Here is a 55,112-nt window from a genome sequence, read left to right as displayed (position 1 = left end):
GATGCTGGTGCCCGCGCTGGTGGCGATCGGGTCGGTGCGGGACCGGGGTGCCGTCGCCGTACCCGCGCTGCTCGTCTGGTTCGGCGCCGGCATCGCGGCCAGCTACGCGGTGCTGTTCTGCACCGCCTTCCTGCTGCGCGGGAAGGACTGGGCCCGCCGGGCGCTGGTGCTGGTGACCGTGGGTGTGCTCGCGCTCGACCTCCCGCTCTGCTGGTGGCTGCTCGGCGTCGACGGCCTGATCCGCGACGGCGCCCCCCTGGTGACCGCCGCCGCCCTCTGCCTCTATTCCTTGAACCGCGCCACCCCCTAACCCCCCCCACGCCCCCCACCCCACCCCAGCTCGACCCGGTGATCATGAAGTTGGCGGCACCAAGGGAGATCAACGCTGCCGCCAACTTCATGATCGACGGATCTGGGCGGGCGCGGTGGGCGGGAGGGACGGGATCGGGGGAGGAGGATGTGGGGGTGGGTGGTTCCGTCTGGGACGTCGTGGTGGTGGGGGCGGGGCCCGCGGGGGCGGCTGCCGCACTGGCCGCGCGGCGGGCCGGGGCGGCGCGGGTGCTGCTGCTCGACCGGTACGACTTCCCGCGCGACAAGGCGTGCGGCGACGGCATCGCCGCGCACGCGCTGGACGTCCTCGCCGAGCTGGGGGTGACCGGCGCCGTCGACGGCTACCCGCCCCTGCCGGCGCTGCGCCTGGTCGGACCGGGTGGTGGCACGGTGGCCCGGCCCCTGCCCCGGCCCGCCTACACGGTGCCCCGACGGGTGTTCGACGCGCGGCTGGTCCGGGCCGCGGTGGAGAGCGGGGCGGAGCTGCGGCGGCACACCGTACGCCGGGTGGAGGTGAGCGCCGACCGGGTGGTCCTCGACGGGGAACTGGCCGCCCGGGCGGTGGTCGGGGCGGACGGCGCGGGTTCGGTGCTGCGGCGGGCACTCGGGTCTCCGGTGAACCCGGACCGGCACCTCGCGCTCGCCATCCGGGGCTACGCGCCCGCGCCGCCCGGCCCACCCGAGCAGCTCATCGTCACGTCGGGGGCGCGCTGGCCCGCGTACGCCTGGGCTTTTCCGATCGGTGACGGGCGCGCGAACGTCGGGTACGGGGAGGTGCTGCGGGGCGAGCCGCTGACCCGTGCGCACCTGCTGGACCGGATGGCCGCCCTGCTGCCCGGCGCCGACCCGACCACGGTGACCGACCTGCGGGCGCACCACCTGCCGCTCTCCACCCACCGGCCGGCCCCGGGCCGCGGCCGGGTGGTGCTGGCCGGCGACGCGCTGTCCTTGATCAACCCGTTCACCGGCGAGGGCATCTTCTACGCACTGCGCTCCGGCGCGTTGGCCGGCGCGGCGGCGGCCGGTGCACCCGCCGACGCGGCCCGCCGCTACGCGGTTGCCCTGCGGGACCGGCTCGGCACCCACCTGCGGCACAGCTCGGCGGCCGCCTGGCTGGCCCGGCGGCAGTGGGTGGTGGACGCGGTGGTCGGCGCGGCCGGCCGGGACGAGCGGGTCTACCGGACGGTGGTGGAGCTGGGGCTCGGCGACGGCCGCCTGGACGTCCGCACGCTGGCCGCGATCGCCGCCGGGGTGCCGCGTCCCCGCCGGGGCGGAAACGACAGGCCGTCCCGCGATGCGCCACCGCGGCACTGATCTTTCCCGGGGGTCGCTACCCTGCAAGGTGATGACTCTGCGGAAACTTCTCTACTCCGTGTACGAGCGCCGGCTGACGGCGAAGCTCGCGGGTAAACCCGTGCCCGCGCACGTCGGCGTGATGTGCGACGGCAACCGCAGGTGGGCCCGGGAGATGGGCTTCGTCGATCCGAACGACGGCCACCGGATGGGCGCCGAGCGGATCAAGGAGCTGCTCCGCTGGTGCGACGCGGCCGGCGTCGGGCACGTCACGCTCTGGTTGCTCTCCACCGACAACCTGTCCCGGCCGGCCGCCGAGCTGGACCCGCTGCTCCAGATCATCGAGGACCTGACCAGCGAGCTGGCCGAGGAGGGCAACCCCTGGCGGCTGCGCATGGTGGGCGCGCTCGACGTGCTGCCGGCGCAGCACTCGGCCGCGCTGAAGAGCGCCGCCGAGCGCACCCGGGACCGCGACGGCGGGGCCCAGGTCAACATCGCCGTCGGGTACGGTGGCCGGCGCGAGATCGCCGACGCGGTCCGTTCGCTGCTGCTGGAGCACGCGGCGCAGGGTGGCACCCTGGAGGAGCTGGCCACCACGATCGATGTCGACGACATCTCGGAGCATCTCTACACCAAGGGTCTGCCCGACCCCGATCTGATCATCCGGACCAGTGGTGAGCAGCGGCTCTCCGGCTTCATGCTCTGGCAGAGCGCGCACTCGGAGTTCTACTTCTGCGAGCTGAACTGGCCCGACTTCCGCAAGGTCGACTTCCTCCGCGCCCTGCGCTCCTACGCCACCCGCCAACGCCGCTACGGCGTCTGAACCCGCCCTTCCCGCGACGCGTCGCCGCCGCCCTGCCGTCGATCTTGCACATTCGGCCCCGCTCATGGGCCCTATGCCCGCTTTGCCGGGGCAGAAAGTGCAAGATCGCGGGCCGGGCCGGGCCGGGCCGGGCCGGGGCGGGGTGGGGTGGGGTGGGGTGGGTTAGGAGAGGTGGGGGAGGGCGGCGGTGAGGAAGTCGCCGAGGGCGGCGGGGGAGTCCAGGGTGAGGTCGGCGGCGTCGGCCACCTCGTGACCGGTCTCCGGGTTGGCGACGGCCACGCAGACGCCGAGGAACTCGGGGTCGGTGGCGGCGCGGGCGCGCAGCGCGGCGAACGCCTTGATGTCGGAGACGTCGTCGCCGAAGTACCAGGCGCCGCCGGCGTCCCGGACCGTCTCGCCGATGACCATGCCCTTGTCCCGGTCGACCGGGGGCTTCAGCTCCAGCACCATGCGACCGGCCTGGCAGCGCAGGCCCAGCCGCTCGGCGCGGGCCCGGCCCCACTCCTGCACCACGTCGCCGAGCTGCGGGGCGGTGCGCCAGTGCAGCGCCACGGAGAGCCGCTTGAACTCGACGAGGGCGCCGGGCGGCAGCTCGGCCTCGGCCTGTGCGGCCAGCTCGGCCATGGTCGGCACCCAGGGCAGGGCGGCCGGCTCGGTGACCGTCTCGCCGCCGGAGTGGCTGTGTTCCAGGCCGTAGAGCCCGTAGAGGTCGACGCCGGCGAGGCCGCCGAGGTGGTCGCGGAGGAACTCCACCGGGCGCGCGGAGACGATCGCGATCCGGCGTACGCGTGGGGCGAGCGCCTCCAGCGCGGCGAGCACCTTCGGCGCGGGCCGGACCGCGGTGGGGTCGTCGTCGACCGGCGCGAGGGTGCCGTCGAAGTCGAAGAAGAGCACGACGTCACCCGCGCGGGCGGCGGTGGCACGCCAGGCGTGCTCGGCGTCCAACGGAGTCTTCGGCGGCTGGTTGCCCAGATTCAACGGCGGCACGCGCGACAGCGTACCCCGCGCCGGGCGGCGTATTCGTGGCCGAGATGTGACGTCGGGGCGACGTAGGGGTCAGCGTTCGGCGGCTCCTCTTCCCCGGCGCCCGAACGGCACCACGGCCGCCTCCTGCCCGTGGCTGAGCAGGTAGCCCTCCACGAAGCCGGTGTTCCGGTCGCCGGTGTGCGCCTCGATCTCGTTGAGCCGCGCCACCAGGAACTCGGTGAGCGCGCTGACCCGGTCGTTGAGTCGGTCGTGCAACTCGGCGACGACGGCGAGGATCACCGCTGTGCCGGCCGTGGTGAGCGCGAGGAGATTGACGACCAGGGGAAGCTGCCCGCCGTTCAGCACGCCGACCACCACGTTGCCGGTCACGCAGGATGTCACCGACACCACCGCGACCACGACTGCCAACCATTTCAGGGTCATGGACAGACCCCTCCTTCTGTCCCGCAGGGCTGGGTTCGGCTGTGTCCCGTCCCCCCGCCGACGACGAGCCCTTAGCAGTACAAACGTGGACGCTAGCGGGTCCGATCCGTCCCCGAGGCGAAACGATCGGTACTGACCTTCCGTTCTTTCGCCATCTGAGGAACTAGCCGGCTTGTTTACCTCTATTTCGGACATTCGCCGGAAGAGTCGGGCGATATGCGAGGTAACGAATGGTTTCTCGAATGTGGAACTTCTCCGCGTCGGAGACGTTCGGGTCGACCAGGCGACGCAGCAGCGCCTCGACGTCCGGGTCCATCGGCGGCGGGGTGGGTGCCGCGCGGGGGCCGGTCGCCCGGTCCCAGCCGAGCGCCGCGAACGCGATGGTCGGGTCGACCCCGAGCCCTTCACAGAACGCGACCACCCGCTCGGCCTCGGGGTCGCTGGCCCAGTCGCCGCGTACCCAGCGGTTGATGGTCTGGCGGGAGACGCCGGTGCGCCGGGAGACCTCGGTGCCGCTCCAGGCCCGCATCGCGCGGGCGTCGTCCAACGCGCGGCGGACGAACGTGGCGAAGGCGATCTTCCGTGCACTGGCCGTCTCACTCACCCCGTGACGGTACGACCAGTCGGTCCTCCCGAGGTGACTCGGCGCGCTGTTGTCACGCAGACGTGACGCTGATCCGGGTTTTCCGGTAAACGATCCAGAGCTGATCCTGAGGGGGTTCACCCGGGCAGAATAGATAGACACGAGTGCGGCGGCAACGGCACGAAAAGCTGATACTGTCACGTCCATGAGACAACTTACGGTGTGTCACGTGCTTGAGACGACGAGTGCTCACATGCGTCACTCCGCGGTTGCGGAGGGGGTCTCGTGACCGAACTCGCGACCCGCGCCCAGGCGTTCGGCCTGATCGCGGACGGCGTCTCCGCCGGGTTGAGCGCCCCGTGGCGCCTCTACCTCGCCCGGGGCTGCCGCTACCTCTCGCTGAGCGTCGGTGACCGCGGGGAGTGGGACGCCTGGCGTACCCACCTCGGCTGTCCGGAACTGAGCGTGCGGGTCTACGACTCCGGCGGCGAGATCCGTCGGGCGTCCGTCGCCGAGGTGATCCTCGACGGGTGCCGGATCAGCGTCGAGTTGGTCGAGGAGGTCGGCACCGACGACCTGGAGCGGCTGCTGGTGGTCGACCCGCTGCCCGGGGCGGACGAGCGGTGAGCCCCTTTCTCGCCGTCGTCCTCGTCCTGGTGCTCGGCTCCACCTGCTATGCCGCCGGCCGGCTGCACGGCCAGCTCAGCTATCGGATCGGCTACCGGTTCGGCTACCGGCAGGGCTACTTCGACGGAGACCGGGGCGCCTGGAACCGCCGGCGCCGGGACGCCCAGGCCGCCATCGCCTCGGCACTGTCCGCTCCCGCCCCGACCGTGGTGACGTCGGTCGGGCGGGCGACCACGCCGTTCGGCGGCACCGCCGTGCCGGCCGCGGTCACCGCCCGGCCCGACGCCCCGGCGGTCCGGGTCACCGCGACCGCCCGGCGCGGCGGACCGGTCGACCGCGCGGGCACCACGTACACCGGGTCCTCGTTCACCGCGGCGGCCGCCGGGCCGAGGGCCGGGACGCTGGTCCGCCGTTCCGGCTGACGGCCCTCCTGACCGGCCGGGATGCGCGCAGGGGGCATGCATCCCGGCCGCTTTCTTCCGTGTTCATCGGTGATCCACCCGGACCCCTAGCCGCGCGGGCCCACGAGGATTAGCGTCTAGGCATGGCGCGGGGTTTTCCCGGGCCAGCCGGACAGCCCGGACCTGCGACCTCGCGCACGGGGCCCGCATCCGACCCCGTGTCCGCCGGGCACCGGAAGAGGCGGAACTCGGGTGGCCGGGTGCCCATCCGCGGAGCAGGCCTGTGACCACTCGCCGTACCCCCGCCGGTGCCGACCAGACCCCGGCCTCGACCGCCACCACCCGTCGGACCACCCGCAGCCGGCGCACCGCCGCCGCTGCCGCCACCGAGGAGCCTCGACCAGCGGGCCCGGCTTTCGTGTTGGACACCTCCGTCCTGCTCTCCGACCCGGCGGCGTTCCACCGCTTCGCCGAGCACGAGGTCGTGCTGCCGCTGGTGGTCATCTCCGAGTTGGAGGGCAAGCGGCACCACCCCGAGCTGGGGTGGTTCGCCCGCCAGTCGCTGCGCATGCTGGACGAGCTGCGGGTGCGGCACGGCCGGCTGGACCGGCCGGTGCCCGCCAACGAGCAGGGCGGCACGCTGCGGGTGGAGCTCAACCACACCGACGACGGCGTGCTGCCGCCCGGCTTCCGCAACGAGTCGAACGACGCCCGGATCCTCTCGGTGGCGCTCAACCTCGCCGCCGAGGGGCGTGAGGTGACCCTGGTCAGCAAGGACATGCCGCTGCGGGTGAAGGCGGCGTCGGTCGGCCTGCGCGCGGACGAGTACCGGCACGGCCAGGCCAGCGACCCGACCTGGACCGGGATGGCCGAGCTGGAGCTGACCGAGGAGGAGATCGGCCGGCTGTACGCGGGCGACGCGTTGGACTGCGACGCCGCCGCGGGGCTGCCGTGCCACACCGGGCTGGTGCTGCACTCGGCGCGGGGTTCGGCGCTCGGTCGGGTGCTGCCCGACAAGACGGTGCGGCTGGTCCGCGGCGACCGGGAGGCGTTCGGCCTGCACGGGCGCTCGGCGGAGCAGCGGATCGCGCTCGACCTGCTGCTGGACGAGTCGATCGGCATCGTCTCGATGGGTGGCCGGGCCGGCACCGGCAAGTCCGCGCTGGCCCTCTGCGCCGGACTGGAGGCGGTGATGGAACGCCGCCGGCACAAGAAGGTGATCGTCTTCCGCCCGCTCTACGCGGTCGGTGGCCAGGAACTCGGCTACCTGCCCGGCTCGGAGTCGGAGAAGATGTCGCCCTGGGCGCAGGCCGTCTTCGACACGCTGGGCGCGGTGGTGCACGAGAACGTGCTGGAGGAGGTCACCTCGCGCGGCCTGCTGGAGGTGCTGCCGCTCACCCACATCCGGGGCCGGAGTCTGCACGACGCGTTCGTCATCGTCGACGAGGCGCAGTCGTTGGAGCGGGGGGTCCTGCTCACCGTGCTGTCCCGGATCGGCCAGGGCTCGCGGGTGGTGCTCACCCACGACGTGGCACAACGCGACAACCTCCGGGTGGGCCGACACGACGGCGTGACGGCGGTGATCGAGGCGCTGAAGGGGCATCCGCTCTTCGCGCACGTCACCCTCAGCCGGTCGGAGCGATCGCCGATCGCCGCGATGGTCACCGACCTGTTGGAGGACATCCCGGGCTGACTGGCCCTTTTGTCCCACTTCGTCCACATTTTACATGTGGCGCAGATCACTTTTGGCCGCCGCCATTTCCCACCAGCCTCACCGTGCGCGATGGTGTCCATCGAGCGTCACCGACAACTCCAGTGTCTGGAGTCCCATTCGCACCGGGAACTCGTCGAGCATTCTCCGCCACGGACGGCGGGAGCCACGAGTGCCGGTGCGCCGGTCGAGACCGGTGGGCGGGGCGCTTGCGGCACCCGGGCGCGGCCGGAAACCGGCCACGCGTGGTGTCGTGTCCCTGCCTCCGACGAAGGGAAACTTCGTGAGTCGGCTGTGGAGCCGGTTCGGCGCCCGTACGGCCGCTGTCGCACTGCTCTCCGTGGGTGTTGCCGGCGGTTTCTACCTGGGCGAAGATCGTCAGACCCAAGAGCAGGGTCTGACCGCGCAGGTCGGCCGCCAGGTCGACCAGGCTGAATACACCTACCAGCGCGAACGGCAGGCCGACCATCGCCTGCAGTCGTCGAAGCAGCGGGCCGCGGAATACCAGGCCAAGCTGCGTGCCGCGGCGGCGGCGAAGGAGGCCGCCGAGCGCGCCAAGGCGGCCGAGGCGGCCGCCGCGAACCGCAAGAAGGAGCGGGACGCGGCGGAGGCGGAGGCCAAGGCGACGGCGGAGGCCAAGGCCAAGCCGTACGACGGGCCGATCCCGGCCTCGTGCGCGGAATACAGCGGCAACCGCAAGGTCGGCTGCGCCATCATGCTCGACAAGGGCTTCGGCATCGACCAGTTCCCGTGTCTGGACCGCCTCTGGACGAAGGAGAGCGGCTGGAACGTGAAGGCCTCGAACAGCAGCTCCGGCGCGTATGGAATTCCGCAGGCCGTGCCGGGCAGCAAGATGGGCTCGGTGGCCGACGACTGGCGGACCAGCGCCGCCACCCAGATCAAGTGGGGCCTCGGTTACATCAAGGGCCGCTACGACACCCCGTGCGGCGCCTGGCAGCAGTCGCAGAGCGAGGGCTGGTACTGAGCGGTCCGATCGACGGCGGGGCGCGCGGGAAACCGCGTGTCCCGCCGTCGTCGTTCCGCCCTCGACTGGCGGTCGGCCGCATTTACTGATAGCTCTTGGTGGGTGACCTGGCAGGACAGCCCCCGCGGCGGAGACCCCAACCGGTTCGGCACCGACGCGTTCTACGCGTCGCTCGGCCGGGCCTTCGTCGCGATGTGCGCGGTCGTGCCGGTGCTGTTCCTCATCGAGGCGCTCGACGTCGGGTTGGGCCTCAACCTCGACGTCACCGCCGGCATCATCCCGCACCGGATCCAGGGCCTGGACGGGGTCTTCTTCTCGCCGTTCCTGCACGCCGGCTGGAACCACCTCTACAGCAACAGCATCCCGCTGATCCTGCTCGGCACGTTCGTGCTGGCCGCCGGCACCCGCCGCTTCCTCTGGTCCACCGCGGTGATCATCGTGGTCAGCGGCCTGGGCGTGTGGTTCACCGGTTCGCCGACCTCGGTGGTGGTCGGCGCGAGCGGGGTGATCTTCGGCTACCTGGGCATCCTGATCACCCGGGGTGTGGTGGAACGGAGCTGGTGGAACTTCGCCGTCGTGCTGCTCGTCGGCCTGCTCTACGGCTGGCAGTTGCTGGGCATCCTCCCCACCGACGAGCGGATCTCCTGGCAGGGCCACCTGTTCGGGCTGCTCGGTGGCGTGGTCGCGGCGATCCTGTTCCGCCGTCGCTCCGACACCGGCGCGCACGACCGGCTGGGGTCACCGCCGGTCACCTACCCCTGACGACGCGTTCGTCCGTCGGCGGGACGTGCTTGCCCGCCGCCACCCGTCCGCCTACCGTCGGCATCAGCACACGTTGATCCATCCCGGGCGGAAAGTGACGGTACGCCATGCGCGAGGTCGATGTCGCCGTGATCGGGGCCGGCCCGGCCGGGCTCTTCGCCGCCTACTACGCCGGGTTCCGGGGGCTCTCGGTGGTCGTGATCGACGCGCTGCCCGAGCCGGGCGGGCAGGTCACCGCCATGTACCCGGAGAAGCTGATCCTCGACGTCGCCGGTTTCCCCGCCGTCAAGGGGCGGGAGCTGGTCACGAACCTGGTCGCCCAGGCCGCGCCGTTCCACCCCGAATACCTGCTCGGCGTACGCGCGGAGAAGCTGTCCTACCTCGACGGGCGGCCGGTCCTCGGGCTGGCCGGCGGTGAGCAGCTGACGTGCGGCGCGGTGGTGGTGACCGGCGGTCTGGGCAGCTTCACGCCCCGGCCGCTGCCGGTCGCGGAGAGCTTCACCGGCGCCGGCATCGTCTACTTCGTGCCCCAGCCCACCGAGCTGACCGACCGGCACGTGCTCATCGTCGGCGGTGGTGACTCGGCCTTCGACTGGGCGGCCACGCTCGCCCCGCTGGCCCGGTCGGTGACCCTGGCGCACCGGCGGGACCGCTTCCGCGCGCACGCGGCGAGCGTCGAGCGGGTCCGTGAGCTGCCGGTGCGGGTCGTGGTCAACGCCGAGGTGAGCCGGCTGTACGGCGAGGAGCGCGTCACCGGCGCCGAGTTGACCGTACGCGGCGGCGGCACGGAGACGCTGCCGGTGGACACCGTCGTGGCGGCGCTCGGCTTCACCGCCGACCTGGGCCCGCTGGCCGAGTGGGGGCTCGACCTCGACCGGCGGCACATCCTGGTGGACAGCGCGATGGCCACCAACCTGCCCCGGGTGTTCGCGGCCGGCGACATCACCGAATACCCGGGCAAGGTGCGCCTGATCGCCACCGGCTTCGGCGAGGCGGCGACCGCTGTCAACAACGCGGCGGTCGTCATCGACCCGACCGCGCACCTCTTCCCCGGCCACTCCTCCGACGGCACCTGAGGCCGGATCCTCACCGCGGCGTGGCCGCATCGAGATCGCCGGTGCCCACGATGGACGGATGACTCGCCACCGAGCGACCGCGCCCGATGGCACCCAGGTGGCGCTGGCCTGGCTGGGTCGGCCGGAGACCGTGCTCGCCCTGCTCGTCCTGCTGCTCAACGACCACGTGCTCAAGGCGGCGTGGCCGGGGCCGGTCACCGGCAAGCTGAGCGACGTCGCCGGTCTGGTGCTCGCGCCGTCTCTGGTGGCCGTGCTGGTCACGCTGGTCGCGCCCCGGCTGCGGGCCCTTGTCGCCGCCCTGGTCGCGCTCGGCTCGGTCGGCGTCGGGTTCGCCGTGGTCAAGACGAGCGGGTACGCCGCGACGGCCGCCTCGGACCTATGGAGCGTGGTCAGCGGGCCGTCGTCGGTCCGCGCCGACCGGACCGACCTGCTCGCCCTACCGGCGCTCGCGGTGGCCGGCTGGGCGTGGCATCGGGCCCGGCGCGACCCGGTGGGGCGGCGCTCCGCCCGGCTGGTCCGCCTGCTCGTGCTACTGCCGGCGGCGACGTTCGCGGTGGCGGCCACCAGCGCGCTCCACTCTCCCGACGCGGTCGACGCGGCCGTGGTCGACGGCCGGCTCGTGGCCGGTATCGCGGACAGCCGGGGGCCCGAGAGTCGTCCCGTCGCCTCGCAGTGGCGGATCAGCGAGGACGCCGGGCTGACCTGGCGGGACGCCACGGCCGGCGAGGTGGCGCTCCTGACGTCCCGGTCGGCGGACCCGGCGCTGCCCGCCCGGGAGGACTGCTCGACGGCTTCACCGCGGCACTGCTACCGGTTGACGCCCGGCCGCATCCGGGTGGAGGCCAGCGACGACGCCGGCCGGAACTGGCACCTGTCCTGGCAGGTCACCGAGGAGCAGCGGGCCCTCCTGAACGCCCGCTACCAGGAGGCCGGACCGCATGGGGAACGGATCGCCGGTCAGGATCTGGCGGTGCTGGACACCGGCGCCGGGGGGCACGTCGTGCTGGTCGCCAACGGCCGGGACGGCTTCGCGGTGCGGGGCGCGGACGGGCGGTGGCAGCGGATCGGGTTCACCGGCGGGCAGTGGGGGGCGAACCCGCCGCCACTGGACGCCATCTCGCCGATGGATCGGCACAACGACCCGTTGCGGGCCGTGACGCTGGCGTTCGCGCTGGCGGCCTTCGTGCTGATCGTGTCGGGGATGCGGGCCGGTCACACCACCGGCTATGGCCTGTCGCTGTCGTTCCCGCTCTCGGTGGTGCTGTTCCTCGTCGCGCTGGCGCTGCTGCCGGTGTGGACCACCGACGACCTCGTCGCGCCGACGGCGGCCATCGGGTGCGCCTTTCTGCTGCTGGGCGGCACGATGCTGGCGCTGATTCCGAACTGGGCGCGGCGGGCGCCCGGCCGGTGGACCGCGGAGGTGTTCCTGGCCGCCGCGCTCACCCTGGTGCTGACCGCGCTGCCACTCGCCGGCTGGCTCCACGGCCGACCGGTGTACGCCGTGATCGCCGTCCTGCTCACCCTGCCGGCCACGCTGCCGGGGCTGGTGCTCGGCTGGCGGGCGGCGCGGCTGATCGAGCCGTGGCAGGCGCCCTGGCCGTACTGGCCGCCCCCGTCCCACCCGGTGGACCCGCCCTACCCGCCGTCGGCGGGGCAGTGGCCCGGCCGGGCCCGCTGACCGCTGTCAGGGCAGGCCGATCAGGTCAGCCATCAGGCCGATCTGGTGGTCGAAGTACTCGTCGCGGTGCGGCAGCGCCCGGTTGATCCGGCCGAACAGTTCGAAGCTGATCAGCCCGAAGAGCTGGGTCCAGCCGGCCATCCCGCGCGCCATCAGGGCGGGCGGCAGCGCCACGCCGGTCTGGTCGACCAGGTCGGCCACGTCGCCGCGCAGCGGCTCGGGCAGGTCCTCGCCGGGTGCGGCGAGCCGGCCGGTGGCGACCCCGTCGCGGAGGATGCCGAGCAACGTCATCGGGGGGCGCTGGGCCGGCGCGACAGTGTCGTCCGGGGCCGCGTAGCCGGGGACCGGACTGCCGTAGAGCAGCGCGTACTCGGCGGGGTGCGCCAGCGCCCAGGTGCGGGCGGCCCGGCCGGCGGCGTGCCAGCGCCCGCGCAGGTCGTCCTGGTCGGCGGCGGCGTCCGCCGCCTCCACCGCGTCGCCGAGCGCGTCGTACGCCTCCAGGATCAGCGCGGTGAGCAGGTCGTCGCGGCTGGGGAAGTAGCGGTAGATCGCCGAGGAGACCATGCCCAGGTCCCGGGCGACGGCGCGGAGCGACAGGTCGGCGCCGTCGGTGGCCAGGTGGCGGCGGGCGACCGCCTTGATCTCTTCGATCATGCCGGCGCGGACCCGGGCGCGGAGCGAGGGAGCGACCATGCCCCCACTCTGCCACGGATGAGAGCGGCAATCAAAAGCGAGAGCACTGCTCTTGACTGCGGCCACCTTCTGAGTCATGCTCTTCTTCGAGAGCACCGCTCTCCATGTGGATTACTGCTTCAGCGAAGGTGGACCTGCCATGGCCCTGCACGTGATCGTCGGCGCCGGACCCGTCGGCACCGCCACCGCCCGCCTGCTCGCCGAGCGCGGCGAGCAGGTGCGGGTGGTCACCCGGCGCGGCACCGGCCCGGAACACCCCGCCGTCGAGCGGATCGCCGCCGACGCCGGCGACGCCGACCGACTCACCGCGCTGACCGAGGGCGCGGTCGCGCTGTACAACTGCGCCAACCCCGCCTACCACCGGTGGGCGACGGACTGGCCGCCGCTGGCCGCCGCGCTGCTCACCGCCGCCGAACGCGGCGGCGCGGTGCTCGCCACCGTCGGCAACCTCTACGGCTACGGCCCGGTCGACGCGCCGATGACCGAGGCGACGCCACTCGCCGCCACCGGCACCAAGGGCCGGGTCCGCAACCGGATGTGGACCGACGCCCTGGCCGCGCACCGCGCCGGTCGGGCCCGGGTCACCGAGGTACGCGGCTCCGACTACGTCGGCGTCGGCGGCACCTCGCTGGCGATGATGGTGCTGCCCCGAGTGCTCGCCGGGCAGCGGGTGTTCCTGCCGGTCGCCTGGGACGCCCCGCACACCTGGACGTACGTCCCGGACGTCGCCCGTACCCTGGTCGCCGCCGCGACCGAACCGCGGGCCTGGGGACGGGCCTGGCACGTGCCCAGCGCACCGGCGGTCTCCATGCGGGCGCTGGCCGAACGGACGGCGGCCCGGGCCGGCGCGCCCGCGCCACGGCTGATCCGGATGCCGTATCCGCTGCTCTGGGCGGCCGGCGTGGTCAACCCGTTCGCCCGGGAACTGCGCGAGACGGCGCACCAGTTCGCCCGGCCGTTCGTGCTGGACTCCACCGCCGCCAGCGACACGCTCGGCATCGACCCGACGCCCCTTGACGAGGTCGTCGACGAGATCGTCACCGGCCTGCCCGCCCCGACCGCGCGTTAGGCGGGGGCCCCGCTTAACGCCTCGTGTTAAGCGGGGCCCCCGCCTCTACCGGAAGCGTTAAGCGGGGCCCCCGCCTTACCTCCGGAAGGCGGCGACGAGGACGGCCACCAAGGTCAGCGCGGCACCCAGCAGCGTGTTCACGCCGGGGTGCGACGCCTCGGTCGGCAGCACCACGTCCAGCAGCACCGCGCCGACGATCTGGCCGGCGATCGTGGCCAGGCCCAGCAGCAGCACCCCGGTGAACCGGACCAGCGCGGCGGCCAGCGCGATGAACACGATGCCGATCGGGCCGCCGACATAGAGCCAGGGCTCGCCCGGGAGCACGCCGGCCGGCCGACCCCGCACCGCCACGTCCACCGCGAACGTGGCGAGCAACGCCACCGTGCCGACGGTGAAGTTGACGAGCGTGGCGGTCACCGCGCTGCCGGACGCCGCCCGGACCTGCCCGTTCACCGCCTGCTGCCACGCGATGCCCACGCCGGCGGCGAGCGGGAGCAGGGCCAACGCCAGCGCACCGGGGTCGCCGAGCCGGTCACCGACGGCCAGCAGCACCGCCAGCACGGTGAGCACCGCGCCGACGAGCCGGTTCGGGGTGACCGGTTGCCGGCCGGTCGGGCCGATGCCCGCGCGGTCGACCAGCAGGCTGCTGCCGGACTGCCCGGCCACCACCGCGACGGTGAAGACGGCCACGCCGAGCGCGCCGATGGTCAACCCCTGCGTCGCCACCAGGAACGCGCCGCACACCCCGCCCAGGCACTGCCACGGGCGCAGCGCGCCGGTGCGCAGGGCGCCGAACAGGGCGGCCAGCCCCCGCCGGCCACCCGCGGTGGCGGGGACCAGCACCAGCAGGATCAGCAGGCCCAGGCCGAACGAGACCACCGCGGCGGCGATCCCGTCGGCCAGCCGTACGCCCAACTCGCCGTTGATCCGGGACTGGAGTGCCACCAGCACGCCGGAGGCGGTGGCCAGCCCGACGCCGGCGATCCGCCGACCGGTCGACAACGTCGGCGGAGCTGCCGGCCCGGTCGTCACTCCTGCTCGGCCAGCGGGCGCCCGTCGAAGTCGACCGCCGAGTAGAGGGCGAGCTTCTCCAGGCGGTGATACGAGTCGATGACCCGGATCGTGCCGCTCTTGGACCGCATCACGATCGACTGGGTGTACGCCCCGCCGGCCCGGTACCGCACGCCGCGCAGCAGGTCACCGGAGGTGACGCCGGTGGCCACGAAGAAGCAGTTGTCGCCGGTGACCAGGTCGTCGGTGAACAGCACCCGGTCCAGGTCGTGCCCGGCGGCCAGCGCCTTCTCCCGCTCCTGGTCGTCCTTCGGCCAGAGCTTCGCCTGCATCACGCCACCCATGCACTTGAGGGCGCAGGCCGCGGTGATGCCCTCGGGGGTGCCGCCGATGCCCATCAGCACGTCCACGTCCGACTCGCCGCGGGCGGCCGCGATGGCGCCGGCGATGTCACCGTCGGAGATCAGCCGGATGCCGGCTCCGGCCCGCCGGATCTGCTTCACCAGGTCGTCGTGGCGCGACCGGTCCAGCACGCAGACCGTCACGTCCGAGGTGTCGGTGCCCTTGACCTTCGCGATCCGGCGGATGTTCTCGGCCACCCCGGCGTTGATGTCGACCACGTCGGCGTACATCGGGCCGACGGCGAGCTTCTCCATGTAGAAGACGGCACTCGGGTCGAACATCGCGCCCCGCTCGGCGACCGCGAGCACCGCGAGCGCGTTCGGCATGCCCTTGCTCATCAGGGTGGTGCCGTCGATCGGGTCGACCGCGACGTCCACCTCGGGACCGGTCCCGTCGCCGACCTCCTCGCCGTTGAAGAGCATCGGGGCGTTGTCCTTCTCGCCCTCGCCGATCACCACGACCCCGCGCATCGGGATCGAGTTGATCAGCTTGCGCATGGCGTCGACGGCGGCGCCGTCACCGCCCTCCTTGTCGCCCCGGCCGACCCAGCGGCCCGCGGCCATGGCCGCGGCCTCGGTGACCCGGACCAGATCGAGGGCGAGATTGCGGTCGAGATCCTGGGGCGTCCGCGTCCTGGTGGTTGTCATGGCGGCCTCCTCCTCGCGACGTTGCGGGGTGGACCGGCGGGAGTGCGGCCGTCGCCGCCGCCGGTTTTGTCGCTGATCCTCACACGATCTCAGGTTCGCCGCCCCGGCGGGGCGGAGGAGGCCAGGATCACCTCACCCGTGCGGCTGCGACAATGGCCGGGTGGAACCCGCACAGCCTGCCGATCGCCAACCGCTCGACGCCACCCCGCCCGACGGCCAGCCGCCGGTGCGCCCCGACGCCGGCGCGACGCCGCCGGACGGGCCGCCCGCACTGGTCGAGTCGTCCGCGCCGGCCGCGGACGCGGGGGAGCGGCCGGCGCCGCCGCCGGGCCGGGAGAAGGCCCGCTCCGAGCGGTCACCGAAGGACATGGTGCTGTCGCTGCTGATCCTGCTGGTGCCGATCGCGCTGCTGATCGCGTTCTACCGGGGTTTCCTCGGCGGCGACTCGCCGGTCACCGTCGACCCGGCGCCCGCGCTGGAGCAGGCCCGGTCGGCCAACGCCTTCCCGGTCGCCGCGCCGACCGGGCTGGGCGACGACTGGCGTACGGTGAACGCCCGCTTCCGGACCGAGGCGGACGGCGCGACGCTGCGGATCGGGTACGTGACGCCGGAGGGGCGGGGCGCGCAATTGGTGGAGAGCAACGTCCCCGCGGAGAAGCTGCTGCCGGCCGAGCTGAGCGACGGGCAGCCGCAGGGCCCGGCCGACCTGCCCGACGGGCTGAGCTGGCAGCGGTACACCGCCCGCGGCAACGAGCAGGCGCTCGTCCTGCTGGAGCCGAACCGCACGGTGCTCGTGGTCGGCGACGCGCGGGAGTCCGAGCTGCGCCGGCTCGCCACCTCGCTGCGCTGACGGCCCACCATCGGGTGACCGGGATTGCGGAACGCCGCTTCAGGGAACAGAAGGGACACGAGCCCGGACGACCCACCTGGAGAGGTTGACGTGAAGATACGACGCTTCAGCGCCACCGCGTTCGCCGCGGCGCTGCTCATTCCCGGCCTGGCGGCCTGCAACGGCGACGGAACCTCCGACGCCTCCGCGACGCCCAGCGCCTCCGGCAGCGTCGCCCCCAGCGCCTCGGCGTCCAACAGCGCGGCCAAGCAGGCGCTGCTCGACTCCACGAACGCGATCCGGGACGGCAACTTCCGGTTCGCCATGACGGGTGCCGGCTCCACCGCCGAGGGGCAGGTGCACGAGCCCAGCCAGAGCGCCGAGATGAAGATGACCATCGGCGACCCGTCGTCGGACCTGATGATGAAGCTGGACCTCATCCACGCCAAGCCGGACAGCTGGGTCAAGCTGGAGCTCGGCGGCACCGCCGCGGCGCAGATCCCCGGCGTGAAGAACATCAACACCGGCAAGTACCAGCACCTCGACCAGAACCGGATCAAGGGCAACCGGTCGCTGGGCTTCGACTTCGAGAAGGTCGACCCGGCCGGCAGCGCCGTGCTCACCCAGGGCGTGACCGAGGTGCGGCAGACCGGCGACGGCGCGTTCGAGGGCACCGTCGACGTGTCGAAGGCCGCCGAGGCCGGCTCGCTCGACCCGGCCGTGATCACCGCGCTCGGTGCGCAGGCCCAGTCGGTGCCGTTCACCGCAAAGGTCGACCCGCAGGGCCGGCTCAGCGAGCTGGTGCTCAAGATCCCGGCCGCCGGCCAGAGCGCCGCCCAGGACGTCAAGATCACCTACTCCGACTACGGCAGCGCCGCCGCGGCGACGAAGCCCCCGGCCGACCAGGTCGTCGAGGCGCCGTCGGAGCTCTACAACCTGTTCAACTGAGCGCGACCGTTCGTCGACGCACCCCGGAGGCCGTCCGCGCCGCCGGGGTGCGTCACTCCTCGGGGCGCTGCCGGGCGGCGTCGATGCGGGCCCGGGCGCCGTCCAGCCAGCGCTGACAGACGCCGGCCAACTGCTCGCCCCGCTCCCACAGGGCCAACGACTCCTCCAGCGAGGTGCCGCCCGCCTCCAGCCGCTCCACCACCGACGCCAGCTCGGCGCGGGCCTGCTCGTAACTGAGCTGCTCGTTCTTCGTCTTTTCAGTCATCGGTCCCAATCCCTCAGCCGTCGACGGTGGCGGTCAGCTCGCCCTCGGCGAGGCGTACCCGCAGTGGATCGCCCTTGGCCACCTCGGACGCCGCGCGGACCACGTGGCCGTCGCCGCGCTGCACGATGGCGTAGCCGCGGTCGAGGGTGGCCGCCGGGGAGAGCGCGCGCAACCGGGCCAGGGTGTGTCGCAGGTCGTCGTCGGCGGCGGCCAGCCGGTGCTCCAGGCAGCGGCCGGCGCGGTCGTGCAGCGCGGTGACCTCGGCGGCCCGCTGGTCCACCATCACCTGCGGCCGGGCCAGGACCGGGCGGGAGCGGAGCAGGTCGACCCGGTGCTGCTCGCGGTCGACGAGATGGCGCACGGCCCGCTCCAGGCGGCCACGGGCCTGACCGATGAGGCGGACCTCCTCCGTCAGGTCGGGCACGATCCGCTTCGCCGCGTCGGTGGGCGTGGAGGCGCGCACGTCGGCCACGTAGTCGAGCAGCGGCGCGTCGGTCTCGTGGCCGATCGCGCTGACCACCGGGGTGCGGCAGGCGAAGACCGCCCGGCACAGCGCCTCGTCGGAGAAGGGCAGCAGATCTTCCAGGCCGCCACCGCCACGGGCGACGACGATCACGTCGACCTCCGGGTCGGCGTCGAGCACCCTGAGCGCGGCCACGATGTCGGGCACCGCGCCCGGCCCCTGCACCGCCACGTTCACCGTGCGGAACTCGACCGCCGGCCAGCGGCGCCGGGCATTGGTCAGCACGTCACGCTCGGCCGCCGAGGCGCGGCCGGTGATCAGGCCCACCCGGCCGGGCAGGAACGGCAGCCGCCGCTTGCGGGAGCGGTCGAACAGGCCCTCGGCGGCGAGCAGCTTCTTCAGCTTCTCCAACCGGGCCAGCAGCTCACCGAGGCCGACCTGACGGATCTCGTCGGCCCGCAGGCTGAGCGTGCCCCGCGCGGCGTAGAACTCGGGCTTGGCGTGCAGCACCACCCGGGCGCCCTCGCGCAGCTCCGGGGCGCCCGAGTCGAGCACGTCACGGTTGGTGGTGACGGTCAGGCTGAGGTCGGCCGACGGGTCGCGCAGGGTGAGGAAAACCGTGGAGGCGCCGGGGCGACGGCTGATCTGCGCCACCTGCCCGTCGACCCAGACCCAGCCGAGCCGGGCGATCCAGGCGCCGACCTTCTGGCTGACCACCCGGACCGGCCACGGCTCCTCGGACGTGCTCCGGTCCTGCGGCGTGCTCCGCCCCACCTCACCCGCGCTCACCCGGCCCACCCTACGGCCCGGCGCCGACAGCCCGGGGCAGGGCGCTGCCGGCGCACGTACCATGGTCGGGTGACTGACGCTGAGACGACTCCCCGGACCGGCAAGCGCGTGCTCCTGGCCAAGCCCCGCGGCTACTGCGCGGGCGTCGACCGGGCGGTGCAGACCGTCGAGGAGGCGTTGAAGCTCTACGGCGCGCCGATCTACGTCCGCAAGCAGATCGTGCACAACAAGCACGTGGTGCAGACGCTGGAGGCCAAGGGCGCGATCTTCGTGGAGGAGAACGAGGAGGTGCCGGAGGGCGCCACCGTGATCTTCTCCGCCCACGGCGTCGCCCCCGAGGTCTACGCCCAGGCCAAGGAGCGCTCGCTCAAGGCGATCGACGCCACCTGCCCGCTGGTCACCAAGGTGCACCACGAGGCCCGGCGGTTCGCCCAGGAGGACTACGACATCCTGCTGATCGGTCACGAGGGGCACGAGGAGGTCATCGGCACCGCCGGCGAGGCCCCCGCCCACATCCAGCTCGTCGACGGCCCGGACAGCGTCGACCAGGTCACCGTCCGTGACCCGGAGAAGGTGGTCTGGCTCTCCCAGACCACCCTGTCGGTCGACGAGACGCTGGAGACGGTGGCCCGGCTCAAGCAGCGGCTGCCGCTGCTCCAGTCGCCGCCCAGCGACGACATCTGCTACGCGACCTCCAACCGCCAGCACGTGGTCAAGGAGATCGCCCCCGAGTGCGACGTGGTGATCGTCGTCGGCTCGCGCAACTCCTCGAACTCGGTCCGGCTGGTCGAGGTGGCGCTGGACGCCGGCGCCCGCGCCGGCCACCTCGTCGACTTCGCCCACGAGATCGACGACGCCTGGCTGGCGGGCGCCCGCACGGTGGGCCTGACCTCCGGCGCCAGCGTGCCGGACGACCTGGTCCAGGAGGTGCTCGCGCACCTGGCCGAGCGGGGCTTCGCCGACGTCGAGGAGATCACCACCGCGGACGAGCGGCTGACCTTCTCGCTGCCGCAGGAGCTCAAGCGCGACATGAAGGCCGCGGCGGCCCGCCGCTGACCGGGAACGGATCAGCCGCCCACCGCGTCCAACCGACATGAAGACTCCTCGGACGGTGCTCGTAGCCCTGCTCGCCGCTGCCGCGCTGACCGCCTGCGCCGGCCCGGACGACGAGCCCGCCGGCTCCGGCCCGACCGGAGCCGCGCCGACGACCAGCCAGCCCGACCCGGTGCCGAGCGCGAGCCCGAGCCGCCCGGACCCGACCTGGAAGGGTGGCCCGTCGACGCCGCCGGGGGTCGGCGGCACCACGCTCAGCGGCACCATCCGTGCCGGGGTCGAGCCGAACTGCCTCCTGCTCGACGACCACCTGCTGGTCGGCGGCCCGCGCGACCTGCTCAAGGCCGGCGCCACGGTGGAGGTCACCGGCCGACCCGAGCCGGGCATGATGACCACCTGCCAGCAGGGCACCCCGTTCGTTGTCGAATCCGCCCGCCGGGGCTGAACTCAGGCTTCGGAACGCAACTCCGGCGCCTGCGGCTGGCGGGGCGCCAGCTCGACCTGCGCCGGCGCGGGCAACTCGTCACCGGAGACGCCCAGCTCGGCCAGCTTGCGCGCGCTGACCAGCACCCGGGACTCCAGCGAACCGACGGCCCGGTTGTAGGCCGTCACCGCCCCGCTCAACGAACTGCCCAGCTTGCCCACGTGGTCGCCCAATGTGGACAACCGCGCGTACAGCTCGCGGGCCAGCGAGTGGACGGTGGCGGCGTTGCGCGCCAACGCCTCCTGCCGCCACGAGTAGGCGACCGTGCGCAGCAACGCCACCAGCGTGGCCGGTGTGGCCAGCACCACGTTGCGGGCGAACGCGTGCTCCAGCAGCGCCGGGTCGCGCTGCAACGCCACGTCGAGGAACGGGTCGGCCGGCACGAACAGCACCACGAAGTCGGGGGTCTGGTCGAACGCGGCCCAGTAGGACTTGGCGGCCAGGCTGTCCACGTGCGCCCGCAGGTGCCGGGCGTGCGCGTCGAGCTGGGTGTCCCGCCCGCGCTCGTCGCGCGCCTCCATCGCGGTCAGGTAGGCGTCGAACGGCGCCTTCGCGTCGACCACCACCGAGCGCCCGCCGTGCAGCCGGACCACCAGGTCGGGGCGGACCCCCTGGTGGTCGGTGGCGGCGGTGACCTGCTCGTCGAAGTCGCAGTGCTCCAGCATGCCGGCCGCCTCGACGATCCGCCGGAGCTGGTGCTCGCCCCACCGGCCGCGCACCTGCGGCGCCCGCAGCGCGGCCACCAGCTGCTTGGTCTCGGTGCGCAGCTCGCCGGAGACCGTGCTCATCGAGCGGACCTGCTCGCGCAGCTCGGCGTAGGCGTCGACCCGATCGTGCTCCAGCTCGGCGACGCGCTGCTCGTAGCGGCGGAGCGTGTCGTGCAGCGGCGCCACCGCGCGCGCCACCGCCTCCTGGGACTGCGCGGTCGCCTCGTAGCTGAGCGCCCGCATCGACTGCTCCAGCCGGCCCTCGCCCGCGCGGGTGGCGGCCAGCGTCGCCTCCAGCCGGGCCACGTCGGCCGCGGAGCGCGCCCGGGCCGCCAGCCAGCCGACCGCGCCGCCGGCGGCGAGGCAGAGCACCACCACGGCCAGCGTCGAGAAGCTCATGCCAGAGAGCTTGCCAAACGGGTACGACGTGCGCTCGCTGGGTACGTTCGAGTCATGGACATTGCCCTGTGGCTGTTCCTGGTGCTGATGCTCGGAGGTGCGCTGGTGTTCTGGCGGTGGGGAAGCAGGTCCCGGCGGGCGAACGAGCTGGCGGACGCCCGCGCCGAGGCGCAGCGCTGGTACGAGCGGCTCGGCGGCCAGCTGATGAACCTGCACGGCGACGAGCCGGCGGTCCGGCAGGCGCTGGCCGACGCGGGCGAGCGCTACAACGCGGCCGGCTCGCAGCTGGAGCAGGCGCGCACCACGCACCAGTTCGCGCTGGCGCGGGAGACCGCGCTGGAGGGGCTGGCGTACATCCGGGCGGCGCGCACGGCGATGGGCATCGACCCGGGCCCGGAGCTGCCGCCGCTGGCGGCCGCCCGCGGCGCCGGCATGCTCACCAAGGAGCGTGAGGTCGCGGTGCAGGGCCAGACGTTCCGGGCCGGCCCGCAGCCGGGGAGCCGGACGCCCTACTACTACCCCGGCGGTCACATGCAGGGCCGGCCGGTGCCCGCCGGCTGGTACTCGACGCCGTGGTGGAAGACCGCGCTGGGCGCGGGCGCCGGGGTGCTCGGCGGCATGCTGATCGCGGACGCGCTCTTCTCGCCCGCGTTCGCCGACCCGGGCTACGGCTACGAGTCCGGCTACCAGGAGGGCTTCCAGGACGGGTTCGGCGACGGCCAGGACTACGGCGACCAGGGCGGCAACGACTTCGGCGGCCAGGGCGACTACACCGGCGGCGACTTCGGCGGCGGGGGAGATTTCGGCGGCGACTTCGGTGGTGGCGACTTCGGCGGCGGCGACTGGTAACCCCCGCACAGGTGTTAAAAGGGGCCCCCGCCTATGCAGAATGCGTTAAGCGGGGGCCCCTTCTTTACCCCTCAGCCGGTGTTGCGCATGCCGGCGGCGATGCCGTTGACAGTGGTCAGCAGCGCCCGCTCCAGCGCGGTGCCGTCGTTCGGGGCGCGCCGGCCGCCCGGCGCGGTCGCCACCGCCCGCCCGGCCGCGCCGGACTCGCGGTACTGCCGCAGCAGCGCCACCTGGAGGTGGTGCAGCGGCTCCAAATAGGTGTCCCGCACGGCGAGCGTGCGTTGCAGCACGGGCGAGTTCTCCAGCAGCGCCGGCGAGGCGGAGACCGCGAGCACCTCGCGCTTGGTCAGCTCGTACTCCTCCTCGATCTTCGCGAAGATCGGGTGCAGCTTCTTCGGGACCAGGGTCTCCACGTAGCGGCGGGCGATGCTCAGGTCGGTCTTGGTCAGCATCATCTCGACGTTGGACAGGAACGTGCGGAAGAAGTGCCAGTTCCGGTTCATCTCGGCGAGCACGTCGGCGAGGCCCGCCTCCCGCGCGGCGGCGAGGCCGGAGCCCACGCCGAACCAGCCGGGCACGATCTGCCGGGTCTGCGTCCAGCCGAACACCCACGGGATGGCCCGCAGGCCGGACAGGCCGGCGCCGGTGTTCGGCCGCTTCGCCGGCCGGGAGCCGATGTTCAGCGCGCCGAGCAGCTCGGTCGGGGTGGACGCCCAGAAGTAGGCCGGCAGGTCCGGGTCCTCGACCAGGGACCGGTAGGAGCGGAACGCCGACTCCGACACCACGTCCATCGCCGCGTCCCAGCGTTCCAGCATCTCGGCCGGCTGCCGGGGCGCGGTGTGCAGCAGCGTGGCCTGGAGCACGGCGGCCACGGTCAGCTCCAGGTTCTCCCGGGCCAGCGCCGGCAGCGTGTACTTGTCGGAGATGACCTCGCCCTGCTCGGTCACCTTGATCGCGCCGTCCAGCGTGCCGTAGGGCTGGGCCAGGATCGCCTCGTGGGTGGGGCCGCCACCCCGGCCGACCGTGCCGCCCCGGCCGTGGAACAGCCGCAGGTGCACGCCGTGCCGGGCGGCCACGTCGCGCAGCGCGCGCTGCGCCCGGTGGATGGACCACTGGCTGGTGGTGATGCCGGCCTCCTTGTTGGAGTCGGAATAGCCCAGCATCACCTCCTGCACGTCGCCCCGGGCCGCGACCAGCGCCCGGTAGGCCGGCAGCGACAGCAGCTCGTCGAGCAGCTCCCCGCCGGCGTTCAGCTCGGCCGGCGTCTCCAGCAGCGGCACGATGCCGACCCGGGCCCGCCCGCTCTGCACGTCGACCAGGCCGGCCTCGCGGGCCAGCACGACGGCGGCGAGCACGTCGTCCACGCCCAGCGTCATGGAGATGATGTAGGACTCGATGACCTCGGGGCCGAACCGGTCCTGCGCCTCGCGGATCGCGGAGAACACGTCGAACGTCTTGCGGGCCGACTCGGTGAGCGGGCTGTCCTGGGTGGAGAGCGGCCGGCGGCCGGTCAGCTCGTCGGCGAGCAGCTTGGTGCGCTCCAGCCGGCTCAGCGACGGGTAGTCGGGGACCTCGCCCACCGCCTCGTAGAGCTGCGCCAGCACCTCGTGGTGCTTCTCGGCGTGCTCCCGGATGTCCATGGTGGCCAGGTGCAGCCCGAACGCGGAGAGCGTACGGATGGTGGAGGCCAGCCGCCCGACGGCGGTGAGCTGCCCGGAGTTGCGGGCCAGCGAGGCGCGCAGCAGCTCCAGGTCGGCGATCAGCTCGGTGGCGCCCTGGTAGTCGCGGCCCGGCACGTGCGGGGTCCCGGCGCGCAGCCGCTCCCGGGTGTTCGCCAGCTTCGCCTTCACGCAGCGGGCCTTGAGGCGGTAGGGCTCCTCGGCGTTGACCCGCCGGAACCGGGGCGCCACCTCGGGCAGCGCGTCCAGGTCCTTGGCCAGGCTGGCGGAGAGGTCGAGCGAGACCGCGCGCAGCCGGCGGGAGACGCTGACCTCGCTGATCAGCTCGTCCATCGCCCGCTCGGTGGCCTCGATGCCGTGCTCGTGCTGGATCCGCAGCACCTCGCGGGTGACCGTCGGGGTGACGAACGGGTTGCCGTCGCGGTCACCGCCGATCCAGGTGCCGAACGTCAGCGGGCGGGCCGTCGGCGACGTCTCCACCCCGAGCGTGCGCAGCGTGTCGGCGAGGTCGTCGAGGACCTGCGGGGCGGCCTCGGCGTGCAGGTCGCGCAGGTAGTAGATGGCGTTGCGGGCCTCGTCGGTCGGGTCCGGCCGGTCGAGCCGCAGCTCGTCGGTCTGCCACATCAGGTCGAGCAGCTCGGCGAGGCGGCGGTTGGCCGGGCCCTCGTCGCTGGCGCCGTAGAGGATCGCGTTGGCGGTCTCGGCGTCCAGCTCGTCGGCGACCGCGCGCAGCTTGGACAGGATGGACCGGCGGGCCGCCTCGGTGGGGTGGGCGGTGAAGACCGGGCGGACGGCGAGCCGCCGGGCCGCGGCGGCGATCTCCTCGGCCGGCACGCCGCGCTCGGCGATCATCTTGGCGGCCTGGTCCAGCCAGCCGCCGTGGGTGGCGCGGCGGCGGCGCAGGTCGCGGGCGCGGTGCACCTGCTCGGTGATGTTGGCCAGGTGGAAGTAGGTGGAGAAGGCGCGGGCCAGCTTCGTGCCGGTGGTGACGTCGAGCCCGGCGAGGCGCTGGGCGGCGGCCGGCGCGTCGGAGCGGACCTGGGCGCGGATCTCCTCGACGAGGTCGAGCAGCGGGCGGCCCTCCTGCCGGGCCAGGGTCTGCCCGAGCAGCGTGCCGAGGCGGCGGATGTCGGCCCGGAGAGCGGCGTCGGGGCCGTCGTGGTCGTGCTGGTCGGTCACGGGTGCGCTCCTTACGCGAGGACGAAGGACAGCGCTGTCCGACTCCCCTGGATGGTATCCGCGTGAGCCCCGACGGCAGGAGGGGGACGGCGTGATGATCTGCACTCTGGGACGCGCCGGCCGGTCACCCCTGGGCGGCGGCGTGCCGCCCCGGAGCGGTCCGCGCGGCCCGTCGACGGGCCCGGAACAGGGTCGCGGTGAGCAGCCCGACCAGGCCGACGACCACCCAGACCAGCAGCCCGGTCAACGCCCAGCCGCCGCCGCGCCAGTCGAAGTAGATGGCGGACTTGAGCAGGTCGGTGGCGAGGCCCGGCACGTTCCAGCGGTGCATGCCGCGCAGGAACGCGGGCAGGAACTCGGGCGCGTAGATGCCTCCGGAACCGGGGTTGCCGAGCACCACCAGCAGCAGGATCACGATGCCGGTGCCGAGCAGCCCGAGCCACGCCTGCACCGCCGCCGCGACCATGCCGGCCGCGAACGCGGCAAGCGCGCCGACCACCGCGATGGTGCCCACGTCGTGCGGGAACACGTCCAGCACCGGCCCGACCAGCACCGCGCCGATGAGCCCGAGCAGAATGGAGTGCACCGCGAGCGTGGCGGTCCGCAACCCGGCCTGGCGCAGCCCGCGCGGGCTGGTGCCGAGTGAGATGCCGAGCGCGGTGGAGGCCAGGTAGCCGCCGAGCACCACGCCGACCGCCAGGTAGAACGGGACCAGGCCGCGCGGGTCGCCGTCGGAGACCGGCACCTCGTCGGTGACCTGGAGCGGCACGCCGGCCTGCCGGGCGGCCTCGGTGAACACGGCGGTGACGAGTTCGGTGGCGGCGGGCGCACCGGCGCTGGCCGTGGTCAGGGTGAGGCCGCCGCCCGGTGTGGAGCCGAGCACCGCGTACACCGACCGGTCGTTGAGGCCGTCGACGGCGCGGGCCCGGCTGTCGTACCCGACGGGTTTGATGGTGTCGGTGCGCGCGCGGACGGCCGACATCACGGTCTCGGCCGGCTGGTCGCTGGTGACCACGGCGACCGGCACGTCCTTCGGGTCCGGCTTGTGCAGCGCGCCGACGTAGGCGGCGATGAACGCGCTGGCCAGCGCAAGGGTGCCGAGCACCAGCGCCGCCGTGCGGGGCAGCCAGTCCCGGGTCCGCAGCTCCGGCTCGTCGTCCACGGGTCCAGCCTATTGCTGGCATGTGCCCCATTTTTGGGGTTTCGCCGGGCGGAAATCGCTGGTGGCCGCCGATAGCGTCGGATCATGACGCTGCCGCGCTACCCCGCCAAGCCGCGACCGGGCGACCGGGTCGCGGTGGTCTCACCCTCCGCCGGCCTGCCAGGTCTCTTCCCCCACGTGTACGAGTTGGGCCTGCGCCGGCTCCGCGACGAGCTGGGGCTGGAGCCGGTGGAGTATCCGACCACCCGGGTGATGGGCGCCGACCCTCGGGACCGGGCCCGGGACCTGACCGCCGCGTTCGCCGACCCGGCGATCACGGCGGTGCTCGCCACCGTCGGCGGGGACGACCTGATCACGGTCACCCGGTTCCTCGACGACGAGGTGCTGCGGGCCAACCCGAAGCCCTACTTCGGCTACTCCGACAACACCAACGTGCTCAACCACCTGCACAAGCTGGGGATCGTGGGCTACCACGGCGGTTCCGTTCTGGTGCACCTCGGCCGGCCCGGCCGGCCGCACCCGCTCACCGTCGACTCGCTGCGCGCCGCGCTGTTCACCTCCGACTGGTACGACCTGACCCCGGCCACCGAGTGGGGCGACGAGACACTCGACTGGCGGGACCCGGCGACGCTCACCGAGGAGCCGCCGATGGTGCCCGGCGAGGGTTGGCGCTGGCACGGGCCCGCCCGGGTGGTCGACGGCCGCACCTGGGGCGGGAACCTGGAGATCCTGCACTGGCTGGCCGCGGCCGACCGGGTGCCGTCCGCCGCCGCGCTGGCCGGCTCGGTGCTGCTGGTGGAGACGTCTGAGGAGATGCCGCCGGCCGAGGAGGTCTTCCGGATGCTGCGGAACCTGGGCGAGCGTGGGCTGCTCGCCGGCTTCCCGGCGGTCGTGGTGGGCCGCCCCAAGGCGTGGAACTTCGACCGGCAGCTGACCGTGGCGGAGCGGCTGGCCTGGGGGGAGGAGCAGCGGGCGGCGGTCCTGCGGGCGATCGGCCCGTACGCCGACGACCCGGTGGTGGTCTTCGACGTCGACCTCGGTCACACCGACCCGCAGGTGATCATCCCGTACGGCGGGGAGATCCGGGTCGACGCGGCCGAGCGCCGGATCGCGGTGCGCTACTGACCGCGCACGAACACGCCCTCACCCTGCCGACCCTCGATCAACCCCTCGGCCTTGAGGATCAGCAGAGCGGTACGGACCGATCCGTCGCGCGCCGCCCCGCCGCCCCGAACACCGATGAGTGGAACGCCATGGGTGTCTCGGACCCGTTTTGCCACCCATGGCGTTCCACTCGCCGGCGGCAGGGGTCGACCCGGCGGGAAGATCCACTCCATGTGGTGTGGATCTTGCGGACGGCGGGGGGCGTCTCGTGTTGGAGTAGGCGCCGCTTCCGGGAGGTGGCGGGGATGTGGGTGCCGTGACACCGCCGCCTCGGGGAGGCGGTGTGGGTCACACGACGGCGAAGGCGCGGACCGGGAAGGTGCCCATGCCGGCCACCCTCGGCGGGGCGGCGGTGAATCGGAAGCCGGTGGGTGGCAGCGCGTCCAGGCAGGTCAGGTGCTCCACGATCGGGATGCCGGCGGCCAGCAACGCGGTGTGCGCCGGGCGCTCGCCGGCCGCCGCCGCTGTCATGTCGTCGATGTTGATCGAGTCGATGCCGACCAGCGCCGCGCCGGCCTCGACCAGCCAGGAGGCGCCGTCGCCGGTCAGGTGGGGCGCTTCCGGGGCGGCGTAGGCGTCGGTGCCGAAGTGCGCGTCCCAGCCGGTGTGCAGCAGCACCGCCCGCCCGGCCACCTCGTAGGGGGCGAGCAGCAGTCGGTCCACGGCGCGCACCCCGGCGGGCACGCGCACCACCACGCCGGGCAGGTCGGCCAGCCGGTCCAACGGGGTCCCGGCCAGGTCGGGTGCGCCGGCGAAGCGGTGCGACGGCGTGTCGACGTACGTGCCGGTGTTGGCGATCATGTCGATGCGGGCGACGTGGAACTCGACGCCCGGCGCGTACCGCTGTCGGGAGGTCTCCCGGGTGAGCCAGTCGGTGATCGTCGGACCCGGCCAGCCGGGCAGCGTGACCAGGCCGTCGGTGATCTCGTGGCTCAGCTCGACCAGGCGCCGCCCGGGGGCGACCGGAGCGGTGACGCCGCGCCCGCCCCGGTGCGGCTCCTCGACCACGGTCCGGTTGCTGATCCGCACCTCGCCGACCATGAGCAGCCCGAGGTGCCGCACGAGCAGTGTCGCCAGCTCGTCGTCGGTGACCCCGGGGCCCGGCACGTCCAGCCGGAAACCGTCGGTGCGCAGGCCGCCGCCGTTCGCGAAGACCACCTCGGCGTCGAAGACCGCCCGATACTCGACCATCGGTCCACCGCACCACGCCGGAGTCGGGGCCGTCAAGATCGAAAAGCGGCGACGCCCGGATCGTCGGGGGAGGGGGATAGGCTCGACGGGTGCACCCCCCGTCCGGCTGGACGCGGGGTCGTCGTCGTGTCAAGCGCTGGAAGTGATCACTGATGCTCACCGGACTCTTCGCCGCCGCCCTGGCCGACCCCGGGCTGGCCCGGGCGCGTGACCTGGCGCGCTCCGGTGCCGCGCAGGTCGACGGCCTCGACCTCACCGCCCCCGCCGCGCTGCGCCCGTTCGCGGTGGCCGCCGTCGCCGCCGACGAGCCGGCCGGTGGAGCGGGCCGCTCGGTGCTCGCGGTCACCGCCACCACCCGCGAGGCCGACGACCTGGTCTCCGCGCTGGGCAGTCTGCTGCCGCCCGAGCAGGTCGCGGTCTTCCCGTCCTGGGAGACGCTGCCGCACGAGCGGCTGTCGCCCCGCTCCGACACGGTCGGGCGGCGCCTCGCCGTGCTCCGCCGGCTGGCCCACCCCGACTCGGCCGACGCGCACGGCCGCACCGGGCCGCTGCGAGTGGTCGTGGCGCCGGTCCGGTCGCTGCTCCAGCCGCAGCTCAAGGGCCTCGGTGACCTGGAGCCGGTGCAGCTCGCCGCCGGCGAGGAGGCCGACCTGGAGGAGGTGGCCCGCCGGCTCACCGACATGGCGTACGCCCGGGTCGACCTGGTCACCAAGCGCGGCGAGTTCGCGGTCCGCGGCGGCATCCTCGACGTCTTCCCGCCCACCGACGAGCACCCGTCCCGGGTCGAGTTCTGGGGCGACGAGGTGGAGGAGATCCGCACCTTCGCCGTCGCCGACCAGCGCACCATCGAGGGCGTGCCGCAGCTCTGGGCGCCGCCCTGCCGCGAGCTGCTGCTCACCCCGTCGGTCCGGCGGCGCGCCGCCGCGCTCGCCGCCGAGCACCCCGAGCTGGCCGAGATCCTCGACAAGCTGGCCGAAGGCATCCCGGTCGAGGGGATGGAGTCCCTGGCCCCGGCGCTGATCGGCGACGACGCGCTGGAGCTGCTCGTCGACTGCATGCCGGCCGGCACCCACGTGCTGCTCTGCGACCCGGAGCGCATCCGCACCCGGGCGCACGACCTGGTCCGTACCTCGGAGGAGTTCCTCCAGGCCAGCTGGGCCGCGGCCGCCGTCGGCGGCCAGGCCCCGGTCGACCTCGGCGCCGCCGCCTTCAAGACCCTGGCCGAGGTACGCACGCAGGCCCGCGCCCTGCGCCAGCCCTGGTGGACGCTCGCCCCGTTCGGCCTCGGCGACGCCGAGGCCGCGCCCGCCCGGCAGCCCTGGGAGGACGCGCCGGCCGCTGTCGACGTCACCCCCGACGACGCCATCGCGGTGAGCCTGGCCGCCCAGCCCGCCCCGCTCTACCACGGCGAGACCGCCCGGGTGGTCGACGACCTGAAGCGCTGGGCCGGTGAGGGCTGGTCGATCGCGCTGGTCTTCGAGGGGCACGGCCCCGCCCAGCGGGCCGTCGAGGTGCTGCGCGACGCCGGTCTCGGCGCCCGGCTCACCGACGAGGTGCCCACCGCGCCCACCCCCGGCGAGCTGGTCGTGTCGTGTGGCTGCCTGAGCGCCGGCTTCGTCGACGAGGCGTCGCGGTTCGTGCTGCTCACCGGCAACGACGTCACCGGCGGCCGGGGCACCTCGACCCGCGACATGCGCAAGATGCCCAGCCGGCGCCGCAACACCATCGACCCGCTGGAGCTGAAGGCCGGCGACTTCGTGGTGCACGAGCAGCACGGCATCGGCCGCTACGTCGAGCTGGTGCAGCGCACGGTGAACGGCGCCAGCCGCGAATACCTGGTCATCGAGTACGCGGCGAGCAAGCGCGGCCAGCCCGGCGACCGCCTCTTCGTCCCGACCGACCAGCTCGACCAGCTCTCCCGCTATGTCGGCGGCGAGCAGCCCACGCTGCACAAGATGGGCGGCTCGGACTGGCAGAAGTCCAAGGCCCGGGCCCGCAAGGCGGTCCGCGAGATCGCCGCCCAGCTGATCCAGCTCTACGCCGCCCGCAAGGCGTCCAAGGGGCACAACTTCGGGCCGGACACCCCGTGGCAGCGCGAGCTGGAGGACGCGTTCCCCTGGCAGGAGACGCCGGACCAGATGGCCGCCATCGAGGAGGTCAAGCGGGACATGGAGCAGACCGTCCCGATGGACCGGCTGATCTGCGGCGACGTCGGCTACGGCAAGACCGAGATCGCGGTCCGCGCGGCGTTCAAGGCGGTGCAGGACGGCAAGCAGGTGGCCGTGCTGGTGCCGACCACGCTGCTGGTGCAGCAGCACTACAACACGTTCGCCGAGCGGATGAGCCAGTTCCCGGTGAACATCCGGCAGTTGTCCCGGTTCCAGACCGCGAAGGAGTCCGAGCGGACGCTGGAGATGGTCGCCGACGGCAGCGTCGACATCGTCATCGGCACCCACCGGCTGCTCCAGGCGGCCACCCGGTTCAAGCAGCTCGGGCTGGTCATCATCGACGAGGAGCAGCGCTTCGGCGTCGAGCACAAGGAGCATCTGAAGACGCTGCGCGCCTCGGTCGACGTGCTCGCCATGTCGGCCACCCCGATCCCCCGGACGCTGGAGATGGCGATCACCGGCATCCGCGAGATGTCCACCATCGCCACCCCGCCGGAGGAGCGGCACCCGGTGCTCACCTTCGTCGGGGCGTACGACGACCGGCAGGTCGCCGCGTCCGTCCACCGGGAGCTGCTCCGCGACGGGCAGGTCTTCTACCTGCACAACCGGGTCGAGTCGATCGACCGGACGGCCCGCCGGATCCGCGAGCTGGTGCCCGAGGCCCGGGTCGCGGTGGCGCACGGCCAGATGGGCGAGGAAGCGCTCGAGAAGGTGATGGTCGGCTTCTGGGAGAAGGAGTTCGACGTCCTGGTCTGCACCACGATCGTCGAGTCGGGCATCGACATCCCGAACGCCAACACGCTCATCGTGGAGCGCGCCGACCTGCTCGGCCTGGCCCAGCTGCACCAGATCCGGGGCCGGGTCGGCCGGGGTCGGGAGCGCGCGTACGCCTACTTCCTGTACCCGCCGGAGAAGCCGCTCACCGAGCACGCGCACGAGCGGTTGGCCACCATCGCCCAGCACACCGAGCTGGGCGCCGGCATGTACGTGGCGATGAAGGACCTGGAGATCCGCGGCGCCGGCAACCTGCTCGGCGGCGAGCAGTCCGGCCACATCGAGGGTGTCGGGTTCGACCTGTACGTGCGGATGGTCGGCGAGGCGGTGTCCGCGTTCAAGGGTGAGCGCACCGAGGAGGAGGCCGACGTCAAGATCGACCTGCCGATCGACGCGCACCTGCCGCACGACTACGTCGGGGTGGAGCGGTTGCGGCTGGAGATGTACCGCAAGCTCGCCGAGGCCCGCGACGCCGAGCGGCTGCGCGAGGTGGTCGCCGAGATGACCGACCGCTACGGCGAGCCTCCCGCGCCGGTGCAGAACCTGGTGGCGGTGGCGAACTTCCGGCTGCTGGCCCGCCGGTACGGGCTCACCGACGTGTCGATGCAGGGCAAGCACATCCGGTTCGGCCCGCTGCCGCTGCCCGACTCCAAGCAGATGCGGCTCAAGCGCTACCACCCGGACTCGGTCTACAAGCAGGCGCTCGACCAGGTCAGCGTGCCCCGGCCGAGCACCCGCCGGGTCGGCGGCGAGCCGCTGCGCGACCAGGCGCTGCTGGAGTGGTGCGCCCAGCTCCTCTCCGATGTTCTCGGCGAACCGGCGGCGGCGCAGCCGGCCGGGGCGGGGGCGCGGTGAGGTGGGCGGCGTCACAGGCGACCGCGGGGCGTGAGAGAGTGACCGTCATGCGTGCTCGCCGTCTTGTCGCCGTCGCCAGCGTGGCGGTCGGCCTCGTCGCCCTCTCCGGTTGCCGTACCGAGCCGGGGGTCGCCGCCTACATCGGCGACCACCGCGTCACCGAGGACCAGGTCACCTCGATCCTCGACGAGGTCCGGGACGGCCTGGCCAGTCAGCCGGCCACCGCTCCGCAGGCCGACGCGCTGCTGCCGCCCCGCGACCAGGTGGTCGCCACCCTGGTGCTGTCCGACGTGTGCAAGGAGCTCTCCGCCGACAAGGGCTACCAGCCGAAGACGCAGGTGACCGCCGAGCAGGTGGCCCAGCAGGTCGGGTTGCCCGCCGACGCGGCGTACCCGAAGAAGGTCGCCGAGTTCTACACCTGCGTCTCCGGCGTGCCGGTGGGCGAGTCGACCGCCCCCTCCAAGGAGGACCTGGCCACGGTGATCGCCGCCGGCCGGGCCGCCGGCGCCATCCCGCCGGACGTCTCGGACGCCGACGCCGCCGGCCAGCTCGACGGCGATCAGCTCCGCTCCGCGCTGGCCACCCGCAAGGCGCTGGCGGACGCCATCGACGGGTACGACGTCTCGGTCAACCCGCGCTACCGGCCGCTGGCCTTCCCGGTGCTCACCTTCAAGGGCGACGTGCCGGCGGTCTCCGTGCCGCTGGGCGAGCCGGGCTCGTCGGTCACCGACATCTCCACCCCGGAGCCGGAGACCGGTGAGTCGGCGCCGGTGGTCGAGCCGTCGGCGGCGCCCGGCGCATGACCGCGCGCATCGTCCTGCTGGTCACCTCGCCCCGGCTGCCGGCCGGCCTGCTGACCTCGGCCGCCTGGGACGCCGTACGCTCCGCGCCGGTCCTCACCGGCGTCGACGGTGAGCTGACCCGGGCGGTGCGGACGGCCGGCGCCGAGGTGCGCGTGGTCACCGAGGGTGCGACGCAGGCGCTGCTGGACGCCGCCGCCACGCACGGCGGCGCGGTGTGGCTGGCCGGCCCGGCCGGCGACGAGGCGCTCGCCCGTGAGCTGGGGCTGCGGCTGGCCCGCCAGCCGGGCCTGGCCGAGCTGGAGCTGATGTACGGCTCGTGGGACCCGCCCGGTGCCCGGCTCCTCGACGCGGTCGAGGTGATGGACCGGCTGGCCTCCCCCGGCGGCGATCCGTGGAAGCGGGCGCAGACCCACCGCAGCCTGGCCGCGTTCCTGCTCGAGGAGTGCTACGAGGCGTACGACGCGATCAGCGCCGACGACACCGACGCGCTCCGCGAGGAGTTGGGCGACGTGCTGCTCCAGGTGCTGCTGCACGCCCGCCTGGCCGAGGACCTGCCGGACGGGAAGGGCTGGACCGTCGACGACGTGGCCGGCGGCCTGGTCGACAAGATGGTCCGGCGCAACCCGCACGTGTTCTCCGGCGAGCAGGCCGGCACGATCGAGGAGATCGAGGCCAACTGGGAGCGGATCAAGCGGGCCGAGAAGACCCGGGAGTCGGTGCTCGACGGCATCGCGTTGAGCCAGCCCGCGCTCGCCCTGGCCGCGAAGGTCCTGGACCGCGCCGGCCGGGTCGGGCTGGCGGTGCCGCCGCCGCTCGCCGAGTCGCAGGTGGACCCGGAGGCGCGGCTCGGCGCGAGCCTGCTGGCCACCGTCGCCGCGGCCCGGCAGGCCGGCCTCGACCCGGAGGCGGCACTCCGCCGCGCCGCCCTGGCGTACGCCGAGGCGGTCCGCGCCGCCGAACGCGCCACCCCCGCCCAGCCGACCTGACCCCCACCTCGTCGCCCGGGCCCCGTCGGCTCTCCGCCATCGTCGATCTTGCACTTCCTGCCCCGACAAATCGGCTGAATGGGACGTCGGGAGGGCCGCAACTGCAAGATCGCGGGTTCGGGGGTTTCGTACCAAGATCTCGTAGCCGCGCCGAGCCGCGCCGCGCTCGGGGGCGGGGCGTCGGGGGTGGTCGGTAGGGTTCGGGGAATGGAAGCGTTCGTGCCGCTCGCGGAGCGGATCGTGGAGGCGTTGCTGGAGAGCCGACCCGGGTTGGCCACCTCCGCCGGGGACCACCGCTACGACGACCGCCTGCCCGACCTCTCCGCCGACGCCCTCGCCGCCGACCAGGCGATGCTGAAGGACGCGGCCGATGCGCTCTCCGAGATCGATCCGGACGTGCTCGACGCCGACGAGGGCGTCGACCACGCGCTGCTCAGCAGCCTGGTGGACCGGGCGCTGTTCGAGGCCACCGAGATCCGCGGCCACGAGTGGGATCCGCTGCGGCACAACCCCGGTCCACTGCTGCACGCGTTGCTGGCCCGCCCCTACGCCCCGGTCGACGAGCGACTCGGCCATCTCGCCGGCCGCCTCTCCGCCGTACCCGATGCGTTGGCGACCGCGCGCGCGACGCTGCGGGACATGCCGCGGGTCCACGCCGAGACGGCGGTCGGGCAGTTCGCCGGCGCGGCGGCGCTGGTCCGCGACGAGGTGCCGGCGCTGCTCGCGCAGGCGCCGGCGCTGCGCGACCGGGTGGGGCCGGCGGCCACCGCGGCGATCGCGGCGCTGGACGAGTTCGTGGCGTGGCTGCGGGCCGGGCTGGCGGCGGACGCCGGCCCGGGGCGTGACCCCCGGCTGGGCCGGCGGCGCTGGGAGGCGCGGCTGTGGCACACGCTCGACACCGAGCTGGGCGCCGCCGAGGTGCAGCGCCGCGCGTGGGCGAATCTCGACCGGGTCACCGACGAGATCCGGGCGGCGGCGGTCGAGCTGGTCGGTGGTCCGGCCGACGACGAGACGGTACGCCGCGCGCTGGACCTGCTCGCCGCGGAGCACCCGGACGACGCCACCATCGTGGATCTGGCCTCGGTCACGCTCGACGAGGCGAGCGACTTCGTCCGCCACCACGACCTGGTGAGCCTGGTCGCGGATCCGTGCGTGATCCAGGAGATGCCGGAGTTCGCCCGGGGCGTGGCGGTGGCCTACTGCGACTCGCCGGGCCCGCTGGAGACCGCCGACGTGCCGACGTTCTACTGCATCGCGCCCACCCCGGCGGACTGGCCGGCGCAGCGGGTCGAGTCGTTCTACCGGGAATACAACGACCACATGATCCGCAACCTGACCGTGCACGAGGCGATGCCCGGTCACTTCCTCCAGCTCGCCCACGCCCGCCGCTACGCCGGCCCGACCCGGGTGCGCGCGCTCACCGAGTCCGGCGTGTTCATCGAGGGCTGGGCGGTCTACACCGAGGAGCTGATGGCCGGGCTGGGCTTCGGTGGGCTGCCGGTGCGGTTGCAGCAGCTCAAGATGCAGCTCCGGATGACCATCAACGCGCTTCTCGACCAGCTCGTGCACTGCGACGACCTGTCCGAGTCGGACGCGATGGCGCTGATGACCGGGCGTGGCTTCCAGGAGGAGGGCGAGGCGGCCGGCAAGTGGCGGCGCGCGTTGCTGACCTCCACCCAGCTCTCCACCTACTTCGTCGGCTACAGCGAGATGGCCGACATCGCCGCGGCCCGGCCGGCCGGCGTGGCGGTACGCGACTGGCACGACGCGATGCTGTCGCACGACTGCCCGCCGCCGCGTCACCTGCGCACCCTGCTGGGGGTGTGAGGGTCAGGACGTCCTGGTGCGCCGGTCCACCACGCCGGCGCCGGCCGGCGGGTCGAACGTGGCGGCCTCCACCGTCTCGGTGTAACGACTGAGTGTGACCTCGGCGGCCTTGCCGTCGAGCGTGCCGGTGAAGCTGCCCAGCACCCCCTCGGTGGTCACGCAGGTGGCGAAGCGCTCCCCGGCGTCGGTGACGTCCACGCAGGTGGCGTGGTGCCCGGCGAGGGTGGTGTCGCTCTGCTTGATGACCGCGTCGGGCTCCAGCGCCGCGTCGGTGAGCAGCCGGATCACCGCCGGCGGGGTGACCAGGCCCTGCTTGCGGGCCTCGTCGTAGACGATCACCGATGGCTTGCCGGCGGTGAGCACCGGCGGCGACACCGTGCAGGAGGTGCGGGCGGCGGTGCTCGCGCACCGGGTCACCGCCTCCTGGGTCACCGTGATCTTGCCGCCGGGCCAGGTGTAGGTGGAGCGCAGCGGCTTGGCGGTCTGCGCGATCGAGGCGGTCCGGCCGCCGGCGAGCTGGTAGTCGGCGGCCCAGGTCTGTTCCAGCGCCCGGTCCATCCGCGCGACGAGGTCGTTGACCAGGTCGGCGCGCCCGAGTGCGACGCCGGCGTCGTCGAGCGTCTGGCAGCCGGTGACCGAGAGCGACGCGATGACCGAGGCGGCGAGCACGCGGAGAGTCGTCGAGGCGGCAGGCATGATGCCCAGCCTTGTCGACCGACGCAACCTCTCGCAAACCGGTTGCCGGTTGACGACCGGTAAAGCGGGAATGTCCGTCTCATTCGCCGCGGTGGGGTCCGCCCCGAGCGGCATGCCGGAGGGCGGGGACCGATACGCTGCGTTCAACACCTGCCTCAGCCGCACCGTCGCGGCCCGAACCGGACCGGCACACACAAACGAGGAGCGACTCAGTGGCAACCATCGAGGGAATTGTCGCCCGGGAGATCCTGGACTCGCGGGGCAACCCGACGGTCGAGGTCGAGGTCGGGCTCGACGACGGCACGATCGCCCGCGCCGCGGTGCCGTCCGGCGCCTCCACCGGCGCGTTCGAGGCGGTCGAGCTGCGCGACGGCGACAAGGACCGCTACCTGGGCAAGGGTGTCGAGAAGGCCGTCGCCAACATCGAGGACCGGATCGTCGACCAGCTCATTGGCTACGAGGCCAGCGAGCAGCGGCTGATCGACCAGAAGATGATCGACATCGACGGCTCGGACAACAAGGGCGAGCTGGGCGCCAACGCCATCCTCGGCGTCTCGCTGGCCGTGGCGAAGGCCGCCGCCGGCAGCGCCGAGCTGAGCCTCTTCCGCTACCTGGGCGGCCCGAACGCGCACCTGCTCCCGGTGCCGATGATGAACATCCTCAACGGTGGCGCGCACGCCGACTCGAACGTCGACATCCAGGAGTTCATGATCGCGCCGATCGGCGCGCCGACGTTCCGGGACGCGGTCCGCTCCGGCGCCGAGGTCTACCACGCGCTGAAGTCGGTGCTGAAGAAAAAGGACCTGTCGACCGGCCTCGGCGACGAGGGCGGCTTCGCCCCGAACCTGCCCACCAACGCCGCCGCGCTGGACCTGATCGCCGAGGCGGTGGAGAAGGCCGGCTACCGGCTCGGCACCGACATCGTCTTCGCGCTCGACGTGGCCGCCACCGAGTTCTTCGACAACGGCACCTACACGTTCGAGGGCAGCGCGAAGAGCGCCGAGGAGATGAGCAACTACTACACCAAGCTCGCCGGCGACTACCCGATCGTGTCCATCGAGGACCCGCTGGCCGAGGACGACTGGAGCGGTTGGGCCACGCTGACCGCCGCGCTGGGCGACCGGGTCCAGATCGTCGGCGACGACCTGTTCGTGACCAACCCGCAGCGCATCGCCCGGGGCATCGCCGAGCGGGCCGCCAACGCGGTGCTGGTCAAGGTCAACCAGATCGGCTCGCTCACCGAGACGCTGGACGCCGTGGACCTGGCCCACCGGGCCGGCTTCCGGTGCATGATGAGCCACCGTTCCGGCGAGACCGAGGACACCACCATCGCCGACCTGGCGGTCGCCACCGGCTGTGGTCAGATCAAGACCGGCGCCCCGGCCCGCTCCGACCGGGTCGCCAAGTACAACCAGCTCCTGCGGATCGAGGAGGAGCTGGCCGACGCGGCGCGGTACGCCGGTGCCGGCGCGTTCCCGCGTTACCGTTCGGCCTGAGGTCAGCGCTCCGGGGGAGGGGTGTGACGATGCAGCAGCGCCGCACACCGGGTGGCCAGCGGCCCGCCCGTCGGCCGGGTCAGGCCGGCCGGGCGGGCGGCGCCCGGGTCCGGTCCACGGCCCGCGACGGCGGGGTCCGCGCGGAGACGCGCGCCGCCGGGCGGTCACCCGCCGCGTCCCGCGCCACCGAGGGCGTACGCTCCGCGAACCGTCCGGGCGCGGCCCGGCGCAGCGCGGCCGGCGGCCCGGTCAAGCGGCTCACCGCACCCCAACCCCGGCGCTTCACCGGGCGCGCCACAGTGCTGTTCGCGGTGCTCATCGCGCTCGCCCTGGCCTACACCTACCCGGTCCGGGTCTACCTCGACCAGCAGGCCGACATCGAGCGGATGGAGGCCTCCCAGGCCGCGCAGCGGGCCGAGATCGACCGGTTGACCGCCGAGGCGGCCAAGTGGAAGGACCCGGAGTACGTCAAGACGCAGGCCCGGGAACGGTTCTTCATGGGCAAGCCCGGTGAGACCCTGCTGGTGGTGCTCTCCGACCCGGACGGCGCCGCGAAGGACGCCGGCAAGGGCGCGAAGCCGGGGCCGCCGAAGCCGCCCGACCCCTGGTACGACACCCTGTGGTCGAGCGTGCAGGCGGCCAACGCCGAGCGCCCCGACAAGTAGAGCACCGCACGGGAGGCACCACCTTGAGCGTCGAACCACCGCGGGATCCGGCGGCGGACTCCGTACCCCCGCCGGAGCGCCGGCCGGCCACCGAGGCCGACCTGGCCGCGGTGGGCGCCCAGCTCGGACGCACGCCGCGCGGCACCCGGGCGGTCGCCCACCGGTGCCCGTGCGGCCTGCCCGACGTGGTGGAGACGACGCCCCGGCTGGCCGACGGCACGCCCTTCCCGACGCTGTTCTACCTGACCTGCCCGCGGGCGACCGCGGCGTGCAGCCGGCTGGAGTCGGCCGGGCTGATGAAGGAGATGGCCGACCGGCTCGCCGAGGACCCGGAGCTGGCCGCCCGCTACCGGGCCGCGCACGAGGACTACCTCGGCCGCCGGAACGCGATCGGCGAGGTGCCGGAGATCGCCGGCATCTCGGCCGGCGGGATGCCCGGGCGGGTGAAGTGCCTGCACGTGCACCTCGGTCACGCGTTGGCCGCCGGCCCGGGGGTGAACCCGTTCGGCGACGAGACGCTGGCGCTGGTGGAGAAGTGGTGGGCCGCCGGCCCCTGCGTGGACGTGCCCGCCGGGGAGTGAGATGACCGCCGTCGACCAGGTCGTGGTCCGCCGCGCCCGCACCGCCGACGTGCGCGGCATCCGCCGGCTGGTGGACACCTACACCGACGACCGGCGGCTGCTCAGCAAGGCGACCGTGACGCTCTACGAGGACGTGCAGGAGTTCCGGGTCGCGGCGACGCCGGACGGCACGGTGGTCGGGTGCGGCGCGCTGCACGTCATGTGGGAGGACCTGGCCGAGATCCGCACGGTGGCGGTCGACCCGTCCTGCCGGGGGCAGCGGCTCGGGCACCGGATCGTCGGCGAGCTGATCGACGCGGCGCGTGAGCTGGGGGTCGCCCGGATCTTCGTGCTGACCTTCGAGACCGGCTTCTTCGGCGGGTTCGGCTTTCGCGAGATCGACGGCGCTCCGGTGCCGCAGCCGGTCTACGAGCAGCTCCTACGCTCCTACGACGAGGGTGTCGCCGAGTTCCTCGACCTGGAGCGGGTCAAGCCCAACACCCTGGGCAACACCCGCATGCTGCTGCGCCTGTAGGGCGGGTCGGGCCTGCCGTAGGGTGACGGCGTGAGCGTGCGCGTGGGGGCCATCGACTGTGGGACCAACTCGATCCGGCTGCTGATCGCCGACCTGCCGGAGGAGTCCGCCGGGCCGTCGGCGCCGCTGGTGGACGTCAGCCGGCGGATGGAGATCGTCCGGCTGGGGCAGGGCGTCGACCGCACCGGCAGGCTCGCCCCCGAGGCGATCGAGCGGACCCGGGTGGCGCTCGCCGACTACGCGGCGGAGATCGAGAAGGCCGGCGTCGACCGGGTGCGGATGTGTGCCACCTCGGCCTCGCGTGACGCCTCCAACGCCGCCGACTTCCGGGCCATGGTGGAACGGACCCTCGGCGTGCCGCCGGAGGTGGTGACCGGCGACGAGGAGGCCCGGCTGTCGTTCACCGGCGCGGTGCGCGGCCTGCCCGCCGACGCCGAGCCGCCGTACCTGGTGGTCGACATCGGGGGCGGCTCGACCGAGTTCGTGGTCGGCACCCGCGCCGACGGCGTGCGCGGGGCGATCTCGGTGGACATCGGCTGCGTCCGGATGACCGAGCGGCACCTGCACGGCGACCCGCCCACCCCGGCGGAGATCGCCGCCGCCGAGGCGGACATCGCCGCGGCGGTGGACCGGGCGCTCGCCGCCGTGCCCGGCCGGGAGGCCGCCACGCTGGTCGGGCTCGCCGGTTCGGTCACCACAGTGGCCGCCCTGGCCGAAGGGCTCAAGGGGTACGACCCGGGCCGCATCCACCACGCCCGGGTGCCGTACGAGCGGGTGGCGTCGGTGACCGACTACCTGCTGGGCGCCACCCGGGAGCAGCGGCTGGCCGAGCCGGTGATGCATCCCGGTCGGGCGGACGTGATCGGCGCCGGCGCGCTGGTGCTGCGGATCATCATGGAGCGGGCCGGCATGCCGTCGGTGGTCGCCTCCGAGCACGACATCCTCGACGGCATCGCCTGGAGCCTCGCGTAGCCGTGGTCGATCCCCCTGACGAGAGGCCCGAACGGGCTCGCCAAACCGGAGCACCGACTGGGGTGGCCCGGAGCCGCCAGGTGCGGGTCCGAGACTTGACGCGCGAGACTGCCGAGCGCGACGCCGAGCTGCTGCGTCGACTGGCCGAATGATCCACTCGATCGCACCGGGCGCGCTGGTCCATTCTGCGGGTTAGTCGTCCCACTTGCCGGGAGGTTGGGTGGTCGGACGCCAGCTCGGCGAAGTGGCGGTATCCGGCCAGCGGGATGCCACCACTTCACCGAACTGGTGTCGATCTTGAACTTGCCGCGCCACGCGGCTCAGTCGGACGACAGGTCCGGCCGGTGCTCCCGCACCCACTTCTCGACGTCCGACTTCCGCCAGACCTTGCCCATGGCCAGCACGGCGATCGGTTCGGGGAAGTTGCGCTGATTGGCGATCACGGAGGCGCGCTGGCGCGACACGTTGCCGAGCATCGCCCGGATCTCCGACACGCCCACCAGCTCCACACGTTGACGATGGCAGCGGCGCAGTCTGTAGACGACGACAACTACGGAGACTATTGACGTAGTCAACGACGCGCGACACGATCGGGGGATGAGCGCGCCGAATGTCTCTCCCGTACCCGACCGCGGTCGCCGGGCCGTCCGGCCGCACGTGCCGATGCGACCGCGCTGGCTCTGCCGGGTGTGCGCGGGTCCCTGGCCGTGCCAGCCGGCCCGACTTTTGCTGCTGATGGACTACCGGCGCGACCGCGTCGCCCTGTCGATCTACATGGCGGCCTGCCTGTTCGACGCCACCGCAGACCTGCTGCGACAGAACCCGAACCCGCAGGAGTTGTTCGACCGCTTCGTCGGCTGGACCGCCCGCCCGCTCCGTTGATCAGGAAGGTACGGCGTTCTTGACGGTATTGCGCAATGCGCACTAGTGTTCTGAGTGTGGATACGACGCAGCTTCTCAAGGGTGTCCTCGATCTGGCCGTGCTCGCCGTGCTCAAGGACGAGGATGGTTACGGCTACGACATCCTGCGCCGGCTGCGCGAGGCGGGCCTGACCGAGGTCGGTGACGCCTCGGTCTACGGCACCCTGCGCCGGCTCTTCGCCGCCGGTCTGCTCACCACCTACGTGGTGCCCAGCGAGTCCGGGCCGCACCGCAAGTACTACGCGTTGAACGCCTCCGGGCGGGAACATCTCACCCGCTCCGGCAAGACCTGGCGCTCGTTCGCCACCACCATGGACGCACTGCTCGACGATCGGGGGATGGCGGCATGACCGTCACTGGGCAGGAGATCACGGGCTACGTCGACCGGGTGCGGGCCGCGCTCGCCGACCTCCCGCCGACTCTCCGGGACGAGTTGACCGAGGACCTTCCGGAGCATCTCGCCGAGGTGGCCGCCGAGGGCGACGGCACGCTCGTCGACCGGCTCGGCACGCCGGAGGCGTACGCGACGGAGCTGCGGACCGCGGCCGGCGCGGAGCCCGGCGGGCGGCCGGTCCGCCTGCGCCGGGTGAACGCCGCGCGGGAACGGGCGTTCACCCAGCTACGCCTGCTCGACCGTCAACTCGGCCCGCTGTTCGGGCAGGCCCGGGTGGCCGACTTCCTGCGCTCGCTGCGCCCGGCCTGGTGGCTGCTGCGCGGCTGGCTGGCCGCGCTGCTGGTGAGCGAGGTGATCGGTGGTGGCCGGTCCGGTCTGCTGCCCCGCCTCGACGACAGCGCGCTGGCCGGGCTGCTGCTGCTGGCCGGCGCGGTCCTCGCGTCGCTGTGGCTCGGCCGCCGGTCCGACGGCTTCACCGGCTGGCCGCGACGACTGCACCTGCTGGGCACCGCCGTGCTGGTGCTGTTCTCCCTCGTGGTCCTCGCCGACGTGGACCGGCACGCCAGCTCGGACATGTACGCCGACTACCAGCAGACCTCGGTGGACCGGCGGCTCGACCGGATCGAGGACGTCTTCGTCTACGACCAGCAGGGGCGGCTGATCCGCGACGCCCAGCTCTTCGACCAGAACGGCGTGCCGATCCGGCTCGGCTGGCCGAACTGCGTGGACTCGTCCGGCAACGTGCCCGCGCCGCGCAACGCCTACCCGTACTGCGCCATGCGCGCCCCGTTCGGCCCGCCGGCCGCCCCGCCCGCGCCCACGCCGAGCGGCGCCCCCGCGCCGACGGCGAGTGCCACGCCTGGGCCGACTGTGACGGGCTCGCCGGCCGCGCCCGCTCCCAGCTCCACCGAGCCCGCCGCGCCGACCCCGACACCGACACCGACCAACTGACCGTCCTGGCCGCCCACCGCCGCTCATGCAGTGGGCGGCGTCTCACTTCACGCGATGGCGGCGATGTCGCCGTCGTCGAAGTAGATCGCCTGGTGGAGCCGGCCCCCCAGGGCCGCGGCGAAACGGGCCACGACCTCCTGGCCGGAGATCTTTCCCTGCTCGATCTGAGAGACCCGCCCCTTCGTGACGCCCATGCGGTCGGCCACCTGCTGCTGGGTCAGCCCTCGGGCACGACGCACTTCGGCGAGCCGGTGGCCGATGACTTCGGCGAGAAGCTGCTGCTTGCCCGCCTCCACCGCTTCTTCACCGCCAGCTCGGGCGACATGGCCGGCGCGAATGTCCTGCCACCGCGAGTATTCGCTCATGCCTTTCCCTCCTCCTCTCGTGCTCGATCTTTGAGGTAGAGCTCGTAGCGGTGCTCGGCGACCGGTATGGCTTCCTGGTACCACGCCTTCCATCGGCCGGACTTGTCGCCGGCTACCAGGAGGGCGCTCGAACGCCAGGGATCGAACGCAAAGAGGATACGTACGGTGCCCGGCCGGAGTTCCTTCAAGTTGGCTATCGACGAACCGTGGATCGTGTCGACCAGTGGTCGCCCGAGCCCTGGGCCCAGTTCGGCGAGGAGATCTATCGCTTGAACGACACGGGCGTGGGTGTTGGCGTCCAATGTGTCGAGCCAATGCCGCACCTCGTCGACGAGGTAGATGTCCCACTCGCCAGCCACCATGAGGCGAGTTTAGCAATAGCTATACCAGTACGTGGCCCCGACGGTGAGTGGACAGGAGGTGAATGCCACTGCTCTTCCGTCTTCCCCGGGCCGGTGACCGCATGGCACGCTACCGGCACGTAACAGCCAACTGTGCGACCAGCCAACGTTGACTGACCGCAAGGAGGACGGGCCCATGGGCGAGATGGTGAGCTTCACCGGCAACGGGGGGACGAGCGAGGGGTATCTCGCGATACCCTCCGGCGGTGTGGCCAGCCCGGCGGTCATCGTCATCCAGGACTGGTGGGGTCTGGTGCCCCACATCCAAGCCGTGGTCGACCGCTTCGCCGACGCCGGCTTCGTCGCCCTCGCGCCGGACTTCCGGCACGGCGGCCCGGCCGTGAAGCCGACCGAACCCCGGCAGATGCTGAACAGCACCCAGATGGACGAGGCGGCCAGCGACATCGCGGCCGCCGCCGAATACCTGGCGAACCGGCCCGAGGTGGCCGGCAAGGTGGGCTGCGCCGGGTTCTGCGCGGGCGCCAGCCTGGCTCTGTGGTCCGGCACGTTCTCCGAGCGGATCGTCGCCACCGCCGGCTTCTATCCGCGCCTGCCCTGGGAGGGCATGCCCACCGACTGGTCCGGCTACGCCGGGAAGGCGTCGCTCGTCCACTGCTCCGAGGCGGACGGCCTGTCCGCCGCCGACGGGGTGCAGAGCGTCAGCCGGTCCATCGAGGCGGCCGGCGGCACCTGCCAGACGTTCGACTACCCGGGCACCGCGCACGCGTTCTTCAACGAGGACCGGCCGGAGCACTTCGACCAGCGCGCCGCCGCCACCGCGTGGGCCCGCACCCTGGAACTGTTCCGGGCCAAGCTTGGCTGAGACGCGTACCCCGGCGGAGGTGGTCGCCCGCGCGGCGCGGGCGACCGACCTGGCCGACCTCGACGGCGCGGTCAGCGACTGCTTCGCCTGCCCGCGCCTGGTCACCTGGCGGGAGGAGGTGGCCCGGGTCAAGCGGGCCGCGTTCCGCGACCAGCGCTACTGGGGGCGGCCGGTCCCGGGCCTCGGCCCGCCGGACGCGCGGATCGCGATCCTCGGCCTGGCTCCCGCCGCGCACGGCGGCAACCGCACCGGCCGGATCTTCACCGGGGACCGCTCCGGCGACGTGCTGTTCGCCGCGCTGCACCGGGCCGGGCTGGCCAACCAGCCGACCAGCGTGGCCGCCGACGACGGCCTCACGCTGCGGGACACCCGGATCGTCGCCGCCGTGCGCTGCGCGCCGCCGGACAACAAACCCACCCCGGCCGAGCGGGACACCTGCGCGCCGTGGGTGCACCGCGAGGTCGAACTGGTACGCCCCACGCTGCGCGTGGTGGTCGCGCTGGGCGCGTTCGCCTGGGCCGCGTGGTGGCCGGTGCTCCGGCACGTGTACGGACAGCGCCCGCCCACACCGCGACCGGTGTTCGGCCATGGGGCACACTGGTCCGGCGAGTCCGTGCCGGCGTTGCTCGGCTGCTATCACGTCAGCCAGCAGAACACGTTCACCGGCCGGCTCACGCCCTCGATGCTGGACGACGTCTTCACCCGGGCGAAACTGCTGGCCGGGGTCGACTGAGGAACACCTGAGGCGGTGGGATGGTTTTCGGCGTGCTGCGCAGGTGGTGGCCGGTCGTCGCGGTGGCGGCGCTGCTCGCGGTCGCCGCGCTCGCCGCCGGTCACTCCGCCATCGGCGCCAGCCGGATCCCGCCCGCGGCGGACACAATCCCGTACGTCCCGGACTATCCCTCCGAGGCGCCGCCCTCGATCCCGGTCGAACCGCGGGAGGCGGCCGAGTCCACGTCGGGCGGTGTGCCGGACTGGCTGGCCACCGCCGCCGTGGCGCTGCTCTTCGCGGTCGTGCTCGGCGCCGTCGGCTACGTGCTCTACAGCGTGGTACGCGGCGCGCTGCGGCGGACCACCCGCGCGGTGCCGGTGCGGCGCACCCGGCGTACCGCCGAGGGGACCGCCCGCGAGGTGGTGGCCGCCCTGGACGCCGGGCTGGAGGAGTTGGACGACCGGTCCACCGACCCGCGCACCGCGGTGATCGCCTGCTGGGTCCGGCTGGAGGAGGCCGCCGAGGACGCCGGGGTGGCCCGGCGGACCGGCGACACCCCCACCGACCTGGTCAGCCGGCTGCTGCGCGGCGACGCCGAGGCCGGCATTCCGGCGATCGCGAGCGCCGACGTGCTGGACGGGTTCGCGCACGTCTACCGGGAGGCGCGTTACGCCACCCGGGACGTCGACGAGCGCACGCGCGACCAGGCCCGGTCGGCGCTGCGCCGGCTGCGCGGCGAGTTGACCGCCGTGGCGGCGGGGGAGGCCGGCGCCGCATGAGCACCAGCATCGACGACCTGCTCGGCTCCGGCGAGGAGCCCACCGGCACTGCCGAACGGCCGTCCGGCGGCCGGGCGCGAGGGCTGGTGCGGACCGTACTGGTCACCGCCGCCGTCGTCGCGGTGATCCTGGTCGTCCTGCGCGCCGTCGGCCTACGGGTGCCGATCTGGATCATCGTGGCGGGCGTGCTGGCCGTGCTCGCCGTCCGCCGGGTCACCGCCGCGCTCTCGCCCCCGCCGCCGCCCCGGGCCGGCGCCCGGACCCCCGCCGGTGAGGAGCCCGGCAGCTGGAACTGGTCCGCCCGGGACGCGCTGCGGACCGCCATCAACGGCTGGGAACGGCCGCTGGACTGGTGCGCCGACAACCGGGAACGGTTCACCGAGCGGGTGCTGCCCCGCCTCGGTGAGCTGGCCGACGAACGGCTGCGCCAACGCCACGGCGTGACCCGCGAATCCGACCCGGCGCGCGCCCGCGCCCTGCTGGGCGAGCCGCTCTGGACGTTCCTCGGCACCCCCGCCCGCCGCCCCCCGACGCCGCGCGACCTCGCGGCGATCGTCGCCGAACTGGAGAAACTCTGATGAACGACGTGGACCGGAGCATGCCCCCCGCCGAGGTGGGCCGGCTCGCCCGGGCCGTCCTGGACGCGGTCGGCACCGTCGTGGTCGGTAAGCGCGAGGCGCTGGAGCTGGTGCTGGCCGGCATCCTCGCCGGCGGTCACGTGCTGCTGGAGGACCTGCCCGGCCTCGGCAAGACGCTCACCGCGCGCTGCTTCGCGCAGGCGCTCGGGCTGGACTTCCGCCGGCTCCAGTTCACCCCGGACCTGCTGCCCGCCGACGTCACCGGCTCCTTCCTCTACGACCAGAGCAGCGGCGACTTCTCCTTCCGGGCCGGCCCGCTCTTCACCAACCTGCTGCTCGCCGACGAGATCAACCGGACGCCGCCGAAGACCCAGTCGGCGCTGCTGGAGGCGATGCAGGAGAAACAGGTCTCGGTGGAGGGCGTGACCTACCGGCTGGACGAGCCGTTCCACGTGCTCGCCACCGCCAACCCGATCGAGTACGAGGGCACCTACCCGCTGCCCGAGGCGCAGCTCGACCGGTTCCTGCTGCGCGTCTCGTTCGGCTACCCGAACCACGACGAGGAGTGGGAGGTGCTGCGCCGGCGCATCGCCCGCCGCCGCGAGGAGGCCGAGATCAAGCCGGTGGTGGACGCCGGCACGGTGCGCGCCATGCAGGCCGCGCTGGAGGACGTGGTCGTCGAGGACTCGATCGGCCGCTACATCGTGGCGCTCACCGCGGCCACCCGGGACCACCCGTCGGTGCTGGTCGGCGCGTCGCCGCGCGGTTCGCTGGCGCTGCTGCTGCTGGCCCGGGTGCGGGCGGTGCTCGCCAACCGGGACTACGTGGTGCCGGAGGACGTGAAGGCGGTGGCGGCGCCCGCGCTGGCGCACCGGATCACGCTGCGACCGGAGATGTGGCTGCGCCGGGTGGACCCGTCGTTCGTGGTCGGCGAGGTGCTCGAGTCGACGCCCGCACCGGCCAGCGGCGCACTGCCCAGCTACGCCGCCGGCCGCTGATGGACGCGCGGGCCGAGCCGGCGGGTGGCTGGGCGCCCACCTGGGCACTCGGCCGGGCCGTGCTGCTCACCGGCGTGCTCGTCGTCGCGGCCGTGCTGCTCGGCCGGATCGACCTGGTGGTGCTGGCCACGCCGTTCGCGCTGGGCACCGCGTACGGGTTGCGCCGGCGCCCGGCCGCCCAGCCCGAGCTGGAGCTGAGTGTCGCCGACACCCACCTGGTCGAGGGCTCGCCGATGGCCGCCACGGTGGCGGTCGCCAACCCGGACCAGATCGCCTACGACATGGCGGTGGTGCGGACCCGGATGTCGCACTGGCTGCGGGTGGAGCAGGTCGGCTTCGGCGGCGCCGGGCTGGACGTGAGCCGCTCCGGCGGGGCGGACCGGCCGTTCGTCACCTCCGTGCCCCCGGGCAGCGCCGTCGACCTGGAGTTGACCGGCACCGCGCTGCGCTGGGGCCGGCACCCGTTCGGCCCGGCCGGGGTGCGGGTCGCCGCCGCCGACGGGCTGCTGGTGTCCCGGGCCGTGATCACCGACTCGATCCGGGCCCGGGTCTACCCGCGTACCGAGCCGTTCGACGCGGTCGAGGCGATGCCAAGGGCCGCCGGGCTGGTCGGCGGCCACCGGTCGCGGCGGCCGGGGGAGGGCGGCGAACTGGCCGGGGTGCGCGTCTTCGCGCCCGGGGACCGGCTGCGCCGGATCGACTGGCGGGTGTCGTTGCGGGCCCGCCAACTGCACGTCGCGGCCACCCTCTCCGACCGGGACGCCGAGGTCGTGGTGCTGCTGGACGTGCTGGCCGAGGCGGGCCGATCCGGCGGCGTACGCGGGCCGGCGTCGGTGCTCGACACCACGGTCCGGGCCGCCGCCGCGATCGCCGAGCACTACCTGCACCGGGGTGACCGGGTGGCCTTGCTGGAGTACGGCCCGGCGGCCCGGCGGCTGCGCCCGGCGACCGGTCGCCGCCAGTACGTGACCGTGCTGGAGTGGCTGCTCGACGTGCACGCCGACTCCTCCCCGCACGAGCCGTACGAGCAGGTGTTCGGCCCGCAGGTGCTCTCCTCCGACGCGCTCGTGGTGGTGCTCACCCCGCTGCTCGACGAGCGGTCGGCGCAGATGCTGGCCCGGCTGGCCCGCGGCGGGCGGTTCGTGGTGGCGGTGGACACGCTGCCGGCCGAGCTGCCGGTGCCGAAGGACCGGGGCTGGGCCGAGGTGGCGTACCGGCTGTGGCGGCTGGACCGGGACACGATGATCGGCCAGCTCCGGGAGCACGGGGTGCCGGTGGTGCGCTGGGCCGGCGCGGGCAGCCTCGACGAGGTGCTGCGGGACGTGTCGCGGCTGGCGACGGCCCCGAAGGCGGGAATGCGATGAACAGCGTGCTGGAGCGGGTTCGGGGGCTGCGGTACCGGGCCGCGCGGGTCAGCGCGCTGCCGCTGCTGGTGCGGGGCGGCATCTTCCTGGTCGTGCTGGCCGGCTTCCTGCTCGCGTACCCGGTGCAGTTCCTGGCGCCGCGGGCGCTGCTGGCCCTGGCGGTGGCCGCGGTGCTGCCGGCGGTCGGGCCGCGCCGGATCTGGCCGACCTTCGCGGCGCTGGTGACGATCGCCGGCTGGCTGCTGGCCACGCTCGGCTACGACCGGCCGCCGGTGCTGTGGCGGCTGCTCGCCGTGGCCACGCTGCTCTACCTGGCGCACACGCTCTGCGCGCTCGCCGCGCTGCTGCCCTACGACGGGTTGATCGACCCGGACCTGGTGCTGCGGTGGCTGGCCCGCGCCGGCGGGGTGGTGCTGGCGAGCGCCGTGCTCGGCGTCGTGCTGGCCTGGCTCGGCGGCGTCGGCGGGACCGGCGGCTCGCAGGCGGCGACCGTGGCCGGGCTGCTGGTCGCGGTGGGTCTGAGCGCCCTGCTGGGGTGGCTGCTGCGTCGCAGATGACGGGACGCGGTGGGGCGTTGCGCAGGTCACACCGGTTGTGCTCCGTCACAGAAGGGGGTCTCGCGCGGTATTACCGGAGCCGGCCGGGGAAAGATGGATGACGTGAATCCGAAGCGGATCCTTGTCGTGGGTGCCGGGCACGTTGGCCTGTACGCCGCTCTGCGCCTGTCCAAGAAGCTGAGCTCCCGTGAGGCCGAGGTGGTCGTCGTCGACCCCCAGCCGCACATGACGTACCAGCCGTTCCTCCCGGAGGCTTCGGCCGGCAACATCTCCCCGCGGCACGCTGTGGTGCCGCTGCGGCGGGAGTTGCGCAAGTGCACGGTGGTGGCCGGCACGGTCACCCGGATCGACCACGAGCGGAAGACCGCCGTGGTGCAGCCGATCAGCGGCCCGGCCCGGGAGATCCCGTACGACCACGTGGTGGTCGCCCCCGGCTCGGTCTCCCGCACCCTGCCGATTCCCGGCCTGCACGAGAACGGCATCGGGTTCAAGACCATCGGCGAGGCCATCTTCCTGCGTAACCACGTGCTGGACCGGCTCGACGTGGCGGCCGCCACGACCGACCCGGAGGTCCGCCGTCGCGCGCTGACGTTCACCTTCGTCGGCGGTGGTTACGCCGGCATCGAGGCGCTCGCCGAGATGGAGGACATGGCCCGCGACGCGCTGCGCTACTACCCGGAGCTGAAGCCGGAGGAGATGCGCTGGGTGCTGGTCGAGGCGACCCAGCGGGTGCTGCCCGAGGTCGACCGGGACATGGGCGCCTACACGGTGCAGCAGCTGATGAAGCGGAACATGGACATCCGGCTGGACACCCGGCTGGAGTCCTGCGTCGACGGGGTGGTGAAGCTCTCCGACGGCGACAGCTTCCCGTCCGACACCATCGTCTGGACCGCCGGCGTGAAGCCGTCGCCGATGCTGGACGCGACCGACTTCCCCCGCGACGAGCGTCGTCGGGTCACCTGCCGGCCGACGCTGCAGATCGTGGACGGCGACCGGGTGGTCGAGGGCGCCTGGAGCGCCGGTGACTGCGCCGCCGTGCCGGACCTGACCAAGGAGCCGGGCAACTTCTGCTCGCCGAGCGCCCAGCACGCGGTGCGGCAGGCGGCCCGGATGGCCGACAACATCGTCAACGTGGTCCGCGGGCGCGAGCCGGTCGACTACAAGCACAAGCACGCCGGCAGCGTGGCCAGCCTCGGCCTGCACAAGGGCGTGGCGCAGGTCTACGGCGTCAAGATGACCGGCTGGCCGGCGTGGTTCATGCACCGGACGTACCACATGTCGCGGATCCCCTCGTTCAACCGCAAGGTCCGGGTGGTGGTCGACTGGTCGCTGGCGTTCTTCCTCAAGCGTGAGGTGGTCGCGCTGGGCCAGCTGCACGACCCGCGCGAGGAGTTCTCCGAGGCGTCCGCCCCGCCGGTCGGCGCGGCGCGCGTCTGAGCCGTACGCGAAAGGGCCCTTCCCGCACGGGAGGGGCCCTTCGCCGTGTCCGGACCGGTCAGAACCGCCAGGTCCAGGCGTCGGCGATCCGGGTGCCCGGCCCGAACAGCGACTCCAGCGTGCGGCGCAGCAGCTCCGCGTGCGGGGCGTCGTCGGTCAGCGCGACGCAGGACGCGCCCCACGCGTCGACGTCCCGGACGGCCTGGCGGCGCTGCCGGTCGCCGACCGCCGGCGCCACGCCTCGCCGGGCCACCTCGGCGAGCAGGGCCGACGTGGGCCGCTGCCAGGTGCCCATGGTGGCGGAGCCGTCGGGACCGTACGGGCCGATGAAGAAGCCCTCCGGCATGCCGAACCCGACGCCGGTGGCGGTGGCCCAGCGCATCGGCCCGGGCTGCTGCGGGGTGGCCGTGGGCACCGGCACCAGCACCCCGCCGGGGCGTACGCACTGACGCCAGTGGCCGCCGGTGACGAACTCGGGCAGCGGCGGCCGGTCGACGGCGGGCAGCGGCGCCGGGAAGACGCTGAGCAGCGCCGCGCCGACCGCGAACGGCACCAGCCGGCGGGCCGGACCCGGCTCGTGCAGCGCCCGGTGCACGGCGAGCGTGAGCAGGGTGCCGACCAGCGGCAGCACCGCCAGGGCGAAGCGGGTCGGCAGCGCGCCGTCGACCACCGGCAGGCCGTCCAGCAGCGCGTACGGGCCGGGCAGGCCGGTGCGCTCCCCGCCGACCACGACCTCGGGGCCGAGCGCGAGCGCGGCCATGACCAGCGCCCCGGCAACGGTGGCGAGCACCAGCGGGCGTCGCCCCGACCAGATCGCGCAGCCGGCCGCCACCAGCAGCAGCGGCCAGCCCAGGAACGTGGTGAACTCGGCCGGGCCGGTGGTCAGCCGGACCGAGTCCGGGCTGCCGAACACCGTCAGCGCGGAGAGCCGGGTCCAGCCGGCCAGGTCGGCGGAGAAGTAGGTCGCCGGGAACATCCCGTCCGCGACGCCCTGCGGACCGGCGAACTGCACCCGGAGCGGGTACGCCAGCACCGGCAGCGCCAGCCCGACGGCGCAGAGCAGCCCGCCGGCGAAGCCGGGCAGCGCCCGCCGGGCCAGGTCCCGGTCGGCCAGCCCGTAGGCGACGGCCATCACCGCCAGCGTGAGCGCGGTGAGGAAGAGCACCTCCTCGCCGACGAAGACGCCGACGCAGACGGTGGCGGCCAGCCCGGCCGCCGAGGATGCCATCCGGCGGCGCTCCGGTCCCTCCGGCCGACCGGCCGGGTCGGCCGCGCGAAGCAGCCGGACCACCAGCCAGACCAGCACCGGGACCAGCCACTGCGCGGTCATGTGCAGGTGACCGTTGCTCTGCGAGACCATGCCGGGCCCGAAGCCGCAGAGCGCCGCGCCGAGACCGGCGGCGAGCCGGTGGGCGCGCAGCGTCCGGGTGAACAGCAGATACCAGGCGACCGCGGTGCCGGCCAGGTTGCCGGCGACCAGCAGGGCGAACGTGACCGGCGCCCCGAACGCCCACGTGACCGGGGCGAGCAGCACGCCGAGCGCGAGGACCGAGGTGTTGGCCATCAGGTTGACCCCGTCGGGCGCGTTGAGCCGGTCGGTGACCAGACCGAGGTCGCCCCGCGGCGCCCGGGCGTCGAGCGCCAGGAACCACTCGTAGAGCGTCTGGTCGGCGGGGTTGAGGGCGAGCATCCGGGTGCCCGGCGCCGGCCACAGGCCGTGGGTGAGCCAGCCGGCGAACACCACGAACAGCAACCCGACGAGCAGGTCGGCGCGGTGTCGGCGGGCGACGGCCCGCAGCCGGGCCGCCCGCGTGGTGGCGACCACCGGCGCGGGGCGGACCGCCTGGTCGCGGTCGGGCCCGGGGGCCGCGCGGGCGGCGCTGGTCACGGCCCCGACCCTATCGGCCGCACCCGCCGGGGTACGCCGGGGCGCGGCGCAGCCGCTACGGTGAGATCTGCACGGCCGCTTCTCGGCGCGCCGGTGTCACCCGCCCGGGTGGTGGAACGGCAGACACGGCCGCCTTAAAAGCGGCTGCCGAAAGGCGTGCGGGTTCGACCCCCGCCCCGGGCACCCGAACTCTCAGCTTTCCCACAGCTTCGCGCCGCACGCGGTCTGTGCGCCCCGTCTACCCTGGAGGCGCACGTCTACGTGCGAACGACCCCCTGAGGGAGGCCTGAGAAGTGAAGTCCACGAACCCGGTGCTCGCCCGGCTCGGCCAGGCGGCCGAGCGTGAGCGGGCGGCCGGGTACGCCCAGCCCGGGCCGTACGGTCAGCCCGGATACCCGCAGCAGCAGCCCTACCCGGGCGGCTACGGCCAGCCGGTGGCCCCGCCCGCCGTGACGCCGATGACCATCGACGACGTGGTCGTCAAGACGGTCCTCATGCTCGCCATCCTCGGTGCCTCGGCCGCCGCGGCCTGGGTGCTCGTGCCGGATGCCCTGGTCGGCGTCGCCTGGATCGGCGCCGCGGTGGTCGGCCTGGCGCTCGGCCTGATCATCTCGTTCTCCCGGATGGCCAACCCGGCGCTCGTGGTGGCGTACTCGATCGTCGAGGGCGTCTTCGTCGGCATGGTCAGCAAGGCGTTCAACACGCTCTACGACGGCATCGTGCTCCAGGCGGTGGCGGCCAGCTTCGGCGTCTTCTTCCTGATGGCGATGATCTACAAGGCGCGGATCATCCGGGCCACCCCGAAGTTCGCCCGGATCATGGTGGCGATCATCGCCGGCCTGTTCGGCGTCATGCTGGTCAACCTGGTGCTGTCCCTGTTCGGGGTGAACACGCACCTGCGCGACGGCAGCCCGCTCGCGATCGGCTTCAGCCTGGTCTGCATCGTGGTGGCGTCGCTGAGCTTCGTGCTCAACTTCGCGCAGATCGAGGAGGGGGTCCGGATGGGGCTCCCGCAGCGCTACGCCTGGACGGCCGCGTTCGGCATCGTGGTCGGCCTGGTCTGGCTCTACCTGGAGATCCTGCGGCTGCTCAGCTACTTCCAGGGCGACGACTGACCGTCCCGCCCCGTCGCCGACGCCCGCCTGCCGCATCCGCGGCGGCGGGCGTCGCCGTTTTCCCGTCCCCGCCGGGCCGTCCGGGGCAGAGTGGGACTCGGGTACGCCGGCGCGAGGAGGTCACGGTGCGCAGTGCCAATCCGGTGCTGGACCGGCTGGACGACGTCGGGCGCACCGAACGGCGGGTGCTGGGGGTGGGCGCCACCGACGCGATGACGGTGGCCGACGTGGTCACCCGGACGGTCGGCCTGCTGCTGCTCACCGGCGTCACCGCGGCGGTGGCCTGGGTGGTGGTGCCGGAGGCGGCGTGGGTGCCGGCGGCGCTGGCCGGCAGCGCGCTGGCCAGCCTGGCCCTGGTGCTGGTCATCTCGCTGAAGCAGGTCACCAGCCCGCCGGTCGTCGTCGGGTACGCGGTGCTCCAGGGGCTGCTGCTCGGGGTGGCGAGCCGGGCGTTCGAGCTGGTCTACCCGGGCATCGTGGCGCAGGCCGTGGTCGGCACGTTCGGCGTGTTCCTCGGCATGTCCCTGCTCTACCGGGCCCGGCTGGTCCGGGCCACCCCGCGGCTGGCCCGGCTGGTGCTCGGCACGCTCGTCGGGATCCTGGCGATCGGCCTGGTCAACCTGGTGGCGTACCTGGTCACCGGAGGGCAGGGGTTGGCGGTCTACAGCCTGACCGGCCGGGTGGGCTGGCTGCCGTACGTCTTCTCCGTGGTCGCGATCATCGCCGGGGCGCTCAGCTTCGTCCTCGACTTCGACCTGGTCGAACGGTCCGCCGCGAACCGGCTGCCCCGCCGCTACGCCTGGTACTGCGCGTTCGGCCTGCTGGTCGGG

Annotated in this window: 56 protein-coding genes and 1 tRNA gene (2 of these 57 running past the window's edge); 40 read left to right on the top strand and 17 right to left on the bottom strand. The window is 73.5% G+C overall.

What is annotated here, in order from left to right:
• The 3 genes from GA0070213_RS09360 to GA0070213_RS09350 form a co-directional block, all read left to right on the top strand.
• A protein-coding gene (locus GA0070213_RS09360; RefSeq protein ID WP_091060799.1) for a hypothetical protein crosses the window boundary here: on the top strand, positions 1 to 310 show its 3' end. Its footprint begins 530 nt before the window's first position; the window shows 310 of its 840 coding nt (coding positions 531-840); its start codon lies off the left edge, out of view; its stop codon occupies positions 308 to 310.
• A gap of 89 nt (positions 311 to 399) precedes the next feature.
• The gene (locus GA0070213_RS09355) at positions 400 to 1,644 is read left to right on the top strand and encodes a geranylgeranyl reductase family protein (RefSeq protein ID WP_091061485.1); all 1,245 of its coding nucleotides are present in this window, start codon (positions 400 to 402) and stop codon (positions 1,642 to 1,644) included.
• Between the two features lie 31 nt (positions 1,645 to 1,675).
• Positions 1,676 to 2,446, top strand: a complete 771-nt coding sequence (locus tag GA0070213_RS09350; RefSeq protein ID WP_091060797.1) for an isoprenyl transferase — start codon at positions 1,676 to 1,678, stop codon at positions 2,444 to 2,446.
• A gap of 162 nt (positions 2,447 to 2,608) precedes the next feature.
• On the opposite strand, the gene otsB is transcribed toward GA0070213_RS09350, so the two are convergent.
• The 3 genes from otsB to GA0070213_RS09335 form a co-directional block, all read right to left on the bottom strand.
• Positions 2,609 to 3,433, bottom strand: a complete 825-nt coding sequence (otsB, locus tag GA0070213_RS09345) for a trehalose-phosphatase (protein ID WP_091060792.1) — start codon at positions 3,431 to 3,433, stop codon at positions 2,609 to 2,611.
• Positions 3,434 to 3,502: 69 nt separating this feature from the next.
• Entirely contained in the window at positions 3,503 to 3,856 is a 354-nt protein-coding gene (locus GA0070213_RS09340; RefSeq protein ID WP_091060788.1) for a hypothetical protein, read from the bottom strand.
• A gap of 163 nt (positions 3,857 to 4,019) precedes the next feature.
• Positions 4,020 to 4,460 carry an XRE family transcriptional regulator gene (locus GA0070213_RS09335; protein WP_091060784.1) on the bottom strand — a complete coding sequence of 147 codons (441 nt, stop codon included), beginning with the start codon at positions 4,458 to 4,460 and terminating at the stop codon, positions 4,020 to 4,022.
• Positions 4,461 to 4,724: 264 nt separating this feature from the next.
• Between GA0070213_RS09335 and GA0070213_RS09330 the strand changes: the two genes are divergently transcribed.
• The 7 genes from GA0070213_RS09330 (at position 4,725) to GA0070213_RS09300 (ending at position 11,679) form a co-directional block, all read left to right on the top strand.
• Entirely contained in the window at positions 4,725 to 5,066 is a 342-nt protein-coding gene (locus tag GA0070213_RS09330; protein WP_091060782.1) for a hypothetical protein, read from the top strand.
• Positions 5,063 to 5,488, top strand: coding sequence for a hypothetical protein (locus GA0070213_RS09325; RefSeq protein ID WP_091060779.1), 426 nt, complete (start codon positions 5,063 to 5,065; stop codon positions 5,486 to 5,488). The genes GA0070213_RS09330 and GA0070213_RS09325 overlap by 4 nt, the downstream gene beginning before the upstream one ends.
• 262 nt (positions 5,489 to 5,750) lie before the next feature.
• Positions 5,751 to 7,160, top strand: coding sequence for an RNA 5'-3' helicase PhoH2 (gene phoH2, locus GA0070213_RS09320; RefSeq protein WP_091060775.1), 1,410 nt, complete (start codon positions 5,751 to 5,753; stop codon positions 7,158 to 7,160).
• Between the two features lie 301 nt (positions 7,161 to 7,461).
• Positions 7,462 to 8,163, top strand: coding sequence for an aggregation-promoting factor C-terminal-like domain-containing protein (locus tag GA0070213_RS09315; protein ID WP_175441274.1), 702 nt, complete (start codon positions 7,462 to 7,464; stop codon positions 8,161 to 8,163).
• 102 nt (positions 8,164 to 8,265) lie between these two features.
• Complete coding sequence (locus tag GA0070213_RS09310; protein ID WP_091060768.1) at positions 8,266 to 8,925, top strand: rhomboid family intramembrane serine protease; 660 nt, start codon at positions 8,266 to 8,268, stop codon at positions 8,923 to 8,925.
• Between the two features lie 107 nt (positions 8,926 to 9,032).
• A complete protein-coding gene (locus tag GA0070213_RS09305) occupies positions 9,033 to 10,001 on the top strand; it encodes an NAD(P)/FAD-dependent oxidoreductase (protein WP_091060763.1) in 969 nt (322 codons plus the stop codon).
• Positions 10,002 to 10,059: 58 nt separating this feature from the next.
• The gene (locus GA0070213_RS09300; protein ID WP_139128649.1) at positions 10,060 to 11,679 is read left to right on the top strand and encodes a hypothetical protein; all 1,620 of its coding nucleotides are present in this window, start codon (positions 10,060 to 10,062) and stop codon (positions 11,677 to 11,679) included.
• 6 nt (positions 11,680 to 11,685) lie between these two features.
• Here GA0070213_RS09300 and GA0070213_RS09295 read toward each other — a convergent pair whose 3' ends face one another.
• Positions 11,686 to 12,372 (bottom strand): TetR/AcrR family transcriptional regulator, encoded by a 687-nt coding sequence (locus GA0070213_RS09295; RefSeq protein ID WP_091060755.1) that lies wholly within the window; start codon positions 12,370 to 12,372, stop codon positions 11,686 to 11,688.
• A gap of 139 nt (positions 12,373 to 12,511) precedes the next feature.
• Between GA0070213_RS09295 and GA0070213_RS09290 the strand changes: the two genes are divergently transcribed.
• The gene (locus GA0070213_RS09290; RefSeq protein WP_091060752.1) at positions 12,512 to 13,441 is read left to right on the top strand and encodes an NAD-dependent epimerase/dehydratase family protein; all 930 of its coding nucleotides are present in this window, start codon (positions 12,512 to 12,514) and stop codon (positions 13,439 to 13,441) included.
• 75 nt (positions 13,442 to 13,516) lie between these two features.
• On the opposite strand, the gene GA0070213_RS09285 is transcribed toward GA0070213_RS09290, so the two are convergent.
• Both GA0070213_RS09285 and glpX read right to left on the bottom strand, forming a co-directional pair.
• Positions 13,517 to 14,443: a DMT family transporter gene (locus tag GA0070213_RS09285; protein ID WP_175441289.1), complete on the bottom strand. Its 927-nt coding sequence runs from the start codon at positions 14,441 to 14,443 to the stop codon at positions 13,517 to 13,519.
• A gap of 26 nt (positions 14,444 to 14,469) precedes the next feature.
• Positions 14,470 to 15,501 (bottom strand): class II fructose-bisphosphatase, encoded by a 1,032-nt coding sequence (gene glpX / locus GA0070213_RS09280; protein WP_091060745.1) that lies wholly within the window; start codon positions 15,499 to 15,501, stop codon positions 14,470 to 14,472.
• A gap of 160 nt (positions 15,502 to 15,661) precedes the next feature.
• Here glpX and GA0070213_RS09275 point away from each other — a divergent pair, with 160 nt between their 5' ends.
• Positions 15,662 to 16,351 carry a DUF4245 domain-containing protein gene (locus GA0070213_RS09275; RefSeq protein ID WP_091060742.1) on the top strand — a complete coding sequence of 230 codons (690 nt, stop codon included), beginning with the start codon at positions 15,662 to 15,664 and terminating at the stop codon, positions 16,349 to 16,351.
• A gap of 90 nt (positions 16,352 to 16,441) precedes the next feature.
• A complete protein-coding gene (locus GA0070213_RS09270; protein WP_091060739.1) occupies positions 16,442 to 17,278 on the top strand; it encodes a hypothetical protein in 837 nt (278 codons plus the stop codon).
• A 52-nt stretch (positions 17,279 to 17,330) separates the two neighbouring features.
• Here GA0070213_RS09270 and GA0070213_RS09265 read toward each other — a convergent pair whose 3' ends face one another.
• Positions 17,331 to 17,543: an exodeoxyribonuclease VII small subunit gene (locus GA0070213_RS09265; RefSeq protein WP_091060736.1), complete on the bottom strand. Its 213-nt coding sequence runs from the start codon at positions 17,541 to 17,543 to the stop codon at positions 17,331 to 17,333.
• Between the two features lie 13 nt (positions 17,544 to 17,556).
• Complete coding sequence (xseA, locus tag GA0070213_RS09260; RefSeq protein ID WP_245716321.1) at positions 17,557 to 18,795, bottom strand: exodeoxyribonuclease VII large subunit; 1,239 nt, start codon at positions 18,793 to 18,795, stop codon at positions 17,557 to 17,559.
• A gap of 69 nt (positions 18,796 to 18,864) precedes the next feature.
• Between xseA and GA0070213_RS09255 the strand changes: the two genes are divergently transcribed.
• Together GA0070213_RS09255 and GA0070213_RS09250 are read left to right on the top strand one after the other, a co-directional pair.
• The gene (locus GA0070213_RS09255) at positions 18,865 to 19,851 is read left to right on the top strand and encodes a 4-hydroxy-3-methylbut-2-enyl diphosphate reductase (protein ID WP_091060731.1); all 987 of its coding nucleotides are present in this window, start codon (positions 18,865 to 18,867) and stop codon (positions 19,849 to 19,851) included.
• 37 nt (positions 19,852 to 19,888) lie between these two features.
• Positions 19,889 to 20,293: a beta/alpha barrel domain-containing protein gene (locus GA0070213_RS09250; RefSeq protein WP_091060728.1), complete on the top strand. Its 405-nt coding sequence runs from the start codon at positions 19,889 to 19,891 to the stop codon at positions 20,291 to 20,293.
• Between the two features lie 2 nt (positions 20,294 to 20,295).
• On the opposite strand, the gene rmuC is transcribed toward GA0070213_RS09250, so the two are convergent.
• Complete coding sequence (gene rmuC, locus GA0070213_RS09245; protein WP_091060724.1) at positions 20,296 to 21,438, bottom strand: DNA recombination protein RmuC; 1,143 nt, start codon at positions 21,436 to 21,438, stop codon at positions 20,296 to 20,298.
• Between the two features lie 54 nt (positions 21,439 to 21,492).
• Here rmuC and GA0070213_RS09240 point away from each other — a divergent pair, with 54 nt between their 5' ends.
• The gene (locus GA0070213_RS09240; RefSeq protein WP_091060721.1) at positions 21,493 to 22,287 is read left to right on the top strand and encodes a hypothetical protein; all 795 of its coding nucleotides are present in this window, start codon (positions 21,493 to 21,495) and stop codon (positions 22,285 to 22,287) included.
• Between the two features lie 71 nt (positions 22,288 to 22,358).
• On the opposite strand, the gene ppc is transcribed toward GA0070213_RS09240, so the two are convergent.
• Together ppc and GA0070213_RS09230 are read right to left on the bottom strand one after the other, a co-directional pair.
• Complete coding sequence (gene ppc, locus GA0070213_RS09235; protein ID WP_091060717.1) at positions 22,359 to 25,145, bottom strand: phosphoenolpyruvate carboxylase; 2,787 nt, start codon at positions 25,143 to 25,145, stop codon at positions 22,359 to 22,361.
• Positions 25,146 to 25,269: 124 nt separating this feature from the next.
• A complete protein-coding gene (locus GA0070213_RS09230; protein WP_091060714.1) occupies positions 25,270 to 26,307 on the bottom strand; it encodes a hypothetical protein in 1,038 nt (345 codons plus the stop codon).
• A gap of 84 nt (positions 26,308 to 26,391) precedes the next feature.
• On the opposite strand from GA0070213_RS09230, the gene GA0070213_RS09225 reads away from it, so the two are divergent.
• Positions 26,392 to 27,432 (top strand): S66 family peptidase, encoded by a 1,041-nt coding sequence (locus GA0070213_RS09225; RefSeq protein ID WP_091060711.1) that lies wholly within the window; start codon positions 26,392 to 26,394, stop codon positions 27,430 to 27,432.
• A 327-nt stretch (positions 27,433 to 27,759) separates the two neighbouring features.
• Here GA0070213_RS09225 and GA0070213_RS09220 read toward each other — a convergent pair whose 3' ends face one another.
• Positions 27,760 to 28,662, bottom strand: a complete 903-nt coding sequence (locus GA0070213_RS09220; protein WP_091060709.1) for a cyclase family protein — start codon at positions 28,660 to 28,662, stop codon at positions 27,760 to 27,762.
• A 152-nt stretch (positions 28,663 to 28,814) separates the two neighbouring features.
• Here GA0070213_RS09220 and mfd point away from each other — a divergent pair, with 152 nt between their 5' ends.
• The 4 genes from mfd to GA0070213_RS09200 all read left to right on the top strand — a co-directional run bounded on the left by mfd (position 28,815) and on the right by GA0070213_RS09200 (position 36,075).
• Positions 28,815 to 32,459, top strand: a complete 3,645-nt coding sequence (gene mfd, locus GA0070213_RS09215) for a transcription-repair coupling factor (RefSeq protein ID WP_091060706.1) — start codon at positions 28,815 to 28,817, stop codon at positions 32,457 to 32,459.
• A 47-nt stretch (positions 32,460 to 32,506) separates the two neighbouring features.
• Entirely contained in the window at positions 32,507 to 33,262 is a 756-nt protein-coding gene (locus GA0070213_RS09210) for a hypothetical protein (RefSeq protein ID WP_091060702.1), read from the top strand.
• On the top strand, positions 33,259 to 34,248 hold the full coding sequence (locus tag GA0070213_RS09205) for a nucleoside triphosphate pyrophosphohydrolase (protein WP_091060699.1): 990 nt from the start codon (positions 33,259 to 33,261) through the stop codon (positions 34,246 to 34,248). The genes GA0070213_RS09210 and GA0070213_RS09205 overlap by 4 nt, the downstream gene beginning before the upstream one ends.
• 207 nt (positions 34,249 to 34,455) lie before the next feature.
• Positions 34,456 to 36,075 carry a DUF885 domain-containing protein gene (locus tag GA0070213_RS09200; RefSeq protein ID WP_091060695.1) on the top strand — a complete coding sequence of 540 codons (1,620 nt, stop codon included), beginning with the start codon at positions 34,456 to 34,458 and terminating at the stop codon, positions 36,073 to 36,075.
• Between the two features lie 3 nt (positions 36,076 to 36,078).
• Here the strand turns inward: GA0070213_RS09200 and GA0070213_RS09195 are convergent, their stop codons facing one another.
• Positions 36,079 to 36,771, bottom strand: coding sequence for a hypothetical protein (locus tag GA0070213_RS09195; protein WP_091060691.1), 693 nt, complete (start codon positions 36,769 to 36,771; stop codon positions 36,079 to 36,081).
• A gap of 212 nt (positions 36,772 to 36,983) precedes the next feature.
• Here GA0070213_RS09195 and eno point away from each other — a divergent pair, with 212 nt between their 5' ends.
• Genes eno through GA0070213_RS09170 form a run of 5 tightly spaced genes read left to right on the top strand, consistent with a single transcriptional unit; the run spans position 36,984 to position 40,999 of the window.
• Positions 36,984 to 38,267, top strand: a complete 1,284-nt coding sequence (eno, locus tag GA0070213_RS09190; protein ID WP_091060687.1) for a phosphopyruvate hydratase — start codon at positions 36,984 to 36,986, stop codon at positions 38,265 to 38,267.
• A 29-nt stretch (positions 38,268 to 38,296) separates the two neighbouring features.
• Positions 38,297 to 38,932 (top strand): FtsB family cell division protein, encoded by a 636-nt coding sequence (locus GA0070213_RS09185; protein WP_091061481.1) that lies wholly within the window; start codon positions 38,297 to 38,299, stop codon positions 38,930 to 38,932.
• A 23-nt stretch (positions 38,933 to 38,955) separates the two neighbouring features.
• Positions 38,956 to 39,513: a DUF501 domain-containing protein gene (locus GA0070213_RS09180; RefSeq protein WP_091060684.1), complete on the top strand. Its 558-nt coding sequence runs from the start codon at positions 38,956 to 38,958 to the stop codon at positions 39,511 to 39,513.
• Position 39,514: 1 nt separating this feature from the next.
• A complete protein-coding gene (locus tag GA0070213_RS09175) occupies positions 39,515 to 40,027 on the top strand; it encodes an amino-acid N-acetyltransferase (RefSeq protein WP_091060680.1) in 513 nt (170 codons plus the stop codon).
• Between the two features lie 42 nt (positions 40,028 to 40,069).
• Complete coding sequence (locus GA0070213_RS09170) at positions 40,070 to 40,999, top strand: Ppx/GppA phosphatase family protein (protein WP_091061479.1); 930 nt, start codon at positions 40,070 to 40,072, stop codon at positions 40,997 to 40,999.
• 320 nt (positions 41,000 to 41,319) lie between these two features.
• Here the strand turns inward: GA0070213_RS09170 and GA0070213_RS09165 are convergent, their stop codons facing one another.
• On the bottom strand, positions 41,320 to 41,508 hold the full coding sequence (locus GA0070213_RS09165) for a hypothetical protein (RefSeq protein ID WP_175441273.1): 189 nt from the start codon (positions 41,506 to 41,508) through the stop codon (positions 41,320 to 41,322).
• An 88-nt stretch (positions 41,509 to 41,596) separates the two neighbouring features.
• On the opposite strand from GA0070213_RS09165, the gene GA0070213_RS09160 reads away from it, so the two are divergent.
• The 3 genes from GA0070213_RS09160 to GA0070213_RS09150 are packed head-to-tail and all read left to right on the top strand — an operon-like array spanning position 41,597 to position 43,265.
• Positions 41,597 to 41,881, top strand: a complete 285-nt coding sequence (locus GA0070213_RS09160; protein ID WP_091060676.1) for a hypothetical protein — start codon at positions 41,597 to 41,599, stop codon at positions 41,879 to 41,881.
• Between the two features lie 56 nt (positions 41,882 to 41,937).
• Positions 41,938 to 42,270 (top strand): PadR family transcriptional regulator, encoded by a 333-nt coding sequence (locus GA0070213_RS09155; RefSeq protein WP_091060673.1) that lies wholly within the window; start codon positions 41,938 to 41,940, stop codon positions 42,268 to 42,270.
• Positions 42,267 to 43,265 (top strand): HAAS signaling domain-containing protein, encoded by a 999-nt coding sequence (locus GA0070213_RS09150; protein ID WP_091060669.1) that lies wholly within the window; start codon positions 42,267 to 42,269, stop codon positions 43,263 to 43,265. The genes GA0070213_RS09155 and GA0070213_RS09150 overlap by 4 nt, the downstream gene beginning before the upstream one ends.
• A gap of 47 nt (positions 43,266 to 43,312) precedes the next feature.
• Here GA0070213_RS09150 and GA0070213_RS09145 read toward each other — a convergent pair whose 3' ends face one another.
• Both GA0070213_RS09145 and GA0070213_RS09140 read right to left on the bottom strand, forming a co-directional pair.
• Entirely contained in the window at positions 43,313 to 43,630 is a 318-nt protein-coding gene (locus GA0070213_RS09145; protein WP_091060666.1) for a helix-turn-helix domain-containing protein, read from the bottom strand.
• Positions 43,627 to 43,992, bottom strand: coding sequence for a type II toxin-antitoxin system RelE/ParE family toxin (locus tag GA0070213_RS09140; RefSeq protein WP_091060662.1), 366 nt, complete (start codon positions 43,990 to 43,992; stop codon positions 43,627 to 43,629). The genes GA0070213_RS09145 and GA0070213_RS09140 overlap by 4 nt, the downstream gene beginning before the upstream one ends.
• Before the next feature lie 175 nt (positions 43,993 to 44,167).
• On the opposite strand from GA0070213_RS09140, the gene GA0070213_RS09135 reads away from it, so the two are divergent.
• The 8 genes from GA0070213_RS09135 (at position 44,168) to GA0070213_RS09100 (ending at position 51,279) form a co-directional block, all read left to right on the top strand.
• The gene (locus tag GA0070213_RS09135) at positions 44,168 to 44,854 is read left to right on the top strand and encodes a dienelactone hydrolase family protein (RefSeq protein ID WP_091060658.1); all 687 of its coding nucleotides are present in this window, start codon (positions 44,168 to 44,170) and stop codon (positions 44,852 to 44,854) included.
• 19 nt (positions 44,855 to 44,873) lie between these two features.
• Complete coding sequence (locus GA0070213_RS09130) at positions 44,874 to 45,587, top strand: uracil-DNA glycosylase (RefSeq protein ID WP_091060654.1); 714 nt, start codon at positions 44,874 to 44,876, stop codon at positions 45,585 to 45,587.
• Positions 45,588 to 45,607: 20 nt separating this feature from the next.
• Complete coding sequence (locus GA0070213_RS09125; protein ID WP_091060651.1) at positions 45,608 to 46,345, top strand: DUF4129 domain-containing protein; 738 nt, start codon at positions 45,608 to 45,610, stop codon at positions 46,343 to 46,345.
• Positions 46,342 to 46,923: a hypothetical protein gene (locus tag GA0070213_RS09120; RefSeq protein WP_091060647.1), complete on the top strand. Its 582-nt coding sequence runs from the start codon at positions 46,342 to 46,344 to the stop codon at positions 46,921 to 46,923. The genes GA0070213_RS09125 and GA0070213_RS09120 overlap by 4 nt, the downstream gene beginning before the upstream one ends.
• On the top strand, positions 46,923 to 47,921 hold the full coding sequence (locus GA0070213_RS09115) for an AAA family ATPase (RefSeq protein ID WP_091060644.1): 999 nt from the start codon (positions 46,923 to 46,925) through the stop codon (positions 47,919 to 47,921). The genes GA0070213_RS09120 and GA0070213_RS09115 overlap by 1 nt, the downstream gene beginning before the upstream one ends.
• Positions 47,921 to 49,285: a DUF58 domain-containing protein gene (locus tag GA0070213_RS09110; RefSeq protein ID WP_091060640.1), complete on the top strand. Its 1,365-nt coding sequence runs from the start codon at positions 47,921 to 47,923 to the stop codon at positions 49,283 to 49,285. The genes GA0070213_RS09115 and GA0070213_RS09110 overlap by 1 nt, the downstream gene beginning before the upstream one ends.
• A complete protein-coding gene (locus GA0070213_RS09105) occupies positions 49,282 to 49,842 on the top strand; it encodes a hypothetical protein (RefSeq protein ID WP_091060637.1) in 561 nt (186 codons plus the stop codon). Before GA0070213_RS09110 ends, GA0070213_RS09105 begins: the two co-directional genes overlap by 4 nt.
• 102 nt (positions 49,843 to 49,944) lie before the next feature.
• Positions 49,945 to 51,279 carry an NAD(P)/FAD-dependent oxidoreductase gene (locus GA0070213_RS09100; protein WP_091060634.1) on the top strand — a complete coding sequence of 445 codons (1,335 nt, stop codon included), beginning with the start codon at positions 49,945 to 49,947 and terminating at the stop codon, positions 51,277 to 51,279.
• A 58-nt stretch (positions 51,280 to 51,337) separates the two neighbouring features.
• Here the strand turns inward: GA0070213_RS09100 and GA0070213_RS09095 are convergent, their stop codons facing one another.
• Positions 51,338 to 53,167: a hypothetical protein gene (locus GA0070213_RS09095; protein ID WP_091060631.1), complete on the bottom strand. Its 1,830-nt coding sequence runs from the start codon at positions 53,165 to 53,167 to the stop codon at positions 51,338 to 51,340.
• Between the two features lie 102 nt (positions 53,168 to 53,269).
• Between GA0070213_RS09095 and GA0070213_RS09090 the strand changes: the two genes are divergently transcribed.
• From GA0070213_RS09090 to GA0070213_RS09080, 3 genes are all read left to right on the top strand, one after another.
• Positions 53,270 to 53,350, top strand: a tRNA-Leu gene (locus GA0070213_RS09090).
• A gap of 110 nt (positions 53,351 to 53,460) precedes the next feature.
• A complete protein-coding gene (locus tag GA0070213_RS09085; RefSeq protein ID WP_091060628.1) occupies positions 53,461 to 54,282 on the top strand; it encodes a Bax inhibitor-1/YccA family protein in 822 nt (273 codons plus the stop codon).
• A gap of 125 nt (positions 54,283 to 54,407) precedes the next feature.
• Positions 54,408 to 55,112: the 5' portion of a Bax inhibitor-1/YccA family protein gene (locus GA0070213_RS09080; protein WP_091060625.1), read on the top strand. Its footprint extends 54 nt past the window's final position; 705 of the gene's 759 nt are visible here — the first part of the coding sequence; it begins with the start codon at positions 54,408 to 54,410; the stop codon falls past the right edge of the window.

Source organism: Micromonospora humi, assembly GCF_900090105.1.
GTDB classification, from domain to species: Bacteria; Actinomycetota; Actinomycetes; order Mycobacteriales; family Micromonosporaceae; genus Micromonospora; species Micromonospora humi.
The sequence above is the reverse complement of the archived record's forward strand: the minus strand, read 5'-3'. Positions and strand labels throughout refer to the sequence as shown.

Coding starts and splice junctions, on each gene's coding strand:
- GA0070213_RS09355 (WP_091061485.1), top strand. CDS start 400: ATGATCGACGGATCTGGGCGGGCGCGGTGGGCGGGAGGGACGGGATCG.
- GA0070213_RS09350 (WP_091060797.1), top strand. CDS start 1,676: ATGACTCTGCGGAAACTTCTCTACTCCGTGTACGAGCGCCGGCTGACG.
- GA0070213_RS09340 (WP_091060788.1), bottom strand. CDS start 3,856: ATGACCCTGAAATGGTTGGCAGTCGTGGTCGCGGTGGTGTCGGTGACA.
- GA0070213_RS09305 (WP_091060763.1), top strand. CDS start 9,033: ATGCGCGAGGTCGATGTCGCCGTGATCGGGGCCGGCCCGGCCGGGCTC.
- GA0070213_RS09300 (WP_139128649.1), top strand. CDS start 10,060: ATGACTCGCCACCGAGCGACCGCGCCCGATGGCACCCAGGTGGCGCTG.
- GA0070213_RS09295 (WP_091060755.1), bottom strand. CDS start 12,372: ATGGTCGCTCCCTCGCTCCGCGCCCGGGTCCGCGCCGGCATGATCGAA.
- GA0070213_RS09290 (WP_091060752.1), top strand. CDS start 12,512: ATGGCCCTGCACGTGATCGTCGGCGCCGGACCCGTCGGCACCGCCACC.
- glpX (WP_091060745.1), bottom strand. CDS start 15,501: ATGACAACCACCAGGACGCGGACGCCCCAGGATCTCGACCGCAATCTC.
- GA0070213_RS09265 (WP_091060736.1), bottom strand. CDS start 17,543: ATGACTGAAAAGACGAAGAACGAGCAGCTCAGTTACGAGCAGGCCCGC.
- GA0070213_RS09250 (WP_091060728.1), top strand. CDS start 19,889: ATGAAGACTCCTCGGACGGTGCTCGTAGCCCTGCTCGCCGCTGCCGCG.
- rmuC (WP_091060724.1), bottom strand. CDS start 21,438: ATGAGCTTCTCGACGCTGGCCGTGGTGGTGCTCTGCCTCGCCGCCGGC.
- GA0070213_RS09240 (WP_091060721.1), top strand. CDS start 21,493: ATGGACATTGCCCTGTGGCTGTTCCTGGTGCTGATGCTCGGAGGTGCG.
- GA0070213_RS09225 (WP_091060711.1), top strand. CDS start 26,392: ATGACGCTGCCGCGCTACCCCGCCAAGCCGCGACCGGGCGACCGGGTC.
- GA0070213_RS09220 (WP_091060709.1), bottom strand. CDS start 28,662: ATGGTCGAGTATCGGGCGGTCTTCGACGCCGAGGTGGTCTTCGCGAAC.
- mfd (WP_091060706.1), top strand. CDS start 28,815: ATGCTCACCGGACTCTTCGCCGCCGCCCTGGCCGACCCCGGGCTGGCC.
- GA0070213_RS09210 (WP_091060702.1), top strand. CDS start 32,507: ATGCGTGCTCGCCGTCTTGTCGCCGTCGCCAGCGTGGCGGTCGGCCTC.
- GA0070213_RS09205 (WP_091060699.1), top strand. CDS start 33,259: ATGACCGCGCGCATCGTCCTGCTGGTCACCTCGCCCCGGCTGCCGGCC.
- GA0070213_RS09200 (WP_091060695.1), top strand. CDS start 34,456: ATGGAAGCGTTCGTGCCGCTCGCGGAGCGGATCGTGGAGGCGTTGCTG.
- GA0070213_RS09195 (WP_091060691.1), bottom strand. CDS start 36,771: ATGCCTGCCGCCTCGACGACTCTCCGCGTGCTCGCCGCCTCGGTCATC.
- GA0070213_RS09185 (WP_091061481.1), top strand. CDS start 38,297: ATGCAGCAGCGCCGCACACCGGGTGGCCAGCGGCCCGCCCGTCGGCCG.
- GA0070213_RS09175 (WP_091060680.1), top strand. CDS start 39,515: ATGACCGCCGTCGACCAGGTCGTGGTCCGCCGCGCCCGCACCGCCGAC.
- GA0070213_RS09160 (WP_091060676.1), top strand. CDS start 41,597: ATGAGCGCGCCGAATGTCTCTCCCGTACCCGACCGCGGTCGCCGGGCC.
- GA0070213_RS09150 (WP_091060669.1), top strand. CDS start 42,267: ATGACCGTCACTGGGCAGGAGATCACGGGCTACGTCGACCGGGTGCGG.
- GA0070213_RS09145 (WP_091060666.1), bottom strand. CDS start 43,630: ATGAGCGAATACTCGCGGTGGCAGGACATTCGCGCCGGCCATGTCGCC.
- GA0070213_RS09140 (WP_091060662.1), bottom strand. CDS start 43,992: ATGGTGGCTGGCGAGTGGGACATCTACCTCGTCGACGAGGTGCGGCAT.
- GA0070213_RS09135 (WP_091060658.1), top strand. CDS start 44,168: ATGGGCGAGATGGTGAGCTTCACCGGCAACGGGGGGACGAGCGAGGGG.
- GA0070213_RS09125 (WP_091060651.1), top strand. CDS start 45,608: ATGGTTTTCGGCGTGCTGCGCAGGTGGTGGCCGGTCGTCGCGGTGGCG.
- GA0070213_RS09120 (WP_091060647.1), top strand. CDS start 46,342: ATGAGCACCAGCATCGACGACCTGCTCGGCTCCGGCGAGGAGCCCACC.
- GA0070213_RS09115 (WP_091060644.1), top strand. CDS start 46,923: ATGAACGACGTGGACCGGAGCATGCCCCCCGCCGAGGTGGGCCGGCTC.
- GA0070213_RS09110 (WP_091060640.1), top strand. CDS start 47,921: ATGGACGCGCGGGCCGAGCCGGCGGGTGGCTGGGCGCCCACCTGGGCA.
- GA0070213_RS09105 (WP_091060637.1), top strand. CDS start 49,282: ATGAACAGCGTGCTGGAGCGGGTTCGGGGGCTGCGGTACCGGGCCGCG.